The organism is Peribacillus sp. Hz7 (genome assembly GCF_042136355.1).
Taxonomy (GTDB): domain Bacteria; phylum Bacillota; class Bacilli; order Bacillales; family DSM-1321; genus Peribacillus; species Peribacillus asahii_A.
In genome coordinates this window covers 1-57671 of sequence record NZ_JBHHJV010000009.1, presented here as the reverse complement: position 1 = coordinate 57671, position 57671 = coordinate 1, and the positions used below count along the sequence as shown (strand labels likewise).

Here is a 57671-nt window from a genome sequence, read left to right as displayed (position 1 = left end):
TTCAAAAAATTGTCCATAAACTACTTTTTGGCCTTACTTCTTTGTAAAACAAGGATAAATTTTTTTTTTATTTCAAATAATAATAAAAAAAGTGCTGAGGATTGTTAAAATGACAAACACAACAAATAAAAATAATTGCCCAAATTATAAAAAAATTAAATATATCCTCAACCAATCACCAGATTTACTTTGTAGGACAATTGAAGTTGCTGGAGATTGTCTTGAAGTTGTCTTTATGAAAAATTTAATTAAGACTGAAACAGTTAATGAATATATTATTAAATTCATTCAACAGCTGCCAAAAAAAGATATAACCTATTCTTATTTAATGAAAAATATCCCTATTGGCGAAGTAAAGATTGACTTTAAGGAACAAGAAATTATTTCTTCACTTTTAAATGGATTCGTTTATATTTACTTATTAAAAGAAAGTAAAGCCCTTTTAGTAAATTGTGCTAATCCAATTGAAAGATCCATCGAGAAAGCAGAAACTGAATCTTTGGTATACGGCCCTAAAATTTCGTTTACAGAATCATTGGCTTCTAATATAAAAATTATTAGACAAAATCTAAATAATTCTAATTTGTGTACTGATGAATTAGAAATAGGTGAATATGTTAAGAAGCAATTAAGAATTATATATATTAAAGATTTAACGGATGAAGACATACTAAAAACACTTAAACAGAAGCTTGAAAATATTATAACTGATGATATAAGTGACAGTTCAGTTTTGGCACAATGTCTTGAAGATAATCATTATTCTTTTTTTCCTCAGTTTATCATGACAGAGCTTCCCGATCGATTTCTCTATTCTATTTTAAATGGAAGGGTTGGTATCCTTTTAGATCGAAGCCCAGTGGCTATTATTGGGCCTGCTAATTTTTTTTCGTTTTTTGAATCAACAGAAGATATTTATTTACGATGGTCTCTGAGTACTTTTATAAGATATATACGATTATTAGCCATGGCTGGGTCACTACTCTTCACAGCATTCTATGTTGCAATCATTACCTATCACTTTGAACTTATACCATCTCGATTATTAATCATCATTGGGCAATCCCGTTCACTAGTTCCTTTTCCCCCTTTTCTAGAAGTACTTTTAATGGAATTATTAATTGAATTACTTAGAGAGGCAGGGGCACGGCTTCCGTCAAAAGTAGGTCAAACAATGGGTATTGTTGGAGGGATTGTAATTGGCCAAGCAACAGTTGAGGCGGGCTTAACCAGCAATATTTTAATTATTATCGTGGCATTTAGTGCATTAGGAGCGTTTTCTTCCCCTATTTATGAGATGGGGACTGCCATAAGAATTTGCAGATTTCCTTTCATTATTCTAGCAGGAATTTGGGGATTGAATGGGATTATGGTTGGTGTCTGTGTACTGATGGTCCACTTGTTAAGGTTGACATCATTAAACAAACCTTATCTTGCACCTTTATACCCATTTAGGATAAAGGATTTAAAATACTTCCTAATACGTCTTCCACACCATTTTTATATGAGACGCCCTGTAGTTAACCGTCCATTAAAAACGTTACGTGCAGAATGGAAATTAAAAAATATTGATAAAGATTTGGATGAATTCTGAGGTGGATAATGAAATCAACTGTTAGTTTTGTAAACGCCTATATTGCTTTCTTCATTATACACACCTCACAAATCGGGATGGGCATACTAGGTTTCCCTAGAATAATCTATCTAGCAGCAAAGCAGGATGCATGGGTCTCCATTTTACTATCTGGTCTATTTATCAGTCTTATCACTTGGATAATGATTAGGATACTTAATCATTATGAAAACTTTAATCTTTATGAAATAAATGAAAATGTATTTGGTCGTTTTATAGGCAGTATCATCAATACCGTTATTGTCATTTACTTTATTGCATCAAATTACTCTATCATCATCAGTTATGTTGAATTGTCCCTATCATGGGGATATGAAGGAGTTTATGAGTGGGTAGGTGTTTTTGCCCTATTATTAGTAACACTTTATGCAGTATCAGGAGGATTCAGAGTAGTTGCAGGGGTATGCTTCTTATCTTTTTTTATGACTTTATGGATCATATTTGCATTGTATCAACCATTTGAATCCTTGCAAATAACTAGAATTTTACCCATCTTGACAACATCCCCGCCTGAAATAATGGAAGGAGTATTTAATAGCAGCTATACAATGCTGGGTTTTGAAACGTTATTTTTTATTTTTCCATTCATAAAGGAAAAAGATAAGCTTCTTTTTATCAGTCAATTAGCAGTGTGGTTTACTACACTTCTTGTTTTATTTACAACTGTTATTTCTATATTATTTTTTAGTTCAAAGGAATTAGAAAAAAATATTTGGCCTCTTGTCAGTATGATAAGTGTAGTCCATTTTCCTTTTCTTGAGCGTTTTGAATATATAGCAGTATCCATATGGATATTAGTTATATTTTCAAATTTAAGCATAACCCTATTCATTTCTTCAAAAGGTGTTAAACATATTTTTCATGTCAAACAAAAACATGGAATTTGGATCATCTCAATCATCATTTTTATCATGAGTTTTTTTATCACTAAAAGAGTCGACATTAACCTTTTCATTAATCAAATTGGTCATATTGGTTTTTACTTATGGTTTGTCTATCCGATCTTGTTATATTTCATTTCAATTATTAAATCTAAAATTCTTTCTCATTCTTAATGGAGTTGAAATAATGAAAAAATGGCTTATTCTATTTTGTTCTCTTCTCTGCACTGCCTGTATGCCACCTGAAAAAATACTAGAAAGGCAAGGGATTTCAACGATTATTGGTTATGATTTACTTGATGATGGTACTTACTTAGGTACGATTAGTTTATTGCAGTTCGATCGAAAGGAAAAAAAAACAAGTGAAACCATTTCGGCCGTCGGAACGACAAGCAAACAGATAAGACAAATTTTAGAACAAAAAACAAGCCACGACATTACTTCCGGACAATTAAGGACATTACTATTTAATAAAGATATGACAGAAACGAAAGGAATTTCAAATTTTTTAGATACCATGCAACGAGACACCAGCATAGGATCTTTAATATTTTTGGCCATTACAGATAATGCTGAAGATATCATTAAAAATAGAAACTATGAAGAATATCCTGAAATGGGGTCATATATTTATCAATTGTTGGATAAGCAAGAAAGAAAAGAAATGTTAATAAATTCCAACCTACATGATTTTTTTTCTACGCTCTATGAAATTGGTATTGATCCTACCTTACCCATCATTTCAAATAAAGAAGGTGTAGCACCTTACATCAATAGCGTTGCATTATTTAAAAATGATAAAATGGTAGGTTCAATTTCTTTGAAAAAAACCATGTTCATCAAGTTATTCACCCATCACAAGGCTTTTCTGGGAGATATTACATTAAACATACCTGTAGAGACATTCAAACAAAAAGGAATCTCACTAGCCGAAAAGCCAAAAGAAGATAAATTTAATATCACCATTCACCCTATAAAGCACCGCGGAAGTATTGAATTATCTACAGAAGATGAAGTTAAGCTAAACGCAACCATTTCGGTTTCAACTATAGAAGGACATCCTGCTGTTACTCTAAAAAACAAGGAATCAATAAAAAAATTAGAGCAACTTCTTGGTGAAGAATTAAACAAAGAATTCGGGGATTTTCTTGAGGAATTAAGAAAATTAAATTCCGATCCAATCGGCATTGGAAGAAAAATAAAAAGCTTACGAAAATATTCCAAATTAAATGATAAAGATTTGAGGGAAAAGTATTCAACATTAAAGTTAAAATCAACTATTAAGGTTGAAATAAAACGAACAGGCGCTATTGATTAGTAAAGATAGTTGAGAAAAATACTCTACTATCTTATTCTTTCAAGTATATTACGTTCAAGAATATTAACCAAGAGGAACCTCATTTACTTATGGTACGGTTCCCTAATATTAATGCTAAACTAAATCCTCAACATTATGGCCCTTTAATTGAAGAAAGGAGGGAACGATGTTCCCTCAGATTTTTTTATAAACCTCTGCGTACGCGACTTTCAATTGTTCTCGAAGCTGCTTGTTTTCCTCTTCTACCTTCTTAATTCTTCGTCTTAATGACTCAATGATAGCATCTTTGTTATTGTCAGCCATCTCTCGTTTGATTTGCTTCGATGTAGGTGCTTTCGCTTGTTGTTGTCGCAAGGATTCAATCCGATCACGCAACTCAAGGTTGTTGTATAGCGTAGCTTTCGCTACACTAGCCTCGCTCGCCACGCTGTTGAAATTGATGCTCTCTTTTGCACGTACAAGTCGTTGAATGGCTTTATCGACCTTTTGATAGGTGGCAGCCTTCCGTGATGCATGAATCTCTTTCATCTGTTCTCTGCGGTCATAATCAGCCATTTTTTACACCTTGCTTTCTCGTCATGCGGTCTTGTCTGCCGAAGATGACATGCCCCTCACGGATATTGGCCAAAATACCTTGGTATCGCTGTAAGTTCCGTTCATGCTTTTCAGCCATATCTTCACGACCATGATGCTCGGCTACTTCTTTCGCTCTTTTTGTTGTTTTGATGTGCATCTCATATTTTTCAACATCTAATTCTGAAAAGCCAATCGCCAAGTCTTTACACGGACTGCCGCTGTTACATGTCAGACAAGGTGGAGCTTCCATATACGGACAATTCCCATTCAATCGTGCGTGACACGTCCCGTAAGGGTTGTCCATCGCGTTTAGTTTATGATCCTGCCAGAGAGCTTGCAGAATATCCTGTGGGATGTCTTCACCTGCTTTAATTTCCTGCACATCACCATTTAAGTCAAAACTGAATACACCATGGTTAATGACCGATTCAAATGCCTTTCTCTTCGTATCATCTAACAGCTTGGCATATCGCAAAGTCATCTCTGGAGAAGCATGAGCTAACAATTCTTGCACTGTTAGAATGTCAACACCACTGTTTAACATTTTTACCGCATAGGTGTGGCGGAATTTGTGAGTCTTAATATTAAAAAGGTTCCCATTCTCGTCAACAATGTTTTTTTCTTTCGCAAATTCATTCAGTCTGTTTCGAACCCAACCTTGAGAGTACGGTCTACCTTTTCGAGCTCCACGATAGCGAATAAAAATAAACCCTTCGGGGTTGTTGTCTTGATTGCTATTCTCTTTAGATTTGTGAATGAGCACCGCCAAGATATTTGCCAATTCCTCATCAATCGGAATTCGATGCCCTTTCACATAGGTCTTCTCAATATCAGTCACAATCGAGTATTTGCCGTTAAGCCGTTCCAGACAATCCAAGGTTAATCCCAATACATCCGAAATTCGTAGTCCTGTTTTAAAAGCCACCAATATGACAGGGATGACATCTTTATGTAAATCGTTGATGTGTGTGAAGAGTTGCTCCAATACAAATTCAGGAATGTGTTCAATTTGGTCGATAGACTTTTTCCTTCGTTTAGGCTTGTCCTCTGGAAAGAGTAATAATCGAACATGCTTTTCAGGAGCTATGTCGTATTCATATTTTTGAATATCTTCCAGAAATTTTCCTATGATTTTTAGTCCTTCCGCTATATACCTTTCCGGGTGTGCATCTTTTCGTCTTAAATTGCTTTTGGCGTATTCATGTAACGATTGGATGTATTGCTCCATATGAGATCGTTTGAGTCCTTTAAAATCATCCCATATTGGTTCCAATGAAAATACGAAAGATAAAAATTCAGGTAAATACTTTAAGTATTCTCTTGCTGTACCCCACGAGAAATTGTTCTTACTTAGGAGGCGTTGCTTGATGTATTTTTTTACTTGCCCACGCATGTTTCCTTGTTCAATTTTGGTGAAATCGAGATGATAATCAGATCTGCTTTTGTTATATGCGATGCCATATTTATCATACAACACTCGCACATCCCATCGGTCTTTATCCCATTCTTCACGCGTATCGGTCAATACAGAGAAGTTGGAGTAGATGAATCGCAGAAAGTTTGCTACGGACGACTTACCAGTATATTTACCACGATGTAGAATTCGTTGTGTTTGAAACCCTTGCTCATGTAGCCAAAACAACCATTCTCGCTCTGCCTTCTCGATGTCCAAATCAAGCAGAGATTGAAGGGTAGGGTACTTTTCATTTATAAACCGTGTCAATTTTCGTAAGATCGTTGCTTGTTTTCCAAAAACACTTGATAAAGACCACTTATCATTGAATAGCTGGTGATAACAGACATACTTTACTTCTAAGTTGACCATAGGGTTTGTGAGTCGGAAATAGATATTTTGTGCAGTTTCTTTATAGTTCTCCATCATCTCCACGAACTGTTTAATATCGCCCACAAAGCCAACATTCCAACTGTCGTTGATCAAGAAGTATGGGTCTTTCACTTGCTGGGTGGTAACGGAACCATCTTCGTGTATGGTCTTAACAGGATAACACGAAAGCTCTTGCTGTAATCGTTCATGAAAACCTAATTCTCCTGTATTTGTTTGTTGTTTCTGTTTCATTCTCTCCCGCCTTTCAGTGTTTTTTCTGCATCTCAAATGCGCCCTGTGTCTTTTCCCAATCCTTACGGATGTCTTCTTCTGAAAGATGAAGATACAAGTTCATGGTCGTTTGGATTTGCGAATGTCCCAGACGCTCTTGCACCTGTTTGATATCCTTTGTCTCCTGATAGTACATCGTCGCATGTGTGTGACGGAACAGATGTGGATGAACATCAATCCCTGTTTTCTGCCGCAACCGTTTGAAAAGAGACTCGACATCACTGTATGTCATGGGCTTACCCATATTCTTTCCACTCAGCTTCACAAACACGAAGTTGGTATCAATGTCCAGTTCATCAATCACTTCGTACAGGTAATCATCGTATATATCCATCAACGCTTGCGACACAAATATCTCTCGTTCACCTGTTTTGAGCTTCGCGCCGTTCTCCAATTCCCCGCGGTCCGTCAGGCGGATACGATGCCCTTTTCCATGGTCGAATTTGAAGTCCTCCATGAACAAGGAGAGAGCCTCTCCAATCCGCAATCCTGTCTCAAATAGGAGTTGAATCAGGAAGGTGTCCCGTATGTTGGTTGTCGCTGCAATCACTTGTAGTACCTGTTCCTTTGTGAGTGTTTGAATCCTCTTGCGAGGTTCTTTTACCTTCAGCACATTCCGTACGGACGGTTTGTCTTTATTGACGTGATGCAAGAAACCCTTATATCGTGTTTTTCCTCCTGTAAAAACTTGTCGCATCAACTTCTCACCCATGTCATGTGGCAGCTCTTCATTACGATATAAGTAATCATAGAAGTTTGTTACTGCTGTAACCGTAAGGTTCACTGTCCTCTCTGTTTTCTTTGCCTGTACAGGTCGAAGAGACGTCACTTTCGTGCTCTCATAGGGATTCCGTAACCATCCCACAAACTCCACCAAGTCTTCTAATCTTATATGCTTGTAATCTTTCTCTTTCTCCTGTAAATAAAGGAAATACTGCTTTAGCGCATAACAGTAAGTCTTCTGGGTGTTGCTGCTTTTCCCTGTCACATCCAAATACTTGAGGTACTTGACGACAGGAATTACAGGAATACCCTCTCTATCTACTAATATGTATCTCTTTCCTTCCTCTAGGATTACTTCTTGTACACGCATAGATCCTTCACCCCCTAAACCCTTTTTTACGCTCGGTCTTACGACTTCACTACGCCTCCCGCTGTGGACTACGTCCTCCAACTAAAAACATATGTTTCTTAATCTTTATATACATATTAGACTATCCTTTCAACATATGGTTATAGATTCCAATATGTATGAAAAAAGAGGATATATGCCATCAAATTGGACATAGTATCCTCTCTCAATTATAGTCTGTTTAACTAAAGCCACGGGGTTCTTTCTCACAAACATCCCACTTATCATCTTCTATAAGAAGAGGCAGAGGTGAAACTTAGGTGAGCAACGCTTGAGAGATCTTCTCTCTCAAGTGGGCAAGGTCTGTGCCGACTACGCCGTTCGACCGGCGATACTTTTTCCTGTTTGAGATTTGTCCTTAAGAGATGCCTCTCCTTGTCTGGGTGGTTTGGATAAAAAACGTTTATACCAAACAGGCTGCTTAAACACCACGGAAACAAGTGGTTGGACGTCCATGTGATGTTGTTTACGTGCAATATTTTGAGCACCGTTTACCTCACGATGGATTTCTGTTTTGTGAACAGAACAAATAAACATTCTTCCCTTTGCCCGATGTCTGCCTCCGCAAAACGGACAGTCTTGAGACGTATAACTTTCTTCTGTCTCTGTCACGATGATGCCTTTTAGTTTCGCTTTATAGGTGAGTTTTTGTTTGATTTTCCCTTGATTCCACAAGGACAGTTGTTGTCTTCTTACTTTGTTCTGTTTTCGTTTCTTTTGTTCGTTCTTCTTAGTCCCTTTTTCAATGCCTGACACGTTTCCAATCACCAAATGCGTTACTTTTTCTACTTCCAAAAAGGTCACAATCTCTTTCGTCGTTTTATGTTCCAAGGCTTCGAGTTGGTTGTTGCTTGTTTGACGTAGGAGATTTCTGGCGTATTTATACTTTTTCCATTGACGAGAACCCTTTTTACAACGGGACATTTTCTTGCTTAAGTCCGCTAAGGCTTTGGCACGGAATTGAGAGATACTGCGCATCGCACGTCCTGACAGGACAAGGGCTCGATCTTTGGTGGCCACCGTGACCGCATGAACTTCTCCTAGGTCCCCACCTGCCACCTTCTTCTCATACGCAGACAGATCTTGTTCCGGAACTTGAACCGTATAACAAAACCAATAGGCCCCGTTCCGCCAGACAATTTCCGCATAGTTACACGCTTCTAAGTGTTCTTCTGATCGATTGGGGATGACGACCGATGTATGTTGCTTCGGAAACTTTTCGTTCCAGTTTTTCTTTTTCTTCTTAGTTAAAAGGTCAGAGAGGGAGAATCCATAGTCTACTTTTTTAATCGTAATGGTGTCTGTTGAAATGTCCATAGAAGCTTTTTTAAGGGGATACAATAATAATATTTCCTTCGCCACGGATAGTTGGCTTTTTTATCCGTTTTTCTCAGCTGTCGAATCGTTTCACGGTTTGTCGCATATTTATCTGCAATGGCTTGAACCGTTTACGAATGAAGGTTATAGGTTTGTTTTCGGATGGCTTGAATCTCGGTTTTACTTATCCACTTTTTACAAGAAAAATAATAGGAAGTGGCTTCCCGCACGATATCGTTCCAAACGGAGGCTGCTTCTCGTTGCATCGTTCTTAATTCTTCGTATAAGCTGGAATCATAGGGAATTTGAAAGGAATGAGTCACAAACAGATTGATTTGCCTCCTTTTTCTTTGACCTACACCCATCGTAACAGAACATTCGTTCCTAAAACAAGAGTATATCCTATAAAAAATCGAACCTTTGACGTGTCATCCAACACGCCCGGTTCGACCTCACTCTCATCCCATCCCTAAAGGGGGTGTGACTCACACCGTAATGGGCTTTCTCTTTCAGAAAATCTGTAATCGTGATGGAGATGAATCACGCGGCAATTTTCGAAGTGCCTTATAATCCCCTTTTACTTTTAATTCACGGCGTAGCTCTTCATATTTTCGTACTAGTTCTTCTTGCTTTTTTGTTTTAGCGACTTTCGATTTTTTAGCCATGACACGGTTTCCCCTCTTCCTAAAAAACGTAATCACTACGATTTAAGCCTCGTAAAAACTACTTTGTTTCACGATGTAACGTATGTCTTTTTAACCGTGGACTATACTTTCTTAACTCAATTCGGTCAGGATTTGTTCGCTTATTTTTTGTTGTAATATAGTTACGATCCCCTGTTTCTGTACATGCTAACGTAATTTTCACTCTCATACATCATTCCTCCTATTTTTTACACGTTGTAAGCTGGTAACTCATCCGCAAATGTTGTCCAATCCATTGAATCCTTTATATATATAAATATTGTTGTTCATTTTTCCCAACCCCTTGTGCCTCAATACTTATTATAGTTTTCACCCATTTGTTTTTGGCAAAATCCATCTAAGAATAGTCTATTTTCACATTAAATTCGAGTGAGTTTATGGTTTATATCAAATGTATGGATCCCTAGTATATCTTTAAGCTCTACATTACAATTTTGCTCATATAATCGTTTAGCAGTAGGATTCATCTGTATGATTCTTCCTTCAAGCTCTTGTAAATTTTCCTCAGATATTAAATCTGTTTTATTTAAAATAATCACATCAGCGAAGGCAATTTGCTCTTGTGCTTCATCATGATAATCCAAATGCTTTGTGACATGCTTGCAATCTACTACAGTAATAATACTATCTACTTCAAATGTCTCAGATAGTAGTTCATCCATAAAAAAGGTCTGAGTAACAGGTGCGGGATCTGCAAGCCCTGTTGTTTCAATTAGGACTCGATCAAATTTCACCTTCCCTTCTTTCATTGAAAACAGAAGAGTTCGCAAAATACGTATCAAATCTCCACGAACAGTACAACAAATGCAGCCATTTTTCATTTCCAAAATTTCTTCATCAGAGTTTACAACCAATTGATTATCTATACCAACTTCACCATATTCATTGACAATAACAGCGATTTTTTGATTATGCTTTTCTGTCAAGATTCGATTTTAAAGCGTTGTTTTTCCAGCCCCCAAATAATCAGTTAGGATGGTCACAGGAATTTTATTTGGATTGATCATAACCATGGATTTTAATCCTCCATTTTATAGTATTTTGGATACTTTATTTACTTTTGCTTTATTTTTTTACGAACGCCTGCTACAGTCCCCTCTGAACGTTCAAATTCTTCACCATTAAATGTATGGCTTATTTTCCCTGTACAATCTTTATTACTCAAAAGGGAATCAATTAATAAAGGAGAATCCTCGGGCTTCATATCCTTATACCAGGTTCCATTTGGATAAGCAATGACCACACATTTATCATGGCAGCGTCCATTACAACGAGTACGGGTGGTGTGAATCGTATCATCTGATTCTCGATCTGAGATTTCTTTGCGAATGGCTTGAGTAAGTTCCTCCGCTCCCTCTCGATTGCAGCTGCTGCCATTACAAATAAGAACATGATGCTTCGTGTTACTTAGATTCCATGTAGCCATTTTTATCATCCTTTCACAACCAATCGTAATCATTACGATTTATCGGGTGTAATAATTGATTAATTAATGAACAGATATAGATGTTTCTTACTATCCCTAGCATTAGATTGTTTCACTTTTTTCGTATAGTCAATCCATTTCACCTTTTTATATCTTACTTCCATTCTTTCACTGATTTCTGCCTCAATTTCTTGCATGAAACGAGTAATCTCTTCGACTGACATATTGAAGTGACGAGCTGCAAGTCGATAGGGAGAGTGCTTCGTTAATAATTGGAGTAGTTGATCAGCTGTTTCTGCTTTTTCAGCCAACAAATCTTCTTCTTTTACAATGAATTGGTAAACTTTCCTTTTCTCATCAGTAAGCTTGCTTACCTCATCCCTTAACAAAAACTCCATTAATTTATCATTCATTTTCTTTACCTCGAATATATGAATGGTAATATAAGTTTGACTTTCTCTGATTTGAACAGATTTTCCTCAACATACAATCGTGACTCGCTCACAAAGGGTTTAAACCCTCTGCTTTTGAGTCAACCTTCGTATGCTTACCAACTGGCTTTTTTCACTCCTGGTAGTTGCCCTTTATGTGCAAGCTCACGAAAAACGATACGAGACATGTTGAATTTACGTAAATATCCTCTTGGTCTGCCCGTTACCGCACACCTATTATGCAATCGTGTTGGTGAAGAATCACGAGGTAATTTATTTAACGCTGCAAAATCACCTTTTTCCTTTAATTCTTTGCGAATTTCCGCATATTGTTCAACCAATTTTTGTTGTTTGATGGCTTTAGCCACTTTTGATTTTTTAGCCATATTCCTTTCCTCCTTGGCGTTAATTGTAATGATTACGATTTAAACCATAAAAATATTCATTTATTTTGTTTCTCGATGCAAAGTGACTCTTTTTAATTGCGGGCAATATTTTTTTAATTCAATTCTATCTGGATTGTTCCGTTTATTTTTAGTTGTGATGTAATTACGGTCTCCCGTCTCTGTACATGCTAACGTAATTTTTACTCTCATGATAAATTCCTCCTCAATGTGATTAACTTAGTTTTGAAAAACTGGCAGTGGATCATAAAAAGTGGCCCAATCTTGATTCATTTCATCACCCGTTAGTAGGCAGCTATCTAATGAATCAGTGATTTGCTTTTGATCCATTCCAATCCCAATTAGAACTAATTCAGTCATCCTGTCTCCATATATTGCATCCCAGCGTTCTAAAAGCTCAGGTTCTTCTTTGAGTACTTGCTGCTGTTCTTCTTCTGAATAAGCAGCAATCCACTCCCCTGCTTTCTCTAAAGTTAATGACGGACCAGCTTGAGAAAGCAAGGAAGCCACATTGTTTCGTGTTGCAAGCCAAAGAAATCCTTTAGCACGAACCACTTCAACTGGCCAATTTTCGATCCAGTCCATAAGACGTCCTGGATGAAATGGCTTTTTCCTTCTAAAAACAAATGATGCAATCCCGTACTCTTCCGTTTCAGGAACATGTTCTTCATTCAGTTCTTTCATCCATCCAGCACTTTGGCTTGATGTTTCAAAATCAAATAATTGGGTGTCAAGTACTTGATCCAATGAAAGCTGTGAATGAACGGTTTCAATGATATTTGCATCAGGATTTAATGCTTGAAGGACAGCCTTTAACTCAGCTAGCCGATCTTTTACGACTAAATCCGTTTTATTCAAAACAAGGACATTGGCAAACTCTATTTGGTCAATGAGGAGATCGGCTACCTCTCTTTCATCATCATCATTTGCAGCCTGCTTTCGCTCGAGTAACGTTTCGCCTGAAGCAAAATCACTCCAAAATCGATTTGCATCGACAACTGTTACCATCGTATCTAATCGACAATATTGTGATAGATTGATTCCAATCTGGTCATCCACATATGTAAAGGTTTGTGCTACAGGAATCGGTTCGCTTATACCCGTCGACTCAATGACAATGTAATCAATATGACCCAATTGAGCTAGCTTTTCGACTTCCACAATTAAATCTTCTCGAAGCGTGCAGCAAATGCAGCCGTTTTGCATTTCCACTAATGTTTCATCCGTTCTGACAAATCCTCCTTGCTTCACTATACTTGCGTCAATATTGACCTCGCTCATATCGTTTACAATTACGGCCACTTTCTTATTTTCACGATTCGCAAGTATATGATTAAGTAACGTCGTTTTCCCGGAACCTAAATACCCGCTGAGTACAGTGACCGGAATTTTCTTTTGTTTCATTTCATTCCCTCCACTCCGGAATTTAAATCGTAATTATTACGATTTAATCGCCCTTTTTATAATAAACCGTAATCATTACTATTTGCAAGTTTTTTTGCAAAAAAATTATTCAATACTTGTATATTCTGATAAATATTGCTCTTTCGGCGGTTGGATTTGATTAAATGTATTCAACCGGATGACTGGAATGACTTCTCCCTTGTACGTTTCTTTTCCTATCTTTCCTTGGACTTCGTACCATTGATTCGTTTTCAATTTTTCAACATCCCCTCGAAAAATAAAACCATATACATTAGCATCTGCAATACAACAAGTCATCGTTAAGCGAGCAATAGCAATTTGATTATTTGGAAAATCCGGTTCACGATAAACAAAACCTGCTAAAGAAATTTGTTTACCTTCCATATCATCTAGAAACGTATATAAATGATTAAAAACTTCGAAATAGTTTTCATCCGTTACTTGAATAGCGTCTTTTTCTAAATCATATGAACCTTCTTCCATTTTCTTTGTTGAAAAAGTACCATTTTGCAGCCCCTTATTTGCTAATGCTTGTTCACTGAGCGAAAAATCTGTCATTATAAAACCTAAAAAAAGAGGAATACCAAAAAGCAAGTAAGGATATATAACTTGTTTCTTTTTTGACGTTTCACACCCGCAGCAATCACAGCTGGAAACATGAGTTTTACCACTTTGAAATAGACATACACTAATGACACTAAACAAAACGAGCGCAATAATAGAAAAAGGAAGCATTCGATCAGCGAGAATATGACTTAAATTACCTGATACATATAACTTAAAAATCATTAAACCGCTCGCAAGTAATAACAATGCTTCTAACTTTCTATGAAATCCAGCACCATATTTCCTCATTATAAACCTCCCATCTCTATGATGACACCAGCTAATAAGGATAAGCTAAACACAATACAAGTGACCACAATGATAAACATAAGAACAAAGCGTGGTTTAAAACAAGCAAATAGCACAAACGTATTCTTCAGATCCAGCATCGGTCCAAATACTAAAAAACCTAACATAGCTTCTGGACGAAAACTATTCACAAATGTGGCGGCAACAAAAGCATCTGCTTCAGAGCAAAGGGAAAGCAAATAAGAAAATCCCATCATCGCAGCTGTACCAAAAATCGATTGTTCACCCAGTTCTGTTAATAGAGAACGATTGAAAAATACTTGCAAGCAACTTGCAATTAACGCCCCGATAATAAAATACTTAACGACGGAGAAAAAATCTTGAGAAAAATGCTGAATAAACGCTCTCCATCTTTCAGAAAACGAGGTTTTACTTCCTTCCATACTATGAGATAGTTCACCATAGTTATGAATCACATGTTCAACTTTTCCATTAAAAAATATTAGAGTGAAGAGACCAACTAACAAAGCTGTTATCACACATAAAAGAATTCTTCCATAAAATAGGGCAGGATGATTCGGAAAAGCATAATACGTAGAGGCAAATACAATAAAGTTTAAGATTGGAGCCGCCACTAAAAGGACCACTCCTGCATGCAACGGAACCCCTTTTTGAATAAGCCTCCTGACAACAGGAATAATCGCACATTCGCATACCGGTGTCACCAGCGCTGCAATGATAGCAAAAAAGAGAGCTTTGATCGAATTTTTTGGAATACATCTTTGAACCATTTCTTCACTAACAAATAATTGAATAAACGCTGAAGCTAGAACACCTATTAATAGAAAAGGAAGAGCTTCAAGGAAAATACTAAGAAACACCACAAATACCGAATTCCAGCGACTGGATAAGAAAGCATTAATATCCACGATTTCTTGACCTATAAAAAAGAAAACCATCAATAATAGTGCTAAAAGAAAAAGAAATACGTTCCCTACATAACGAATAACGATAGGCAACACCTCACTTAATAGATTGATAAAGTATATACTCTTCCTTCTATTAATATGAGTAGTATGAAGATCGAATCACATTTTTTGCACCATCTCTACTTAAATTATATCTGCTTGGCATCATTTGGTTTTGAAATAAGGAGACTTCTCGCTAGATAAAAATGAAACAGCCACCTGGTGGATGGCTGTTTTTATTCTTCAAATTAACGTTAGCTATTTCCTTGAGCCATTATTCGAGACATCAATTGGCTGTAAACTACCATTTGAGCTAAATTATTAGCTTCAGCAATATCTGCTTGTTGTTGCTGTTGTTGATTCTGGTTTTGGTTTTGGTTTTGATTTTGGTTTTGGTTGTAATTTTGGTTTTGATACGGGTTATAGTTTTGATATTGGTTATAGTTTTGATACGGATTATAGTTTTGATACGGATTATAGTTTTGATACGGGTTATAGTTTTGGTTTTGATATTGATTATAATTTTGGTTTTGATATTGATTATAGTTTTGGTTTTGGTTTTGATATTGGTTATAGTTTTGGTTTTGATTTTCGTTTTGATTTTCGTTCTGACTTTCGTTTTGATTTTCGTTTTGACTTTCGTTTTGACCTTCGTTTTGACCTTCGTTTTGACCTTCGTTGTTGTTCTGATTTTCTCTATTCTGTAATAGTCGAGTAAGAATAGTTTCAAGCGATGATGAGATTGTCATCAGACTGAGTAAAGTAGAATTACCTAAGTTTCCTAGGTTTCCTAACTGATCTTGTAAATTTTGATTTTGGTTATCGTCCTCATTTTCACCTCCATTGTCCCCACTTTCACCTTCATTGTTGCCATTGTTCATTTGTTGCATAAGAACAGAGTTAAGTGCCGATGAAATCGTCATCAGGTCAAGTACATTAGTGTTTTGTACTTGGCTTTGTACATTATTCACTACATTTTGTACTTGGTTCTGTGCATTATTTACTGCATTTTGTACTTCGTTTTGTGCATTATTTGCTGTATTTTGTAATGTATTTAGATTCCCTCCTACTTGTGAATTTATATTTTGAAGAATGTTGCTAAACAATGAATTCGTAGCGTTTGCCATATAATTAAACTCCCCTCAACTTAGATTCAAGGTTAGTATATTAGTGACTTGTCTTTTTGGATTGGGTATACCCACAATTTCCTAATAAGTTATTCACTTTTTTCTTATGGCTTTGTTATACGGCACCATTGATTTCTAATAAAATACCTAAAATAAAGAAGCACCGCTCAAAATGTTGAACAGTGCTGGATTGAACCTTTTATCATTTAATTCTTACTTTCTCATTGCGCTCCACTTGAATCACTTTTCCATCTTGAATCACTAACGTAATTGATCCATACTTCATAGAAGCTAACATTTCTTGAAGGCGTTGAAAGATGTCGATAGATTGTTTATCTTTTTCCAAGCTAAGAAGCCCCCCTTCTTCTTTATTCAATACAAAATTCCTCTGTAATTTAGGATATCAACTACCATCAAATAACAAATACAACCTATTTGTCCTATGTCTTTACTAAGAATAACACTTAAAAAAATAACTGTTTTCACTAAAAGACATATTATACCGATAATTTTACTTTTTTTATGCATCATTTAGTAAATCTTGCTTTTCAAGACGTACTAAATGTATATGCTCTCTATAAGATTAGTTTGCCTATTTTCCTTTTTCAATGGCTTCAACTAATTCAGCAATTTGGCTTTGAATACGTTCTAACAATTCTTTATCTTTAATTGGTGCAACTGTATCGTTTTTATCAATTTCAGCATCAACAAAATATAAACCTTGGAGCGGCTGTCCTTTCAAAATACCAATTAACGGTTTTAACGAGTAATCAATCGCTAACAAATGACGTGTACTCCCACCAACCATCATTGGCAAAACAGGTTTGTTTTTCAAAACACTTTCAGGCAATAAATCAAGTAAAGACTTTAACACACCTGTATAAGAAGCTTTATAAACAGGAGATCCAATAATCACAGCATCTGCTTGTTTAACCACATCTGCAAATTTAACAATATCTGAACTATCATACCGACCTTTTACAAGATCATCAGCTGCGAAATCTGTAACAGAATATGTGACAGTCGAAAAACCAGCTTCATTCACTAATGATTCGAAATATTTTAGCGTGATGTCTGTTCTTGAAGGTACTGCTGGACTTCCTGATATAATAACAATTTGGCTCATCGATTCATTTCCTCCTAATCATAACTATCTTCTCAAGAGATTATTAACAAAAAACGGCTCACTTAGACACAAAAATTCCTCTTTCCGAAAGAAAAAGGCTGATATGTACATCTTCTCATACTTCCCTTTCAAAGCATTGCTTGCTGAACACCATTCTGTCTCTTAACAAAGATTGCCCAAATCTATAGGCCAATCCCTCCGCTTCTCTTGATAAGAAGTATATTGTTTAAATTAGCTTAATATTCTAATAACTGATTGTCAAGGTTTTCAGCAAGAAAAATCATACTTAACCTAGTTGAAAATACGGATTAAAGGCCGTGACATTTCCATCACGGCCTTTAACTCTTATTGAGATTGAAGCTTACTTTCCACCATATTAATAAACAACTGTAGAAAATGACGATCGTCCGTTAATTCGGGATGAAACGAACTAACAAGAAGATTGTTTTGCTTAGCAGCAACAATTTTATCATCATGCGTTGCTAATACATCAACATTGTTTCCAACGCTTTCTATATAAGGGGCACGAATAAAGACAGCAGGAACGGGCTGATCGATACCTTTAATTGAAAGATCTATTTCAAAACTATCACGCTGACGACCAAATCCATTTCGTTGTACGGAAATATCCATTAGATTTAAATGGCTGTCTTCCGCTCCACCTAAATCTTTAGCAAGTAATACAAGACCCGCACAGGTTCCAAAAATCGGCTGTCCTAAAGATGCAAATTGTTGAATCGGTTCAATAAAATCATAACGTTTCATCATTTTACCGATTGCCGTACTTTCTCCTCCAGGAATAATAAGCCCATCAATTTGTTGTAACTGCTCCGGTTTCTTTACAAGCAGCGCATCAACACCTAAACCTTCTAATTGTTGAATATGTTCAATCGTTGCTCCTTGTAAATCTAATACGCCAATTGTCGTCATTTTACCAACCACGCTCTTGCATACGTTCTTGTGGATTTAATTTAGAAATATCGATTCCTTTCATTGGGCTGCCAAGTTCTTTCGATAATTTCCCAATTAATTCATAGTCTGTGTAATAAGTAGTCGCTTGCACAATGCTGCTTGCGAATTTTTCTGGATTTTCTGATTTGAAAATACCCGAACCAACGAATACACCGTCTGCTCCTAATTGCATCATAAGAGCCGCATCAGCTGGTGTGGCAATACCGCCAGCTGCAAAGTTCACGACTGGTAATTTACCTGCTTCTTTAATTTGTTTTAACACTTCATAAGGTGCTCCAAGATTTTTCGCTTCCGTCATTAATTCATCATCGCTCATCACTGTAACTTTACGCACTTGCGCTTGTACTTTACGCATATGACGAACCGCTTCTACGATATTTCCTGTCCCTGGTTCCCCTTTTGTTCGTAACATAGAAGCTCCTTCTCCAATACGGCGTGCTGCTTCCCCTAAATCACGGCAACCGCAAACGAATGGTACTGTGTAATCGCTTTTTAAGATATGGTATTCTTCATCAGCTGGTGTTAATACCTCACTCTCATCAATATAGTCCACACCCATTGCTTCTAGTACACGTGCTTCAACAATATGACCGATACGTGCTTTTGCCATAACTGGAATCGAAACAGCATTTAATACTTCTTCTACAATTCGTGGGTCCGCCATACGCGCAACTCCACCAGCAGCACGAATATCAGATGGTACTCTTTCTAATGCCATAACCGCAACCGCTCCAGCTGCTTCTGCAATCTTTGCTTGCTCTGCGTTGACAACGTCCATAATAACGCCGCCTTTTTGCATTTGGGCCATTCCTCGTTTAACAGTCTCAGTTCCTACTAATTTACTCATATTATAGTCTCTCCTCTATTAAAAAGATTTGCAATCTTTAGATTTGTCTCTTAGTATAAAAGAAACTGATTGTATTAAAAGTGTCAGTTTCAGATAAATTAAAGAGGTCAGAAAAGAGGTCAGCATGAATACATTAGCTTGTAACCTACAACGTCACAGTGAAATCCCTTTATATGAACAATTATATTTATATATTAAAAACGAAATTATTGAAGGCCGTTTAAGCTATGGAACAAAGCTTCCGTCTAAGCGGCAATTAATCGATGTATTACAAATTAGTCAAAATACAGTGGAATCAGCATATGATCAGCTTCGAGCAGAAGGCTACGTAGAAGTTATTCCGAGAAAAGGATATTACGTGCAGGCATTTGATGATTTAGAATATGTCTCTTCGTCCCAACCTGAAGAAACAGCTAACGATGAAGCTCCTCCTGAAACGTTATACAATTTTCATCCGAGCCATGTCGATACCGAGCATTTTCCTTTTTCACAGTGGAGAAAATATATGAAAAACACAATTGATGAATCACAGCATCATCTTCTATTGCTAGGGGAAGCACAAGGAGAAATCGCGCTTCGTCGAGAGATTGCTCACTATTTATATGAAGCACGAGGAGTTCGTTGTACCTCTGAACAAATCATTGTCGGTGCTGGGGTTGAGATTTTATTACAGCAGCTTTTCTTACTATTTGGAAGCGAGACAGTCTATGGTGTAGAAGACCCGGGATATCATCTTATTTTACGAATGCTCCAATCGTATCCAAATGAAGTGTATCCGCTTGAGGTCGATCATGAAGGGGTCAAAGTCGAAGCAATCAAGCCATCAAAAATTGATATTGTGTATGTGACGCCTTCCCATCACTTTCCTTATGGTACCGTACTATCTGTTAATCGAAGAATGCAACTACTAAACTGGGCAAATGCTTCTGAAAGACGCTATATTATTGAAGATGATTACGATAGTGAATTTCGTTATAGCGGGAAAACAATTCCTTCGTTACAAAGCAATGATACAAACGATAAAGTTATTTATTTAGGATCATTTTCAAAATCACTTATGCCATCACTTCGAGCTAGTTATATGGTTCTACCAAAATCATTATTACAGCGTTATCAAGCACAGCTGACCTTTTACCACTCAACGGTTTCGCGCATTGACCAGCATGTACTTACACAATTTATGAGACAAGGAGATTTTGAAAAACATTTAAATCGAATGCGCAAAGTGTATCGACGTAAATTAGAAAAAGTAATTCACTTACTAAAGCCCTATGATGAACAATTTAGTATTATTGGCGAACAATCGGGGCTTCATATTGTGCTGGATGTTCATAATGGAATGGACGAAGATACGCTCGTACAAAAAGCAGCGGAAGCACGTTTAAAAGTATATCCACTGTCTGCCTATTCGATTGAGAAAATCGATAAAAATGCACCCAAAATTATTCTCGGCTTCGCTGGCATTCATGAAGATGAATTAGAAAATGCCGTACAACTTTTATTGAGAGCATGGGGAATTAAATGAAAATTTTTCGTAACTAAGTTTAAGAGAAGATAATTAGAGACATTGGCTCGGCACCGTTATATAACTACCTTAGATCAAGAGCCCCTCCCAATTGTTAGACGATGTCTAACAATTGGAGGGAAGTTCAATTTCTTAACATACGAAAGCTGGATTTTTTTGCATGTACAATACACATTTTGTTGATATAAGATTATTACTGTGCCGTATATCCTCCATCAATAAGCAATGTGCTTCCAGTCATGAAATCATTTTCACTTAAAAAGATAATAGCGTGTGCAATTTCTTCTGGTCGACCAAGTCTACCAACTGGATGTTGTGCAACAAGCCCCTCATAAAAATCACCAAGAGCTTCTTTATTAACCATCCCAGACTCCACATAACCCGGACAAACAGCGTTTACTCTAATATTTTGTTTCGCATACTCCAAAGCAAGTGATTTTGTCAAAATATTTACCGCACCTTTTGATGCATTATACGCAAATGCTCCAGCTTGTCCTACTGTCCCTAAAATAGAAGCCGTATTTACGATGGAACCTCCGCCAGTTTTTAGCATCTCACGAATAGCATATTTCGCACCGAAAAATACACCATTTTGATTAATGGAAATAACTCTGTTGTATTCTTCAAAAGTAAGCTCATGAGTGGCAGCAAGAACCCCTACTCCAGCATTATTGATTAAAATATCTAATTTACCATATTGATTAACCGTTTGAGCTACAAGATCTTCTACTGATTTCTCATCTGCAACGTTTACTTTTACAAATAAAACATCTGCCCCTTTATCTTTTAGCTTCATTTCAGCTGCTTTTCCTGCTTCTTCATTAAAATCAGCTAATACAACTTTTACACCCTTCTCCACAAATGCTTCCACTGTTGCTAATCCAATACCAGAAGCTCCACCAGTAACGATTGCTACTTTACCTTCTAATTTCCCCATAATAACCTCCCCTTCTAATTTAAGGATAATATTTGAATCGATTATATACAAATTAAATATTTGTGAAAATTTGTAAATTTCCTTCCACTGAATTTATAGTATGTTTCATTTTTTATATTTTATTTTATTTCATTCCATTCTTATAATGAGGTCGTTAACGCTCTTCACACTCCTTTTCATCTTGTACAACCCTTATTTCCCTTAAAATCTCACGTCCTCTTCTATCCATACATACTCTCACATTCCCCCTTAAGGATTCTAAACTGAAGATAACCATGATAAGTTGTACTAAGCATTACTCTCAAACAGTATTATTGGTCTATATTAAACCTTGAATTACTTTCTCTATTGGGGAATTCAGTTATTTCAAATGTATAAATGTGGTATGAATTATAAAGAATTGATACAGTAAAAAAGAAAGGGGAATGATTTTATGAAAGTATTTGTTGTTGGAGCTAATGGACAAATTGGAAGAATATTAGTCAACCTGATCCATGAAAGCAAATTACATACTGTCAAAGCCATGGTTAGAAAAGAAGAACAAGCGGAGATATTGGAAAAAAGAGGAGTAGAGACTGTAGTAGCCGACTTAAAAGGTACGGTTAATGAACTTGTTGAAGCAGTCAATGGCTGTGACGCTATCGTTTTTTCATCAGGTTCTGGAGGACATACAGGGTTTGATCAAACTCTATTAATTGATCTTGATGGTGCCGTGAAAATGATGGAAGCTGCTGAAAAAGCAGGCATCAAGCGATTTATTATGGTTAGTGCACTACAGGCACATAATCGTGAAAACTGGAGTGAAACAATAAAACCATATTATGTTGCTAAGCATTATGCTGATAGGATGTTAATACAAAGCAATCTTACCTATACAATCATTCGTCCCGGAGGTCTTTTAAATGAGCCAGGCATAGGTCAAATATCGGCAAAAGAAAATTTACAAAGGGGCTCGATTCCACGTGAGGATGTGGCTCAAACAATCTTTGTCTCATTAGATGAGGAAAATACTTTTAACCGTTCCTTTGACCTCATCTCTGGTAATACCCCCATCACAATGGTTTTAAACACCTTATAGAGGTATCTCCAACATTTCAGAAATTTTATACGCTAAGTGAATTTCAACCAAAAAGCCGATTCCTTCAACGTACAGGAATCGACTTTTTTAGTTGTTTTTTTAATTTTTTTGTAAGTTTCTAAGGTTTAAACAACATTTTGCAACATTGTCTCCCCACCTATTAGGCTTAGTCATAAGGTTTTATATTTACGTCCCGTTGTATAGCTCTCTCATAGTTATACCTCAAGTAAACACTCTACACATTTACTTATTCGAACCTACTTCATACCCAGATAAATCAAAATCGCATCTCGTAAAAATTCCGTTCCGCCCTTAACATTCTTATCATAGTAAGCTGTAAAGCGCTCATCTGCAACATACATTTCTGCCAGGCCAGCATGCGCTTCTTTGGAGTAATTGGGCCATGAATACATCAACCATTCTTTATGTTTTGCCGCAAGTTTCTGTGCCACGTCCGATGCAGGATCTCCTGTTTCATATGCCTTCTCAAGCAATGACAATATTTCTTCTCCTAAGACGGCCATAGCTTGGTAGTCTTCTTGAGACATGCCTCTTAGCTTTGCATTGCTGGCATCTACTGTCTCATCTCCATATTTTTCGCGAATCTCTTTTCCATACTTCTGTTCGTTGTCCTCAATCATTTTTTCTTTGAAACCTTCAAATTTTTGTTTGTCTTGCATAGATATTCCTCCCTCTTTGCTGGCAATTGTCATCTCGACAGTCGCGATTATTTTATCAAGACGGGCCCGCTTTTTTTTTAGATTATTGTAATGATTTTTCAAAGCAGTCGTTTGATTAAAAGCTGGCTGATGTATTATTTCTATAATTTCTTCTAAACGGATTTCCAACTCACGATAGAATAAAATTTGCTGAAGTAAGTCAACCTCTTTTTGACCGTAAATGCGATAACCGGACGAATTGATTCTTGCCGGCTTAAGCAGTCCAATTTGATCATAGTAGCGAAGTGTACGGCTGCTCACACCTGATAACTGCGCCAATTTGTTTACTGTATATTCCATGGTTGCCCCTCCTGATAATCCTCATCATAAACCTTTACGTTGCGTAAACGTCAAGAGAAAAGCGATAATTTTTTCATCGACTAGATATAGTCCTTATAACGAAGAAGGATACACTCTCTACGTAGAGAAGTGCATCCTCGGTTGAACAATTACTTTTATGTATCCAAATTATCTATCTCAATAACTCGATGACACAATTGTTGAATCAAATTCATGTCATGACTGACAACAACCATTCCCATCTCTCGTTGTTCAGCAATTTTTAGTATGGCATTCCAAATTTGAGCCTGGGTAATGGCGTCAAGCATCGTTGTCATTTCATCCGCAATTAAATAACGAGTATTAGGACCAAGTGCACGAGCTACACAAAACCTTTGTAACTCCCCTCCAGAAAGTTCATTTGGGAATCTCGTTAACCATTCCTGCTCAATTTCTAAAGCATCTAGTAATTGTTGATTTGGCTGCCATCCTTCATTTAACACTTTGCCCATTTTCCAACGAGGATTAATTGCTTTTTCGGGATGCTGGAACACTAATTGAACAGGGTGATACCCTTTCCTTTTAATAGGATAGCCATTTAATGTCACACTTCCTTCATTTGGTACTTCATAGCCTGCTAGTACCCGGCAAAATGTCGTTTTTCCATATCCACTAGGTCCAACTAACCCAACAATCTCTCCCGGATTTACTGTAAAATTGACATTTTTAAATAACCACGGCTCTTTTTCATAACGAAAAGCAATATTTTGCGCTCTAAGTTGCATGAATACATCTCACCATTCCATTACGTAGATTTCTCATCGCTGGTCGTTCTTGTTCACAATCAGGTGTAGCCATTTCACAACGTGGAGCAAATAAACATCCGGAAGGCAATTGACTTGGGTGCGGTTGTGAGCCTTTGATAGGAATGAAATCATTTTGCGGCAGTGCACGCCTTAACGCTTTGCTATAAGGGTGTCTTAATTGCTCACCATTTCCACTAAAACTTTCAACCGGCGAAATTTCAACGGTTGTTCCTGCATAAAATACAGCAATCCTATCCGCAATTTGAAGGGCGGATTCAATGTCATGCGTAATAAGCATGACTGCACATCCATTGTCAGCAAACTCCTTTAAATGATTAAGTGCTTCTGCAATAACAACTGAATCAAGTCCGGGTGTAGGCTCGTCCGCGATAATAACTCGAGCCCCGCTAACCATCGCAGTCGCCAATAACGTTCGTCTTGCCATACCTCCTGATAATTGAAAAGGATACATCTTCTCTACATCCGCTTTTAAGTGATAGCGCTGAAAAACCTTCCTTTGTGCCGCTGCTGCATTCCCCTTTTTAACGGATGTTCGAACCTGTGAACCGACTCGCATAAGCGGATCAAGATAATTAACCGATTGAGGGATTAACGCAATTTCCTTACCACGCAGCACACTTTGACGAGCAGGCGTTAGTTCTTTTCCTTCATATTTAATAATACCGCTCGTTATCGCATTACTAGGGAGAATTCCTAAAATAGCATGTGCAAGCAAACTCTTACCCGATCCACTTGCCCCAACTACCGCAAGGATTTCACCTTCCTCTACTGTTACATCCAAGCTTGTGATTACTGTACTTTTTGTCTGCTTGAACCCCCTTGTATATTTCTTAAATGAAACGGATAAATTTTCTACTTCAAGGATAGGCATATCTATCTCCTTTATTTATGATCTATATCAACATTCAGTAGAATTCGTATGTTTTCACCGAGCACATCGAAAGTACGTACAATGAACAACAAACAAAGTCCTGGGAAAAAAGCAAGCCACCACATACCAGAAGACAAATATTTCATTGATTCTGAAAGGATGATTCCAATTGCTGGTTCGTGCGGTGATAATCCAAGTCCTAAAAAAGTTACAGCAGCTTCATGTAAGATTGCATGGGGAAACAGCAGCATAAACCCGACTAAAATTTGTGGAAGAATATGCGGGAAGATGTGTTTAGTTGCAATCCACCAACTAGATTTCCCCATTTTTTTAGAAACTTGAACAAACTCCGCTGAACGAATCTGCATGACTTCAGCACGGATAATTCGGGCAAGGCTTGGCCAATGCGTGAGTGCAATTCCTATGACAATCCCTTTAAATCCTCCCCCAAAAGTAAAAGCAATCAGAATGAGGGTAACTAAGTGCGGTACACTTAGGAAAAGGTCGATTAGCCATGAAACAATACGGTCAACCGTTTTTCCCATAGTTGCAGAAATCACTCCAAGTATGGTGGCTATTAATGTACTCCCAAACGCACCAATTAAGCCTACCCCAATACTTAATGAAAGCCCCATAAATGTACGTGAAAACATATCTCGGCCTAACCAATCTGTACCAAACGGATGTTTAAAAGTTGGAGAAGCATTTCGGTGCTCAAGGTTGGTTGAAATGCTCTCTTTATCAAGGACAGCACCTATTACTATAACAATCATTAAAAAAACAATAGCTAATATAGTAACAATTAAAGCTCTTTGCTTTTTATTCAGTAATGTAAGGGTTGGCATCATCTCGACCTCCCCTCTCTCATTCGAGGATCTAACAAACGGTAAATTAAATCTGCAATTAAATTTCCTACAAAAACAAACATTGTACTAAATAGCACTAAACCTAGTAATAATGGAACATCCCCTCGCAAACCAGCTTCCACTGTAGCCTGTCCAAGTCCAGGATAGGAAAACACTTGCTCAGTAAGAACAGCCCCACCAAACAATTCACTAAATGCTGCAAATTGTAACGTAAGTGCTGGTATCACAATATTACGTAAGCCATGCCTCCAAAACAAAATAAAGCCCCGTTCACCTCTCGCTCTTGCAAAGAGCATATATTCACTATCTAAAACATCTATTAATTTTTGCCGAGTATGCAGGGCCACATTTCCAACTCCAACAATACTAAGTGTCATAGCGGGAAGAATAAGATGCTTCAATTGATCAACCGTCGTAACATCTTCAGCAAGAACACCAGCAGGTACACCTAATCCAATCGGAAACCAGCCAAGCCAAACAGCAAATACAATAAGAACTAAAAGTCCCATCCAAAATGTTGGGGTCGATGCAAGCATGTAACAATACCATTTAATACTTCGATCTATCCAAGTACCTCTTTTCATTGCCGCAACAACACCCATTGTAAACCCAATTACTCCTGATAAAATCCATGCTGTTAACATGAGTACAACAGAATGAAAAAACCTTTCACCTATTACTTCAGAAACTGGCTGGCGATAGATCATAGAAGTTCCCATATCTCCTGCAAGCAACACAGAGCCCCAATTAAAAAACTGCACCATAATTGGTTCATTTAATCCCCAGTACTCAGCAATTTTCTCCCGTTGCTCTGGTCCAACGTTTAACATATCTGCACCGATATAGGCTTGAATCGGATCAATAGGCGAGTTCTTTATTAAGAGGAAGGAAATGAAACAAATGGCAACTAATAAAGTTACCATTCTTATACTTTTCAATAAAAGAAAGATTCCTAGCTGTCTATATCTACTTTTTCTCACCTTACTCAGCCCATTTCCAGTCTTCAATATTGTTTGTTACAGGCCAACCATGCCCATGCGGCTGAATTCCCTGTTTTCCGATATCAAGTCCATTTTTCACTAGATACAAATGATTAATGTTCACCAGCCAGGCCCAAGGAGCATCACCTATTGCACTTAACCCCGTCGTTCCATCCCATTGCGCTTTTTTCCAATACTCTATTGCTTCTGTTGAATCTGTAGCAGCTAGAGCCTTCTCAAAGTATTCATCTACTTTTTCATTTTTATAAAAACCTGTATTATAGTAATCTACCCCAGCATAGCGGCTGCTATATACATCATACATTTCATGAGGATCGTGACTTCCCCATCCCATAAGTACTGCATTTGAAAACATTTTCTGTTCAATCGTATCCCAGCTTGCGCCCTCTACTTTTATATTAATACCAAGAGGTTTTATCATATCTGCAACCGCTATAGAAAGAGATTGCCTGATTGTATCTTCCGCTGGATAATATAAACTAAATTCCGCTTTCAAAGAGCCCTTTTCTAAAATCCCGTCATCATCTGTATCTTTCCAACCTGAATCTTGTAATATTGTTTTCGCACCATTCATATTTGCATCTTTAAAAACAGTCTCTGAGTTCCACCAAGGTAAGCTATCAACAGAAGTATATGCTTTCGATCCATGTCCTTCCAGCACTCCGTCAATCAATGCTTGTCTATCAACAGCAATATTAATCGCATGTCGAATCGCTGAATCTGCTGTCACATCGTTACCAATTGGTAAACCATCTTTCGTTACAGCCCCTGATTTCACGTACGGAAATACAATTCCACGATTATCTACGGATTGTAATGCTTCTAACCTCATACCTGGTACTTGTTGCTTACTAAATGAAGCGGGAATTGCTGCAATATCAACATTTCCTGCTTGGGCAGCAGCAAATGTAGCATCCTCATTTAAGAATAAAAACGTAATTTTCTGAAAATAAGGCCGTTTGCCATAATATTCAGGGTTAGCCTTTACGATAAGTTGCTGTCCCTTATCCCATTGAACGAGTTGATACGGACCTGAACCAATTGGATTTTCTGCATAATCTTTTCCATAGGCATGCTTTGGAACAATGGAGATCCATAGCGCCCCCAACCAGTTGTCGGATCAAACCCTGTATCAGGCTCTCCTTTAATAGACAGCACAAGCTCATCTATTTCCCTCTTTACCTCTTTTTCAATAGATTGAACAGATTTTGATGGTGCACACCCTGCTAACACAAGCGTAAAAACAATTGCCATAACTGTAAGCAGTCCCAGAAATTTCTTTTTCATTTATGAATCCCCCATTAACTAACCTTCTTGTCGTTATGTGTCTCTAAATCGATATGTATTTTCTACAGGTATTACAATAACCTTCCATATTCCCTATCTTAAAAACCGTCAGCTTATTGCTAAACTGCTGTATATCTTCCACTCCTCCTTCAACAAAGATAAGTTCATGATAGCTTTGATGTTCTATATTAGAACAAACTATTACATTAGAAATAAATAATTCTAATATTCAATCTATTCTTGTCCGAATCTTACCATGAATAACGAGCGAATGACAGATATCCTTACAAACCAATTAAAAGAAGGAGGATTATATATAAAATCAACAGCGTATTCAAATAAACATTCTTATGTCGGTTTAACAGGTTAAACATATATATCTTTCTCTCCAACTCTTCGGCCTTAAAGGCAATCCATTCCAAACCTAGATTCATTTTAAGACTGATATCCTTGTCTCTTCTAAACTCACAAATAGGAGCTCCCCTTCCTTTTTCATTCTTTTTTATGTTCAGTATGCACTTTTTTCACAACAATAGGACAAAGCTGCATAGATATGATTATAGAGAGTTTTTTTGAATTTAATGCGTGTCGGCATGTTTAATAGAAATTCAAACTAAACAAAAGAATGAATGTAGGTGATTAGATGGCTAATGATTTCTTATTTCAAAATTTACAAGAAAAAGAGATGACCTTCGAGCAAGTATTTGACCGGATTATCAGATTTATGACTTTAAATCGCAATGGCAATTATCGCTTAATGATCGGTACCGATTCTCAAGTGCACGAAAGACATACCGTTTTCATTACAGGAATTGTGATTCTAAATGAAGGAAAAGGTGCATGGGCTTGTATTCGAAAAGTGACTATTCCAAGAAGAATGGATCGAATACACGAACGACTCTCTCATGAAACTTCATTAACAGAAGAAGTCGTTTCTCTGTTTACAGAGGAAAAGAAAAACGTGATGATTGATATCGTACTTCCTTTTATATACAAAGGAGCTACATTTACAATGGAAGGCCATTTGGACATCGGTTCAGGTAATCGCAATAAAACAAAAATATTTGTCGAAGAAATGACGGCAAGAATTGAATCAATGGGACTTGAGCCTAAAATCAAACCAAATTCTTTCGTTGCGTCAAGCTATGCCAATCGATTTACGAAATAAGATAAAAATCAAAGCGTTCCTTTATAAACCTTCACAAGTATAAAAAACCTGTATAGGCTAAAAAGGTCTACACAGGTTTTGAACAACTATACACTCTCCTACGATTCCACTTTCATTGTTATTAAGCAGGTTCAAACTATATTAACTTCTTAATGTTCAATCGTTGTACAAGGATGGTATTCTTTCGCGCCGATCCCTCTTTCATACATTCTTTTTATGTATGTAAGCTCCCATTCTAACTGTTCTAAAGGATTGTCCTTAATAGAATCATATTCTTTAGCGATTTGATCATTGTAGCGAAAAATACATTTAGTTCCATTAATATAATATTCAACAATAAAATCCACAAGGTCCTTATTCCAAGTGAAATTCTTTACTCTGACTATGTCTGAAGAATACTCTGGATATATTTCTACACTATCCAAAATTTCACCAAGCTTTTCTTGAATGTTATCCTTCATTTATTCACCTACACACTTTTCTTATATTTTTATTATCCAAACATGCATGCACATAAATCACTTTTTCGTAAGATTTTCTCACGAAAGGTCCGTATCAATCGCCTAATTTTTGTTAGATTTTCTCACAAAAAAGCTGACAAACAGATAAATCCCCTCTAAAATAAAAATTAATTTTACAAATGAATGGAGAGAGGGGATATGAAACTTAGTTGGCTTTCCCAGTTTATCATCCTTATCGGTTTTCTCTTCCTTGGACATATGATTGTTTCACTTTTTTCCATCCCTCTACCTGGCGCTATTGTTGGAATGATTCTTCTATTTATTGGCCTTCTAACAAGGTTAGTTAATATTAAATGGATTGAGAAAGCCTCATCTTTTCAATTAAAACACTTAACATTACTATTTATTCCTCCCATTGCCGGCCTGTTTTTATCATCAAGTTTTTTAGATATTTTACAGTGGAATATCTTAATTATTCTAATTGTAAGCAGCATTTGTTGCTTGTTAGGCACAGCCTTCACTGTAGAATGGTATGAAAAATTAAAAAGGAGGAAAGCAAAATGAACATAGTCCTATTAAAAGTATCCTTCTGTATCATAATGACAATTGCCTGTTACTTTGTCTCATTAAAAATCTATAATAAATATAAAAAAAATTGGCTAAATCCTTTATACACCGCATCCGTACTTCTAATTTCTCTGTTACTCCTCTTTCACGTCCATGAAGAAACATATCAACAAGTTAACTTCATCTTTAATCAACTACTGCAATTAGCTGTCGTATCTTTAGCCGTTCCTCTTTATAAACAATGGTCTTTCTTAAAGAAAAATTACAAAAAAATCTTTGTAGGTGTAATATGCGGAACGGCACTTGGAGTTATTTCCATACTTTCACTGTCCCATTTGTTCCACTTGAACGAACAGCTTCTAGCCTCGTTAATTCCAAAGTCTGTTACACTTCCTATCGCCTTAACAATAGCGACAGACCTTGGTGGATTAGCCTCAACGACCATTATCTTTGTTATCATTTCTGCCTTAATATCCGTCATGATTGGTCCAAATTTGCTGAAGTATTTAGGAATTAAAAGCAAATCGGCGAAAGGCTTGGCCATGGGCACTTCGGCGCAAATGCTTGGGGCGAATCGTTCACTCGTATGGGGAGAAGAAGAAGGAGCAATGGGAAATGTGGCCATGACAACCTCGGCATTATTTCTCGCTATTGTAGTACCGATTATTCCGTATCTGTTATAAAGGAAGATGGTGTTCTACAAAGAAAGATTCATTGAACTAACCCGGAGTTTATTGATATTTGTAGATTTGCAACTTTATTTTTGTGATGTACTGAACATGTAATCTAATTTATTATTCCATTCTTCATTATAAAAATATCCGCTGACTAAATTCCTGATATCATTAGTCATTCGGATTTCACTCCTGGGTTGAAAACGAAAATCCAGGAATGCTTTGTGTCTAAAATTCAAAAAAACTGCCCTCAAAAGCCATTTTTCATGACTTTTAGGACAGTCTCGCTGGATACAAATCCAGATTTTTATTTAGCTTCACCGACTACTGTGAATCTTTCATTCATATGCTGAGGTTTTTCTATTTCATCTAGTACGGCAATTGCATAGTCAGCATAGCTAATATAGCTGTCGCCTTGTGAATTAACAAGTAAATGATCTTTTCCTGTTTGATAGGATCCCGTTCTCTTTCCTTCAGGATCAAACATAGCTGAAGGACTGATGAATGTCCACGTGATACCGGATGTTTCCTGTAATTCTTTGAGATTTCGTGCCTGACCTGATGCTGTAGGTTTAAACATATCAGGAAAATCAGGTGTATCAATGACTCTAACGGTTTTATTTTCATCTACAAAAAGACTCCCTGCTCCTCCGACAATGATAGCTCTTGTGTTTGTTCCTTTAAGTGCCTCAATGAGTGCATGACCAGCGTCGACATGGGCTTGCTCTTCGCCAAGAGGAGCACCGAAAGCATTAACGACTACATCAAACGGCTTTAAATCCTCTGAAGTTAGGTCAAATATACTTTTTTCAATAACTGCCTCGTTTTTCTCTGTAAGCTTCGAAGCATCTCTAACAACAGCTGTGACTTGATGACCTCGTCTGATTCCTTCTTTTAAAATAAACTGTCCTGCTTTTCCGCTTGCCCCAATAACTGCAATCTTCATAATTGTCACTCCATTCTCCCTAATTTCTATTTTTTATCTTAAGGTTTTTAAGGCGCCACTCCATTCCACAACTTCACCAAGCATCGCATTGACATTATCAAGATGTAAGTCTTGAGGTTTGAAATCAGTTCCATTTTCAAAATCTAGAAACAAAGACAATGTTGGATGTACACGAACGTCCGCAATTTTTAATTCACCGCAAATTCCACGTAAATGTTCTGCTGCACGAGCACCACCGGTAGACCCATAGCTAACGATACCGGCCGCTTTGTTGTTCCATGCTTCACGCGCAAAATCAAGGGCATTTTTTAATGCTCCTGTAATACTGTGGTTATACTCTTGAACAATGAACACGAATCCATCTAAATTCGCAAGTTTTTCATTCCAAGCTGCTATTCCCGGTTCCGTCCCATCAGTTGTTCCTAAGAACGGTAAATTAAAATCAGCAATATCTACTATTTCATAATTTGCATCTCCACGTTTGTCCGCAATTTCTTTTACCCATTGTCCTACTTGTGGACTTACACGTCCTTGACGCGTGCTTCCTAAGATAATCCCAATGTTTAATTTTTCAGTCATTGTTTCTTCCTCCTTTGTTGTTTGTTTCCCAAATATTTTTTCCAAAAAACCCATCTTTCACACCGCCTATATATTTTAATAACTAATGTTTGCCTGTTTAAAACTCACTTACTCGTTTCTTTCCGAACAATTGGAGCTACCTCCGTCGCCAACAGTTCAATGCCTTCAGCTACTTTCTCAAACGGCAGTCCCCCTATGTCCATTTGTGCTAAGAAACGACTATGCCCGAAAAGCTCATATTGGTGAAGAATTTTCTCGGCAATCTGTTGTGGACTACCAACAAACAAAGCAGTACCCGGACTCGTCATTTGCTCAAAATCTGCTCTTGACATCCTAAACCCCATCCCTCGTTGACGATTAACGTATGACCAGTAATTTGAATAATAGGGATAGAACTCTTCCTTAGCTCGCTGGGTTGTCTTTGAGATGTATCCATGGCCTGTTACACCAATCTTGAGATTTTTCAAATCGTGTCCGGCCTCGATGCCGGCTTTATAGTATAGATCAACCAGCGGCTTAAATCTCACTGGATTGCCGCCGAGGATAGCTAATGCCATACCAGCTCCTAATTTACCGGCACGGACTGCACTCTCCGGTGTCCCCCCAACTCCAATCCAGATTGGCAATTGACTTTGAGCAGGTCGCGGTGCAATTTCAGCTTCCCTTAATGAGGAGCGAAACCGTCCATTCCAAGAGATTCTCTCGTTTTCATTCAGCTTTAAAAATAAATCCATATTTTCTGAAAACAGTGCATCGTAGTCATTTGTGTCAAAACCAAAGAGAGGAAAAGATTCCACAAACGCTCCCCGGCCAGCGATGATTTCTGCACGACCATCCGAAAGTAAATCTAAGGTTGCAAAGTCCTCGAACAAGCGAACCGGATCCACTGTGCTTAGCACAGTAGTGGTACTTGTCAATTTAATTCGCTTAGTTGCTTGGGCAATGGCTGCCAAAACAACTGGAGGAGCTGATACCGCATAGTCTAATCGATGATGTTCCCCCACCCCGAAGACATCAAGTCCAGCCTCATCAGCAAGCTTTGCGGCCTGAATGATTTCCTTGATTCGCTGATGAGCACTAACTGTTTTTCCTGTATGAGGATCAGGACCGATATCTGCAAGCGTGTAGAGACCAATTTCGATTCCTGTATGTTTCAAACCCTCAGAAGCTTCCATATATACATCTTCCTTCCGCTAAATCTCTAACAGAATTCGATTCCCAGAAGGATTGTGATTAATGCAATAACATAAGCCATAAACCCTGGAATCCCAATGCTGTCAAAAAAGCTGAAAGTGCTAGTTATTCCACCTTGAAACTTTGATAACCCATGACTGAAGAAAATAAGTCCTAAAACTGCACTTCATATAACTTTTCCTAACTCATTTTTTATTTCTTTTAACTACTTTTAAGTTACTTTATGTAAGTTAGTTTATTTATAGAAATTAATTTTGTCAAGTAAGTTTATAATAAATTATTACTAATAAATAGATATGTAGTATAGTATAAATAGAAGGATGTAAAAATATACGACGCAATCTATTATTTGTCCTAAATTTGAAATGATTTATTTTTTACTATAGTTGTTTAACTTGTCTGCAAAATAAAAAATGTGAAAAGAGGAATGAAAATGACTAAGCAAACACAATTAGGAAAAACAGATATATACGTCAATCCGATTGGACTTGGAACGAATGCTGTCGGAGGTCATAATCTTTACCCTAATTTAAATGAAGAGGCAGGAAAAGAGTTAGTGCGATCAGCAATTAATCACGGGGTTAACTTTCTAGATACAGCATTCATTTACGGACCAGGGCGTTCTGAAGAATTAGTGGGAGAAGTCATGAAAGAAACAGGAAAACGCAGCGACATTGTTATTGCCACCAAAGGTGCACATAAATTTGTTGGACAAGATGTTGTGATCGACAATTCTCCGCACTTTCTAAAACAAGCTGTTGAGGAGAGCTTAAAACGTCTGCAAACGGATTACATCGATTTATTTTATATACATTTTCCGGATAACGATACACCAAAAGATGAGGCGGTTGGTGCACTAAAACAATTGAAAGACGAAGGAAAAATTAGAGCGATTGGTGTTTCTAACTTCTCAATGGATCAGTTAAAAGAAGCAAATACAGACGGGTATGTCGATGTTTATCAAGGTGAATATAATTTATTACAACGATCTGCGGAAAAAGAATTACTCCCCTATACAGCAGAGCAGAATATTTCATTTATACCTTACTTCCCTCTAGCAGCTGGCATATTAGCAGGTAAATACAATAAAGACATGGTATTTAATGACCTTCGTTCACAAATGCCGCATTTGCAAGGAGCAGCATTTGCACAAAACTTAGAAAAAGTAGAAAAGATACGTAAAATTGCTGATGCTAAACAAACAGACGTTGCCCATATCGTCTTAGCTTGGTATTTAACACGCGCTTCCATTGACGTTGTGATTCCAGGTGCGAAGAGAGCGGGACAAGTACTAGATAATTTAAAAACATTAGATGTTCAATTAACAGCAGAAGAGATTCGAGACATTGATTGTACTTTCCAATCATAAAAAACATAGAAGAAATCACATATGACGGAAGTGTACAAACCGTTATTCGAACCATTCACTTTCCTGAATCGAGTTTATCAAAAACGTAGCTCTGTTATATTTTTACTTTTGAACAATTCATAATATGAGGTAGTACCAGCGAAGCTGTCACCACGTGCAATACGTAAATGTCAAGATTACAATAAGTTATTTAATTTTAATACTTCAAACACGTATACCCCCGTCCTGTTTTAGATGGGGGTAAAATTATGTTTATAAAGGATGCTTTAGCAATAAAGTCATTTGAAAATCTAAGTTTTATTCTGCAATCGCGCCCTTTAATTGAATAACTAAAGTCTGACCTCACTCATAATATTACTTAATTCTTCTTCAACTAACGCCCTCTTTAGTGTAAGTACATCTTTTCACATTTAATCTAAATCAAACGCAAACTTAAAACCTGCAAGTTTAGCTTATCAAATACGTTTCATGAATTCCTTTTTCGTTGGGCACATGAACTGGACATATTTTAAAGAATCCAGTTGCAACAATATATTATGTCTTCTAGTTTGAATCCCCTCTTTTTAACTTTAGTAATGAAAATAAGCCAAAACTATGCAACTCTGTATAAAAAGTTGCATAATATCAGCTCTAAGGATTTTATACGTTATAGAAGATTAGCTTTTCGTTACATTAACAGAGCCTTTCTAATTAAAAATTATAGGAAAAGTAAATGTAACGAAAGCTGCCCAAAGTCCGTAGACCGGCAAATACTTAGTAACGGCATCTTGGATAGTTGAAGGTCCGGATTTGTTTTGTAGAAAACGCATATAGGAGAGCATAATCCAAATTAGATTTGCCCAGATAAGTATGTTTACTCCTAAGACAGCAAGTCTATTAGGCGTAATCCCATAAGAAGAAAGTCTGAACACGATGGCTGATAAAGCCACACTGTCAATGATAAGTGCAAGAACAATTAAGGTAAAATTTATATAATCTGAAATGTTCTTTTTCTCGTCTGAGTCGCTCTCGATAATGGAAAATATGGTAACGGCCAATACACCAAGGAGTATTCCGTTGAAGGCTATCAGGAAATTGCGGTCCAAGAATGGATTTTTTCCGACCCATATAACCGTTATAAGATAGACCAACAATGTGACCAGGACAAGAGGACTAAAAATTTTAGCTATATATGGTGTAATATTCTTAGCAAGTTTAAGATTCATTGATACCAGGTATGCAGCCACAATAGCGAGAGCGGCAGCACCAAATAAAACGACATTACTAAAATAGAAGTCTTCTATATCCAAGCCAACAAAGCTAAATAACCGCATGGTTAATGCTGCTAGTACCATTCCACTAACTGCCATGCTGGCGTAGAGAATACAATATTCCAAATTAAATTTAATATAGGCTAATCTTGTACTGCCTTTTGAATATTCATTTCCTGTAAATGCAAGCCCTACCAATACCCATAAGAATATGGGAAGGTGTAAATAAGCAAGGATAATACTGTCTTTATAATTTAATGGCAGCATATTAAGATAAAACCCGGAAATTAGAAACAACGCTGCAAGGGAATAAATAACACTTTTTTTCGGAGTATTATTGTAAACAAAATAGGCAGCAATAAAGGGAATTATACCAAAAGCCAGGTTAATTGGAGCAATTGCTTCCTGTTCGACAAAATGGAAAATGATCCTGGTGCTTATCCCGGCCAGAATGGCTAAAATGACCATGAATAAGAAACCTTTTTGAAGCAAGGAAGGCTTTTCTGTATTTGCCGTCTCCTTGAAATGCAATCTTTCATACCAAACACCAAGAACCTGAGAATCAGGATTTTGTTCCCATGCGTGTGAGAATGACTTTTTAAAAGCTTTCGGGTCTTTTCTATATATTCTCTCCAACTCATGGGGGTTAGCAATATTTTCAATAATCAAATTGTTAATGTCCATAGTTATACCTCCCCTAATAATTGTTATATTAAGTTTCCTCCACGATGTTTAACTGTCTTCGTCACTTTTGTATTCTAAAATATCTCCAGGCTGACATTCTAAAGCCTTACAAATTGCCTCTAAAGTGGATAATCGAATCGCTTTTGCCTTGCCATTTTTCAATATAGAAAGGTTCGCCATTGTTATTCCAACCTTCTCCGAAAGTTCTGTTACGCTCATTTTCCTTTTGGCTAACATCACATCAATATTGATTATAATTGCCATTGTTATTCACCTCAGACCGTTAAATCATTTTCTGATTTGATATTAATTGCTTCTTGTAAAAGTTTTTGGAGAACAGCTGCAAAGACTGCGATAACCATCGAAGCAAAAGGAACAACCAATCCGACAAAGATAACTCCTGGTGCGTCGTCTACTTCCGCAAAGATATAGAAGAGCGGCCAAACTAGCACATGCAAAATACTGATTGTGATGGCACAGTATTTGATTTTCTTTAAAGCTTTTACAGATAAATCGGAGAAAGCTTTATTTTTGTCAATATAGCGTAAGAGTTTGAAAGCCTGATACAGAGCAAAGTAAAAAGGTATCGCCGATGCATCAAAAGCGATGAAAACGAGATATTTTATAAAAGCAAACTCTGGAAGCAATTTTGCTGCAAGATTCGCCATCTCAGGCACCAAAAAGATGCACAGAGCAAGAACTGGGACTCCTAGAAGAATAACAGCTATTTTTAAAAACAACGTTATTACTTTTTCCATAAAAAGCACCTCACTTATTTATTCTGATTTTGATTTTAATATAAATTTTATCGTTTCACAATAAATTTTTATTAATTTGAATAACATTTTTATTGTAGGTTTTGTTTTAAGCAAAAATAAAAAGCATTTCTCATTCAAAGAAGTGCTCTATAACTTTAAACTATTAAATTTATAACTTGTACAGCTAACCCCGTTAGTCAGCTGAATAAGAAAAAGCCACCAAGAATTTTTGGCAGCTAGATCTTCGAATCTTTCCCTCGGTTAGTTCAAATTCAAACTTCTCAATTTCATCTGAAGCATTTCTTGTTTCAAAACCCATCTTTCAGGATTTGGAGGATCATTCCATCACTTTTTTACTTTTATTATCTCGGGTATGGTCGTCCAGTACATTGGGTCTTCTAAGCCAAGTCGCCAAATCCCGATTCCCCGTAAGTTATATTTTTCTACAAGGTTTAGCTTAAACCGCAGACTATGGCTATTCTCAAACCAAGCCTGGTGGCTATGATGTTTTTTATCTACGTAACTGAAATGAGGTGTTTGCGAACGAGAGTCCCATATAACTTTAGCTTTATATTTTGTTTTCTGACCCATTAACATTGCATAGGAGCTATACAAGGTTTTATTTGCTGTTGTATCCCAGTCCCATCCATAACCAGCGATACCGAGTAAAATTTTTGATGGTGGTACTCCATGTTTCAAAGCATAACGAATCGTTGCTTCTGTCCAATTGACTGATGCTGTTGACCCGGGTGTTGTTCTTGGATTGTGCTCATCGTATGTCATAATCATTAATCTATCTGAAAATAGACCAAGCTTTTCGTAATCAAACCACGATGACCAGGGATTAGCACGGGAATCACCTGTGTTTGCCGGAACCGAAACCGTAACCACTTTTCCATCTCGATGCAGAGCATCAGACAATTTTTTTATCAGCAGACTAAAGGAATCTCGGTCAGTCAAATACAAATTTTCCATGTCAATATTAATACCGTCATATTTAAACTGATTCATTTCATTCCGTAAGTTCTGAATGAAAACATTGCGGTTTTTATCGTTATGGAGTATATTACTCGCTACCTGCTTTCCCTTCTCCTCGGTTTCATAAAAGAGATTATGTACAACCATATATACCTTTAAGTGTTTTTCATGAGCACTCTGAATAACCATTCTTTTATGATCTACTGTAACCGAATCTATAAGATTGCCTGGTCGTTTATCATCAAGCTTATACCAAAAGGGTGCAATGATACTTAAATTAGTGAATTGTGAGTTAACTGTAGGTTGAGACCCTGGTAATGTTCCTTCCTGTTCTGTGTAGAAGCCTAAAACCTCGCGAGGAGTTTTATCCGTACTGTATTCTTCGTCTTTTCTTTGTGACTGACTACAGGAAGACATTAGTAAAAAAAACCATGCTTAAAGAAATGATGGTGAATGACCGATAACAATTTTTCGCCATAATACACCTTCTTCTAATTTGTATATTTCTTAAATTGCTTAGAAAAGTTGCAACTTATTCACGAATTGACTTCCCCCGTAATGGTCTCGGGAACAAGACCATCACAAGTTAATTTAAGTAGTTCGGTTTTGAAGTACAAAAACGCATTTAGAAGGCAAAATCGAAACAGCATTAGCAACCGAATTAATATTGTAAATAACATTAAAATTGGCATAAAAAAACGCTCAGAGCGAATCACTGAGCGTTTTTTTATAATATTTATTCAAATAAAGCACCTGTTTCTTAAATAAATCATTTAAATCGAAAAAATGGCGACATATCTTCACGAAGATGGTGGATATAAAAATAATCATTACTTGCTGGGTCATAAACGTAGCCCTTTTTCCACTCATCAATGTTCTCTATTATTTCCCTTATCGCCTGAATAAAAGTTAGTATTTCTTCATCTGTCATAATTGGATGTATTGAAAATCGGACCCACCCAGGTTTAGCAGACATATCTCCATGAGTAATTTTTTCAGTAATTTGTTTGGAAGTAGTTTTATCGATATTTAAGAGATAATGACCATACGTTCCAGCACATGAACATCCCCCTCTTACCTGAATACCATATCTGTCGTTTAGAAGACGAACAATTAAATTATAATGAATGGCTTCAATATAAAACGAGACTATACCGATTCTATCCTTAATGTTTCCAGCTAATATGTGGACCTCTGGAAACTTTTCCAAATGGGAAAATAAAAGACTAAGCTGCTCTTTTTCTCTTTTTAAAATATTATTTATTCCCATTTTACTTTTCAAATTCAAACAAAGTGCTGTCCGAATGGACTGTAGAATCCCCGGAGTACCGCCATCTTCCCGCATCTCTATGTCGTCGAAATATTTGTGTCCCCCCCAAGGATTGGTCCATAACACCGTTCCTCCGCCGGGATGGTCTGGGACTTTATTTGTATAAATTCTCGAATCAAAGACCAATACTCCACTTGTCCCGGGACCTCCTAAGAACTTATGTGGTGAGAAAAATATCGCATCAAGTTTCTCAAGCGGGTCTTCCGGATGCATATTGATCTCGACATATGGTGCTGATGCTGCAAAATCAACAAAACAAAGTCCTCCATGTTGATGCATAAGCTTGGCAAGCTTGTGATAAGGGGTTTGAATTCCTGTTACATTTGAACACGCTGTAAAGGAACCTATTTTCAGTTGGCGGTCCTTATAAACATTAAGCAGTTGTTCTAAATGATTTAAGTCCACCCTTCCTTCCCTATCCGGGTTTATCAATATGACTTCCCCAAGTGTTTCGAGCCAAGATATTTGATTCGAATGGTGTTCCATATAGGTCATGAAAATGACCGGTATTTCCCTTTCTGGAAGTTGCAGATAGTTTCTCCAAATCTCTGGTACTCTTAGCCCTAAGAGTCGTTGTAGTTTATTGACCACCGAGGTCATCCCAAAACCATCTAGGATTACGACATCATGTTTATCTGCATTAACATGTTCCTTAATAATTTTTTTGGACTGCTTGTATAGCCCAGTCATCATTAAACTGGTTATATTCGACTCTGAATGGGTATTCGCCATAAAAGGTCCAAAATCCACGGATATTTTTTTTTCGATAGGCTGATATAATCGCCCGCTTGCTGTCCAGTCGGCATAAATGATTTTCTTTTTTCCATAGGGGGAATCAAATTCTTGGTTCAATCCAATCACATGTGAACGGAATGGTTGAAAATATTCTTCAAGGGTTTTCGGGAATCGAAACGTTTTACTTCCAATGTTGGCTGTGATCATTTGTTCCACACCTTACACTTTTTATTCTGTATTCAATATATGCAAGGCTCTTTTGCATAGTTTATTATTATTTTCAAACCAAAAGAAGGACAGTTTAGATAAATCCTTTACCTTTTAACTAACTCACATTAACTTATCTCTATTTTTAAAGTTTGAGAAAATATCAAACTTTATATTTTCCCCCTTTTTATTAATTCATCTCTTATTAAGCTAGTCGAGTAGAAGGGAATCTCTCTACCTCGCGGTAGATTGTATTCCTCCCCCCCCCCCACAGAACCGTGCTTGCGCAATTAACGCACACGGCTCCTCCTAGTTACCATTCACATAATATAGCTAATCTCTTTTCTTAAGTCATATATGTTAACCTTAATTCTTGCGTAAGGTAATGGGTATTTATTAAGAAAGAGTCTGAATTTATCCCAAGTAAATGATTTCCTTTGACTTCTTCTATTGAGCCATTTAAACAGTAAGTATCCGATTTTGTCTCTAAATTTGTTTACACTTTGGGTATTATCTGTGATGCAATAATAATTGTAATAACCTATAAGAGAGCGTCTAAATCTATCCATAATTATATGAATATCTTTATTTCTATTAATCTTCAACCATTCCTTAGATTCTTTGAGTTTGCCTTGGACTTTCTTCCTGCTTGACTTCCGTTTCACTCGGAAATTACCTTGTTTACTTTTCCCACAATAGTGTGTAAAGCCTAGGAAATCAAAGGTTGCTGGTTTACTGTTTCCCTTTTGTTTTGCATCTTTCTCCGCAAACTTTCCAAAGGGAATAATTTTAGTTTTATCCTCAGCTATTTCTAAGTTAAATTTCTTTAATCTAAATTTTAATGATTCGAAGAATTGTTCAACTTCACTTTTAGATTGAAAACAACAAACAAAATCATCTGCATATCTCACTATGTACGCTTGTCCTTTGCACTTTTTTCTAACCCTTTTCTCAAACCATAGGTCGAGGACGTAATGAAGGTAAACGTTGGCTAATATCGGAGATATTACTCCACCTTGCGGTGTGCCATTATCTGTCTTGTATTTCTTACCATCCTCCATATATCCACCTTTAAGAAACCTACCAATTAATCTTAGGAGGTTAGGGTCAGAGATTCGCAGTTTTAAGAACTCCATCATCCATGTGTGGTCAACGTTGTCGAAGAATCCTTTGATATCTACATCTACTATATAATTTACTGACCTCTTTTCAATGTAATAGTTCAGTATTTTCAAAGCATCATGGCAATTACGGTTTGGACGGAATCCAAAGGAACAGTCTAGAAAGTCACTCTCATAGATGGTATTTAATATCTTTGTAATGCCTTTTTGTACAATTTTATCTTCATGTTCTGGTATTCCCAATGGTCTTTTCTTGTCTGAATTGAGCTTTGGAATATACATTCTCCTTACTGGAACAGGACGATAACTTTTGCTTTTAAGCCTATTTACTAAAACCTCTACGTTTTCTTTTAGATTTTCATTGTATTGTTCTTTAGTTGTACCATTAACCCCAGTTGCCTTTTTATTTGGTAACTCATGATGACATTGAATTAGTGATTGCCCATTTAATAAATGTGCAAGGGATGTAAATTTCACTTTAGGATCAGATTTTGCTAATTCTGCTATCCTTAGTAGTTTTGTTTCCATTTATTATCCCTACCTCTGTGTGTAGTAAATGTGTCCCTAGTAAGGGTGATAACTGGTAGCTAGCCTTTCCTCCATCGGCATTACCCAACTTCATTGGTACTACGCTGCTATCCGACTCCCTACACGGCATTTGGTTTCCTTACTTGTTATCGCTTGTACACCATACTCTTCTAAAAAAAAGAAAAGACCGGTAGGGTCTCCCGAGTTGCCGTATCATATCAATGTATAACGTGCCAAGGTCTCTGACTCCAGAGAGGTTTCATTCTTCTTGCCTTTTTAGCTTTCTGCTGCAGGTAAAGCATCAGCCCTCTCCAATTACTAACATTATGGACCTCAATCCCTTCAACCATTTGGCTTTCGGCCCGCTACCTAACTGTCTACGCTTAAAGACTAAAGTTACCTTTAGCCCTCCAAGACTCGCTACGAGCGAATGGCTAGTTCTTACTCGACCGGAATCCCACCCGCTATATGACACGACCTAAGCTCGGCCGCACACCTGCATCGTTAGCACAAGAAGAAAAGCTGCCTTCGATAGCAGCTAGATCTTAAACATAAGCACCCGTTCGCTTAAGTACAATTATTCACAAATTTATAGCAAATAGCTGATTCTTGTTACAGGAAAGCGCCCGTTAATTAAATACTATCAGATCCTCGTTATAGCGAAATTAGGAATCCAGTTTCATTCTGTTTATTTTACGATGTAAAACAAGTCCCCCCTTCTATTTGTGTTGTCTAGCATTGATTATGAAACGCTTTTTTGAACATATATAATAATCGTTAATCAAAAATCCAGGACTTTAAAATGGTAAAATTGCATGATTTTTTATTATAATAACAGTGGTATTATTTGTTAATAGGTACTTACTTGCACTCTTTCATTCAAAGGGGGGTTGCTATTATTCTATTAATTACGATTACAAGGTTCTAATATCTTGTTATGAAAAGACTGATTTTTAGAGTACATTGCTCAAGTTTGAACAATCAGTCTGGAAATTCCACAATCAATACACTACAATATGTAGTGGAAGGTGAGTAAATTGAATATTAAGAACTTTAAATATAACGAAGCTGGCCTTCAGCGCTTCTTCGGTCCTTTAGAATCAAGAATCATGGAGATTCTCTGGGATGGAAGAGAACGAAGCATTAAAGAAGTCCTGCATCATTTAGAAGACGACAAACCAATTAATTTTAATACGGTTATGACTGTAATGAAGCGGTTAACAGATAAGGGGATTTTAGAAAAAAGAATGCAAGGAAGACTTTCATTATTCCGTCCTATTCAATCAAAAGAAGAATTTATGGAAGAACAGTCGAAAAAATTAACAGAAAATCTTCTTGATGAATTTGGTGGTTTAGTCATCAACCATATGCTTGATGCCATACAAGATGTAGATCAAGAATTACTGGATAAACTAGAACAAAAAATTAAACAATTAAGAGGAACGAAGCCATGAGATGGTGGAAGCATAAATCTATATTTATCATAAGCTTAAGTCTGTTGATTACGATTCTTGTTTGGAGCCAAATCGGGATGTATCTGGCTCATGTTCTTTTAGGGACAAACCTAGAGAAGAATCTTTTTACCCTTTGTCTCAGTTTGTTTGATGAAAATATATCTATTCAATTCATAATTAGTATGTTTTTAAATGTATTAATTGCTTATACGATATTGATGACACTTATTAAAATCGGGCACCAATATTTTTTATTGAGAAGGTTTAAAAAGAAAATTTCTCAGATGGTTGATACCGATTTGACAAAGCTTCTAAATAGAAAATTCCATAGGCATAAATCGGATATCCTGGTCATGCAAGATCATCAGCTACTAGCTTTCACAATAGGATTTAGAAAATCTAACATTGTCCTTTCTACAGGTTTAATCGAAATCCTCGAAGAATATGAATTGAATGCAGTCATTGAACATGAAACATCCCATCAAAAAAACAATGATTCGCTCAAGATTTTTACCCTGCAGCTTATTTCACAGACTATATGGTTTATTCCACTGACCAAATGGGCTTATCAGAATTATAAAATCATCAGTGAGTTGTTAGCTGATCAATATGCCATTCATAAAACGGGTTCCGAAGCAGCATTAGGAAGTGCGCTGTTAAAATTAATTAAACATCACTTTAACAGAAAACCCTCTCCTGTACTGGCTCATTTCTCAGATGAATCGGTAAACTACAGGCTGAAACAATTAGTGAATCCACATCAGGCTATTCCGATAAAGCTGAAAACAACTTCGATTATGGCTTCGGTCCATATAATGCTTCTTATGACAGTTATGATTCTAGTGACTATGAGTTAATGGTCACAGTTTTTCTGTCCTAAACACTACATAATGTAGTGTAATAATTTATTGAGAGGAGAATGAATGATGAAAAATACTCAAGAAATCGGTTCACTTTTATTAAGGCTAATACTAGGATTTACCTTCTTTATGCATGGGTTGGATAAATTCCAGGGCGGTGTTGAAAATGTTGCGGCGGGGTTTCCTGCCATGGGGTTGCCGAGTTTTTTGGCCTACATTGTTGCGTCCATTGAATTAGTGGGCGGGACTGCGTTGATTTTAGGTTTGTGGACAAGAATCTTTGCTGGTTTAATGGCGTGCATCATGCTGGGTGCGATCTTATTCGTGAAGCTAGACAGTGGCTTTCTGGGAGGATTCGAGTTTGATGTTGCTCTACTAATCATCGGTATCCAACTACTCTTAAACGGAAGCTCACTATTAGCATTAGATTCCAAACTGCCACAAATAAAGTTATTTTCTACGCAAACCGTCCATGACGACACTAGAGAAGGAATAAACTAAGAACAAAATCGTAAACGCGACCTTATTTCCGTCCCAAGTGAAGTAAAATCACTTGGGACCTTTTTAGCTCTTTATATTGTTATACTCCCCTTAATACTACTCGAGAATATCTAAAAAGCACTCTAATGAGTGGCTCTAATATGCCCTAAAAACCTTCAATCTAGTAAAAACTCACTATCATTTAATTTTAAAATAGCCTTACAGAATCTTGTCCGTTTTGGCAGAAAGTAATCACAACACCCAATCAAATTTTTCAAAATTATTTTTGTTTTGCAGCAAAAAACTCTGCTATCTTTTCCTGAGGAACCCCCGTACTAAACGATAAAGCAAATTGGTTCATACTATCTTGAATCGCAGTATCGAGTGAAGTATTCTGCCACGTTTCAAAAAGGACTTTTTGCTGTTTGATAGTAACTCTATGATTTACAGCAATTCTGCGTGCAAAAGATTCAGCAGTTGCTTTCAATTCAGATAATTCTACCAGTGCATTCAAAAAACCAAACTGATTTATTTCCACTGCGCTGACAGCGTCACCTGTAAGCAGCATCTCTTTTGCACGACTTAGCCCAATGTGCTGTTGGAGCAAAACAGAATCTAAAACAGATGGAATACCTAACTTTATCTCCGGCATAATAAAAACTGAATCCTTGGCAGCTACTCGAATATCAGCTGCCATTGCAATTTCCATTGCCCCGCCTATACAGTAGCCATTTATAGCTACAACTACAGCTTGTGGAATTTTACGAACCAGTTCACAGACCTGCTTTAATAAAGAAATAAGTTCATATCCAGTTTGTGGAGTTAGACCTATAAATTCATTGACATCCATTCCTGCTGAAAATGATTTCTCTCCGCTGCCAGTTATAATGACAACGCTTACTTGCTCATTATTCTTTAACATTTGCAAATGTTTAATAAGATCTATTAGCATATCTCTCGATAAGCAGTTTGCTTTAGCAGGGTTGTTTAAAGTAATCCATTCAATATTTCCTTCTCTTTCAAACAATAATTTTTGACTCATGAATAATCCTCCTACCCCTTGAAATATTCTAATACCATTCGTCATAAATAAAAAATCCCCTTTTATGGAATAATATTACTATTTATATCAAAATTCTTTTTTTCTAGAAAGTCAACATTTTATATAAAAATCCTAAACAGATAACTAAACGTACAATAAAGCGATAATGTTTTCACGAAAAGATTTACTATCCTCAATATCCCACCACTGGTACAAGTATACTAATGACGTCTTCTGTTTATTTATGATACATTTAGTCTCGTAGTTGATGAACAACTAAACATGAAATGGTGAGTAGTCGCGGCTCATGGTTTACATGAGTTGAGGAAAGTCCAGGCTCGCCCGGTGCTGAGATGCCCGGAGTGTTCTTGCCATCTGTAAAGGTGGGCAGCAGACTTCGTATCTGCTGACGGCGGAGAAATCATGCTAAGTCCAAAAAGGATATGCTGAGAGTAACCTTAAAGTGCCACAGTGACGAATTCTTCTGGAAACGGAAGAAGTGGAACGAGGTAAACCCCAAGAGCGAGCAACCCAAATTTAGGTAGGGGCACCATCCAGCGGGAATAACGAACTAAAAGGATGGATTGATTGAACAAATCAATAGTTATATGACTGCACCTGGTTGTGCGAGATTGGCATCGTTATTAGCACACAGGAACAAAACCTGGCTTATAGCCATTTCATGAGCCGAATTCATCAATACGATTATGCTAAATAACAATAACCATTATCGTTCGGTTGTAACTCTTATTAGAAATAAGATAATCGGTCAACTAAGGATAAATCCCTTCGAGTGTGCCGTTTATTCACATAGAATATAGTCTAGCTCATACATACCGTGCTAGATGGGGAGTTGGCGGTGCCCTGTAACCCGCAATCCGCCATAGCGGGGTTGAACTCCTATTTGAGGTAGGAACATGTGAGGTCTGCCTTGTGAAAGCAGTGTTGACAATTGGGTCCTACGCAATGGAAACCTACGAAATTGGTCAGGTCTGGAAGGAAGCAGCCATAAGTAGTGATTTCGATGTGCCGTGGGGCAGCCTAATTAGAGCTAGCTTCCATAAGTAACGCTTGGTTGTTTCTATCAATGATAGGTGCACGGTGTTTAACTAATATGTAATGATTGTCAAATCGTTTAATACTATACTTCCCTGACTTTTACATACTCGATATTCGTACAAAGTGCATGTCAAATTCAATAGATACTATACTTACTGCTTTATTTTATACATTTATAATTTTTATGATTAACCACTATTTTTATCGGTTCATCTGTTTGTGGTTTCATCCCAACTTTAACAATCACAGAGTTTTCCCGCACTGTTAAAACTTCTCCCTTCTTACCTTTCTGTTCACCTTTTATTACTTGAATAGTTTCTCCTTCCTTCGCCTTTTTAATTTCACTCTTACCTACTGTTTTGTCTTCTGTCATTTTATTTCCTCCTTTATTAAGGGAATACTCCTTTTATTGCACTAATAAGTTGATGAGCTTTATTTATAAGCTTATCCTTCCCCATATGTATTTTTTTATCATTTGGCTCTGATAAACTTTAATGTTGATATTTGCATAAAATTAAGGGGAACCTATTTATCAAAGATTCCCCATCCTTTTGAAGCCTATTTATTGATTAATTCTGTACCATATGAGTTATCAATTGCACAAAGCCATTCGCCTTGTGGATTCTTCTTAAACACGTATGTTGCCCTTCTATCCATTGAATATTCTGAATCCTCTTTATCAGCATCAAGTAGCGTTTGAGATAAAACTAAAGCAGTATCTCCTGCTTCTAAAATAATCATTTCTCCTTGTGTTGGTACAATACTGTTGTTAAAGTATTTTGCAATTGCAATAAATGCTTTTTTGATTTCTTCTTTGCCTTGTGCAATCATTCCAGGCTTTACCACTAAAATTGCATCATCTGTATAGTAATTCATCAATGTATCAAAATCTTCTTGCTTTATTGCAAGGTCACACTTTTTAATTAGCTCTTTTAATTCGTGTTCCATAAAATATTCCTCCCACAAATAGTATCTTGACTAAATTTCACATCACAAACATCTGTTAAACTACCTTTTTATTAATACTCCCGATTGTGCTAATCAGAACACATTAAATTTAGACAATTGTAGGCAATGATGATAGAAAAAATATAAGAGCCTATTTCGTGGAGGAATTTACGGAAACATCTAACTTACATGGCATTGGTGTGGATATAAGCTCTCTCCCATCATGAAGAAGGACTTCATTTTACTTCACACGTAATTTTTGATCAATTCGAATCGTATACTTGTCATCAAGCTTGTTCCAACTTTTGATTTTTGCAATAGTTGTATCATACTTTTTAGCCAGTTTTGATACTGTATCACCTTTTAGAACTATACAGTATTCACAATCGTCATCAGCCTTCTGCTCTTTCAAATCGAATGCTTTAACCAATCCATTTACATGGCCTTTAGCAATTGCTCCAATGAAATCTTCACCCTTTAATTTAGCCGCATCATCTTTATTATCAATAAAACCACACTCTGTAAGAATTGCGGGCATATTAGACTCACGAAGCACATGCAAATTTCCTTGTTTCTTTCCACGGTCTTTCATATCAATCTGCTTTACCATTTCTGAATGAATCACATTTTGGTAAGCAATAGATTTAGAACTACCCGGATACACAAAATCCTCATAACCAACACCGCCGCCAGCATTAATGTGAATGGATAGGAAAAAGTCTGCTCCCCATACATTTGCGGCTTTAGTACGTTCTGATAAAGACGGATAAGTATCTTTTGTACGGCTCATTTTCACTTCTACGTTTTCATATGCAGCTAATAATTGTTTTACTCGTTTAGCAATCCTCAAGGTTAAATCCTTTTCGAGCAATCCATTTCCAACTGCTCCTGAATCTTTCCCACCATGACCCGCATCAATAAAAATTCTAACCATTATTTATTCCCCATTTCATCTATAATCATTTGTTTAATTTCAGAAACATCCTTAACTAAAGAAGAAAATACTTTGGCTTGCTCTTCAATAACCGATTAGTTTTTTATTGATGACTTCTTAATATTCCTCTTCACACTTTCTGTTATTTTTCATTGTACTAAACAACATCCAAACAAACAAAAAGGATAATCACCCAACAGAAAAAAAGCCCTGATACTAGAAATATCAAGACTTTGAATAGTTTAAAATTGAGATTGGTAGTTTTCAATTTCCCATAAATGAACAGCCGTGCGGTTTTCATTCTCTAACATATGAAAAACAAGATTGTAGATTTATTTTTGGAGATAAATTTATTTTACTCCTTACTTCCTTTGCGAAAGATTCGATTGAGAAATGTTTTCTTATTCTCAGGAGGCACTGGAAGAAAGAAACGATTCTTACTTGTTACATCAAGATAAGGTGTTAATATAGCAGTCTTCTCCTCTACAGAAGTTGCGGTATTTAGCTTTTCTTCAATTTTTGCAAAATGTTTTTCTGTTGAGCCTTTTGGCGTATAGACAAAACGTCCATCTGGAAACTCTTGTGAATCCATCGTTTCTTTTTCAGTATATGCATGGACAGACGGACGTGCCCAAAAAACATTTTTCCGCACCACATGTGCAGGACTTCCTGCAACTGCTACATTTGATGGGAGTGATTTTGTCACGAGTGACTTTGCACCTAAAATTGAACCTGTACCAACTTCTACTCCTTTTAGAATCATGACGTCCTGCCCAATCCAAATGTGGTCACCTAAGTACACACTCTTTGTTGGGTTAATCCGTTTTCGAGTTGTTCCATCATAGATTAAATGTGGATCCGCCAAACGAACGACTACACCACTTGAAAACATATTATCATGACCGATGAACAGATTTTTTTGCTCAGAGAGAAGAAATCTCGCTGCTCCATTAAATGAATAGTTGCGACCAAGGAAAAATGTATTATCATTCCAAACACTAACGCTCATCATTGCATTATGATTTGATTTACCAATGATGATGAGCGAGTTGTTGCGATTAAAATTTAGCGTTGCATTTTTAAATTTGGCTCCACGTTCAATAATTAACCGATTTCCTTTACCAACAAAGTTTATTTTGCTATTCACAAACGAAATCTCATCTTCAGTATTTCCTATAAAAAGTATTTCATTATCCGTTTTCGGTTTCTGTGATATTTCGGAAATAGTTTCCATGCTTTTCATACCCACTTTCAAAATGTTAAAAACGTGTTTATCAAAGAAGAACTTTAAGAAAAAGAGATATATCGCAATAATAGAAAGCTGTATTCGATACTAGCATATTGGTCCCTTCACACGCAACCCCTAGCCACTCTTAATGGTATAGTCATCATCAAGCTTGTTCCAGTTTTTGTTTTGCTGCTGTACTCTTTAGCAAGCCTTGATACGGTATCACCTTTTATGACTGTGCAATATTGATTTTCATCCACTTTCTTCTTTTTTGGACTAAAACATTTAACCGAACCAGTGAAATACCCTTGGGCGATATCTTCAATAAATGCGACCTTTTTCAAAATAGCAGCTTCATCAGGATTAGAAATATAAAGGCTTTCCGTCAGTAAAGCTAGCATATTCGTTGTTCTTAAAACTTGTAGATTCTTTTGTTGTGGTAAACAACCTCCAAACCAAAAAGCATAACCGTCCTCTTTTAAAAACATAGTAAAAAGATTGAAGAAAGCACAATAAATAAGTTTGAAGATTACATAAAAAAAGCCCCGATACTAGAGATATCAAGGCTTTGAATAGTTTAGAATTTAGATTGATAGTTTTCGATTTCCCATGAATGAACAGCTGTACGGTTTTCATTCTCCAACATAAAAACAATTCAAAGTTCTTATAAAACCCGTTTAATATCGCGATTCAATAAATGCCCTCAGCAAAATAAATCAAAATGTATAATGTGAAATCGGGCAAAAATCGGGTTATTTATCTCCTAGTATCGGGCAGTTAAAGAACTGCAAAACAAAAAAGCACAGCGTGTATAAGTAGTGCTACCAACACTCTTATACCGTCCGCCTACTCAGGATAGGCAAACACCATCCTCTAACGGAAACTCTAAACAAGCGCTTGTAAAGTCTTCAGTTTGTGATAAATCGTAACCTCCGACACATTCTTTACCCTTCAATACTTCAAGGTCTTTTTCCCCTTCGTTTCGTTTGAGAATCTCAACACCTACAAACGACATTTCATCGTTATCAACAAAAATATTAAACTGTTTTGTAATTTTTGATGGACGACAAAACTTTTCAATATAACGAATCGGTCAATGGGCCATTTCTTCATCGAAAACCCAGGGAAGTCTTCTGTACCTTGACGTTTTAAGTCATCAAGATGCCGTTGACACGCTTGGATATTCTTTTTACTAGCCTTAATATTACCTTTTACAACCTGTTCAGCATACCAAGTTGTTTTTAATGTAGGTGATGGCCTTTCAAGAATATAAAATTGCCTAACCTGTTCTTTACGCCAATTTTGATACCCTTTTGCAATGTCAGACGGTTTAGAATGCGTCGAAATCGTCACCAGATCCTAAACCTTCTTTTAATTTCTTTCTTTGGGCTGGCGTAAGTCCAAGTGATTTAAGCAAGTTGTTTAAAGTTTGTACCATCTTAGTCAATTCAATAGAAAGGGGATTTTTCACTAAGTTTGTCGCCCCTGCCTTATTTGTATATTCATACATAAGGTCCTTTTTCTTCATTTCTTTTTGTAAACGACGGTAAAAAGCATGTGTTTCGATATATAATTTAATCAATTCTTCATCGGACTCTTGATAAGATTCACCCAGATATTCTCTAATTTTCTTTGCAGTTGGTACGGCCATAATTTGTGTTACCCCCTTTCATGAAAAAAATCCATCGCGGTACAAACGATGGTCCCCCCTCGGTCCCCAAATGAGAAAATTTTTGAATTGAAAGACAGGGGGGCTATCTAGTAAGCGCATAATAAATTACATAGAACCAACTAAAGAATCCGTGAAGCATTGCCCACAATATTGATTTATGAATACTCCATGATATACAAATAGCCAACGCACATCCGAATGAGATACCACCTGACACAACTGTTTTATTGTTACTCATCTTCACTCACTCCTGTCTGTTTTTGAAAAGATATGCATCAGATTATCTCCGGATTTCTTTTTGAAGAAATTATTTTTATTTTTTTACTAACAGTCTCCGCTTTCTTCTTTCCCTTCTCGGGATGTTGTTTGTTATAACAAGCGTGGATAATCTGCAAGCTCTTTAATGTGATGGACCATATCGGCTAGCTTGATAGTCTCCTTGTCATAACAGTCCTGGCATAGATAATCGTCGCATTGTAACGCTAACGCTCGGACCTTTTCCCATGCTTTACTTTTATAAAAGGACCTCGACTCTTCATTACGTTTGTATTTGTCATATTGATTGTTATTCACAAACTATCACAATAACCACATTCGCATTTACGCGATTGTGAAACCTTTCTACCATCAGCAATAAAGAGTTCCTTTGCATCTAACCTCACCACAGTTAGGACATACGTTATTATCAATCTGTTCTAACTCTTCTGCTAATGCTGCAGCACGTTTGGAGATTGCTTTTAACCTAACAACAAATGCTTTTGAATTAACATCAATATCAACTGTGATTCCTGTGTCTCTTTTTATCCTCTATCCCTCCTAATTTAGACAAAACAAAAAGCACCCGTTAAATATCGGATGCTTTCTTTCCTAAACCTGCTAGTTTTATTTCCTTTTGCTCTAATACACTTTGCAATTTCGCCTCTTTTATTTCTAATTTAATCTTTTTCATGTTTAATAAAGCGTCTATTTCATGTTCTTTTAAACTATTTTTTTTAATCAAATTAAATGCATTTTTTAACTCGTCATCAATAAATCCTTCAGCGATTTCCCAAGCATTCTTTTCAGCTTGAATACTATTCCCTTTAATCCTTAGTAATAGCTCATCAACTCGATTGCTAAATGGATTTTCTTTTGCTCTCTCAAAACACGAATTACTATCATCATGTATAGCCTCTAGATTTTTGTCCTGTGCATGTCCAAGCTCATGTAAGAATATAATCTTCACATATAAATTAAATGGAATTAAGTATGCCCTTGCTTCTTCTCTTAATCGACGCTCATTAATGTATATCTTCCTTTCATTAATATCGAAATACATTTCATTGCTGTCTTCTTCGCTTGTGGATAGATCAATATTAAGAATCTCTAATTCTTGTAGAATGTTGCTGCAATATTTCAATAACTCACTCAAACCTATCACCTCGCTTAACTTACTTCGATAAAAGAAAATAAATACCTGCAAAGAAAAAGCACCCAATATGGATGCTTTTTAATTTATGTGATGTACCAACGCTATTCCATTTTGATTTTCAACTAACTTCATCGCACTTGTTGTTCCAAGCGTATATATAGTTGCATGATGGACACTTAAAACTAAATCTTGCAATATTTTATCATCCTCAAGTGCTGTAACAGTCAAGCCTAATTGAGCAGCTTTATCAATTGGAATATGTCTTGAATGAGATTTTGTTTCTGTGTAACTACCTAAATAATTCAAAATTACATCTGCATCTGCCTCAGGGTTAGCTCTTTCAGATAACATATTATCAACCAACCATTCTTTTACCATTTGCATTGACAATTGTATTGATTGTACACAGTGCCCAATTAAAGTAGGCGGATATTTTGCTATAATAGGTTGCCAAATATGAATATTTTCCGCAGAAGCAGCTATCTCTTGACGAGCTCTTTCAAACTCCGGAATTATTCCATGTGCAGGCATGCCACTTAACTGTGGATCTATTGGACCTATACTAGAGTGTTCACCCATAATAATTTCAGAGCAAGCACACGATATCATCGTACCAGCTGACATAGCTAACTGTGGCACAATTGCCCTAATATCATTTCCAAATATTTTTTTCAAATAATCCACAAGTGATTCTGTTGCCGCAATATCTCCGCCAGGCGTATGCAGAATTAAGTCTAATCCCTTTGATTCATCTAACCCGGATATCGTTGTCATAAATGCATTTTTATCATTATCATTTACACTAAAGTGAATCGCGTCTTGCTTACTATCAGTCTGTTTTTGTAACCATCCAGAATAATAAATAATAGTATTTCTACCAGTATATTGAGATAATTTCCCTAAATAAGATCGTCTAACTTTCTCAGCAGATCCCTCATTTAGTATTTCAGTCCTTAGTTCATGAAAACTTGGCATTAATTATTAATCTCCACTCTTTTCTGTATTATAAGAAAGACTAAATCTTGAGTAATTACCATTCTTTTTATCAGGCAATGCTGTTGTAGAAGTTGAAATACCATAGTTAGTAAATTTCTCACGCTTTTCACTTGTTTCAAGTCCTAATAATTCAAAAGTCCCATAGATTGCTTCTTTACTAAATAGCTCATAGTTAATCATTGAAAACCCCTCCCCTTACTTCAATAATATATATTGTCAGATGTCAATTAAATCCTTTTTTACCATAAATACCTTTAATTATATAAATTGTTATACTTTTTTATATTTTTTTTAAAAAAAATCCACTTTTTTTCTCTATTCCCAACCAATATATTGAAAATTTCATTCAGTAGAATCCTATTAAACAGTACTAAAGACCTTCAAATAATACTTTAATTATATTTTATGAATATAAAACCATTACTTTTAACCCTTATCTCTTTTAAAACTAATACAAGCAGCAAGAACGATTTCACTTGTTAAACGAAGCGCTGTGCACTTTATGTCTGCTTTATAAGATACAGAAAGGTTAACACCAGGTTTTCCACGCCCTTCTTCGGTAGCGTCTCTCCTTCTGCGGCGATGAACTTAATATTATTTTTTAGAGATATTCTCTCTAAGCTATTTTCGAATTATATTCAAACGCAACTTACAAAGAATATTAAAAGACGACACATTGTACCGCCCTTTGCTTTATTCTCGATGATATAAATTTAACATGTCTTAAAGCAAATAAATTATAAGTTTTTTCTATTATTTTTATCTACACAGGATTACAATATTAAGAGTATTTATCTTTAATGAAAGAGGGCTATATATTGTTCGATAAATTTCTTTTTAATAAGAGAACATTGTATTTATCCTTAATTTTAGTTCCATTATCTTTAATTATAGGAATTGGAATTATTAAAAAATGGGGAATTAATTTTGCAGACCTTGGTCCGTATGGTGATTTTTTAGCAGGTACTACAGTTCCAATTTTAACTTTTATAAGTTTCTTAGCACTGGTTATGACGCTGAACCTTCAAAAAGAGCAAATAGATAACCAACGTAAGGAATTTAAAGAAAATAGAGATGAAATTTATCAATCTTCTCTTCCTGAAAGAATACTCAATCTTGAAGAAGCAATTGATATAATAAGAGAAGCCATTAACGAAATTGAAATTTTAAGCAGAGAAGATTTCTTAGACCACTTAACTAAAAGCCCTAACGAAAGAGAATTAAAACTTTTTGGATTAAGTGAAAATTATGTATTAAAAGAAGAAGATACCTTCAAAAAAATTACCATAACAACGTCAAACGAAATTAGAAACCATGTTGTTAGAGTCAATACAGAATCTTATAAGACCTTTATAAAGTTTAAAAACGACTTATTTTTAATAAATTTCAACCAGAAAAGAACAATTGAAAGTGATTTCATTGCTTTTTATCAAAAAATAATGGAAATTTATACGGATAGTTACCCACTTCTTGTTATTTCTGGCCCTCTATCAGAGATTCCTTTGACTGACGATGAAAATAGAGAATTAAATAAATTAAAAAGCCAGTTATACAGAGTAGATCAAGAATGTATTCAGTTGTTGTCAAATGCCTATAATGAGCTAATGATAAATCTGAATAACATATTAGAAAAATTAATAAACGATTTAAAATAATAAAAGGCCCTAAGGCCTTTTTTACTTATGTTTTTTTCGTTATAACTATATTTAAATTTAGAGCTAACCGATAAAAAGCTTTCCAACGAATTTTAGAATATGTCATTGCACTTATAGGCGGTTGAAATTTATGACAATATATATTGAAATCAGTAAGATAATCCCCATCCTTTGACATATACCTTTCTTCAATCAAAAACTTTTCCATCTTCGGGATCCTACATACAGCCCTTTCTATTCGTTCACAAAAGTCTTTTCTGTATTTTCACTGGTCAGCATTATAAATAGCAATGCTCCCGGTCTGGTCCCAAGTTTGATTAGTTGATCCATGATACCGAGTTTCAGGGCTTGCAGTAATGGCTGCTTCCCTTTCCTCGAAAATGAGGTATTTATATAAGCGGTATTTCTCCAATTCGGCTTCTACAGCTGTTTGTGTTGCTTTTCTATCTAATTCAGGTAATTCAAAAACTCATCATATCCCCCATTTCTCAGGAACACCCTGAGCCACAACCCAGGGCGAAAAGATTAATGTTTGACTGCTGCATCTTCCATATCTAGTTGTTCAGGAGGAACACTTACTTCTCCATTTTCATCAATGGTATATTCCACACCTGTTTTTGTCAATATTGATTTGAGCCAGAGCGATCACTTCAAAAGCGAGCCACTTCATTCTGAGTTATTTCCATATTTAGGGGAGGATTAGGAGTTTAGGGTATCTGGCCCGAGGGGCCAGAT

58 protein-coding genes, 2 other RNA genes and 4 pseudogenes are annotated in these 57671 nt (G+C 36.4%); 15 read left to right on the top strand and 49 right to left on the bottom strand.

What is annotated here, in order from left to right; all coding sequences use genetic code 11:
• Window positions 1–109: 109 nt before the first annotated feature.
• From ACE199_RS13720 to ACE199_RS13710, 3 genes are read left to right on the top strand one after another with little or no spacing between them, the layout of a single operon-like run.
• Entirely contained in the window at window positions 110–1594 is a 1485-nt protein-coding gene (locus ACE199_RS13720; protein WP_375350260.1) for a spore germination protein, read from the top strand.
• Window positions 1595–1602: 8 nt separating this feature from the next.
• Window positions 1603–2688, top strand: coding sequence for a GerAB/ArcD/ProY family transporter (locus ACE199_RS13715; protein WP_375350259.1), 1086 nt, complete (start codon window positions 1603–1605; stop codon window positions 2686–2688).
• Between the two features lie 13 nt (window positions 2689–2701).
• The gene (locus tag ACE199_RS13710) at window positions 2702–3832 is read left to right on the top strand and encodes a Ger(x)C family spore germination protein (RefSeq protein ID WP_375350258.1); all 1131 of its coding nucleotides are present in this window, start codon (window positions 2702–2704) and stop codon (window positions 3830–3832) included.
• Window positions 3833–4006: 174 nt separating this feature from the next.
• Here the strand turns inward: ACE199_RS13710 and ACE199_RS13705 are convergent, their stop codons facing one another.
• The 19 genes and pseudogenes from ACE199_RS13705 to pdxS form a co-directional block, all read right to left on the bottom strand.
• Complete coding sequence (locus ACE199_RS13705; RefSeq protein WP_375350257.1) at window positions 4007–4387, bottom strand: DUF6262 family protein; 381 nt, start codon at window positions 4385–4387, stop codon at window positions 4007–4009.
• Window positions 4380–6485, bottom strand: a complete 2106-nt coding sequence (locus ACE199_RS13700) for a tyrosine-type recombinase/integrase (RefSeq protein WP_375350256.1) — start codon at window positions 6483–6485, stop codon at window positions 4380–4382. The genes ACE199_RS13705 and ACE199_RS13700 overlap by 8 nt, the downstream gene beginning before the upstream one ends.
• A gap of 13 nt (window positions 6486–6498) precedes the next feature.
• Window positions 6499–7617: a tyrosine-type recombinase/integrase gene (locus ACE199_RS13695; protein ID WP_375350255.1), complete on the bottom strand. Its 1119-nt coding sequence runs from the start codon at window positions 7615–7617 to the stop codon at window positions 6499–6501.
• 351 nt (window positions 7618–7968) lie between these two features.
• Window positions 7969–8997 (bottom strand): RNA-guided endonuclease InsQ/TnpB family protein, encoded by a 1029-nt coding sequence (locus ACE199_RS13690; protein ID WP_375350254.1) that lies wholly within the window; start codon window positions 8995–8997, stop codon window positions 7969–7971.
• Window positions 8998–9494: 497 nt separating this feature from the next.
• Window positions 9495–9638 (bottom strand): annotated as a pseudogene (locus tag ACE199_RS13685) (30S ribosomal protein S14); the annotation flags it as partial.
• A gap of 58 nt (window positions 9639–9696) precedes the next feature.
• Window positions 9697–9846, bottom strand: a complete 150-nt coding sequence (gene rpmG, locus ACE199_RS13680; protein WP_119118512.1) for a 50S ribosomal protein L33 — start codon at window positions 9844–9846, stop codon at window positions 9697–9699.
• Window positions 9847–10048: 202 nt separating this feature from the next.
• Window positions 10049–10690, bottom strand: a pseudogene (locus ACE199_RS13675) (CobW family GTP-binding protein); the annotation flags it as partial.
• 41 nt (window positions 10691–10731) lie between these two features.
• On the bottom strand, window positions 10732–11103 hold the full coding sequence (locus ACE199_RS13670; protein ID WP_375350253.1) for a (2Fe-2S) ferredoxin domain-containing protein: 372 nt from the start codon (window positions 11101–11103) through the stop codon (window positions 10732–10734).
• A gap of 59 nt (window positions 11104–11162) precedes the next feature.
• The gene (locus tag ACE199_RS13665; RefSeq protein ID WP_375350252.1) at window positions 11163–11516 is read right to left on the bottom strand and encodes a hypothetical protein; all 354 of its coding nucleotides are present in this window, start codon (window positions 11514–11516) and stop codon (window positions 11163–11165) included.
• A 134-nt stretch (window positions 11517–11650) separates the two neighbouring features.
• Complete coding sequence (gene rpsN, locus ACE199_RS13660; protein WP_127760121.1) at window positions 11651–11920, bottom strand: 30S ribosomal protein S14; 270 nt, start codon at window positions 11918–11920, stop codon at window positions 11651–11653.
• Between the two features lie 60 nt (window positions 11921–11980).
• Window positions 11981–12130, bottom strand: a complete 150-nt coding sequence (gene rpmG / locus ACE199_RS13655; protein ID WP_375350251.1) for a 50S ribosomal protein L33 — start codon at window positions 12128–12130, stop codon at window positions 11981–11983.
• A 27-nt stretch (window positions 12131–12157) separates the two neighbouring features.
• Complete coding sequence (locus tag ACE199_RS13650; RefSeq protein ID WP_375350250.1) at window positions 12158–13342, bottom strand: GTP-binding protein; 1185 nt, start codon at window positions 13340–13342, stop codon at window positions 12158–12160.
• Window positions 13343–13447: 105 nt separating this feature from the next.
• The gene (locus ACE199_RS13645) at window positions 13448–14218 is read right to left on the bottom strand and encodes a TIGR03943 family putative permease subunit (protein ID WP_375350249.1); all 771 of its coding nucleotides are present in this window, start codon (window positions 14216–14218) and stop codon (window positions 13448–13450) included.
• On the bottom strand, window positions 14218–15237 hold the full coding sequence (locus ACE199_RS13640) for a permease (protein WP_252289255.1): 1020 nt from the start codon (window positions 15235–15237) through the stop codon (window positions 14218–14220). The genes ACE199_RS13645 and ACE199_RS13640 overlap by 1 nt, the downstream gene beginning before the upstream one ends.
• 203 nt (window positions 15238–15440) lie before the next feature.
• Window positions 15441–16313 (bottom strand): hypothetical protein, encoded by an 873-nt coding sequence (locus ACE199_RS13635; RefSeq protein WP_375350248.1) that lies wholly within the window; start codon window positions 16311–16313, stop codon window positions 15441–15443.
• Between the two features lie 202 nt (window positions 16314–16515).
• A complete protein-coding gene (locus ACE199_RS13630; RefSeq protein ID WP_373995340.1) occupies window positions 16516–16638 on the bottom strand; it encodes a YezD family protein in 123 nt (40 codons plus the stop codon).
• Between the two features lie 267 nt (window positions 16639–16905).
• The gene (gene ssuE / locus ACE199_RS13625) at window positions 16906–17439 is read right to left on the bottom strand and encodes an NADPH-dependent FMN reductase (protein ID WP_375350247.1); all 534 of its coding nucleotides are present in this window, start codon (window positions 17437–17439) and stop codon (window positions 16906–16908) included.
• A 345-nt stretch (window positions 17440–17784) separates the two neighbouring features.
• Window positions 17785–18369 carry a pyridoxal 5'-phosphate synthase glutaminase subunit PdxT gene (gene pdxT / locus ACE199_RS13620; RefSeq protein WP_375350246.1) on the bottom strand — a complete coding sequence of 195 codons (585 nt, stop codon included), beginning with the start codon at window positions 18367–18369 and terminating at the stop codon, window positions 17785–17787.
• A gap of 1 nt (window position 18370) precedes the next feature.
• A complete protein-coding gene (gene pdxS / locus ACE199_RS13615) occupies window positions 18371–19258 on the bottom strand; it encodes a pyridoxal 5'-phosphate synthase lyase subunit PdxS (protein ID WP_375350245.1) in 888 nt (295 codons plus the stop codon).
• A 124-nt stretch (window positions 19259–19382) separates the two neighbouring features.
• Between pdxS and pdxR the strand changes: the two genes are divergently transcribed.
• Window positions 19383–20783, top strand: a complete 1401-nt coding sequence (gene pdxR, locus ACE199_RS13610; RefSeq protein ID WP_375350244.1) for a MocR-like pyridoxine biosynthesis transcription factor PdxR — start codon at window positions 19383–19385, stop codon at window positions 20781–20783.
• Between the two features lie 193 nt (window positions 20784–20976).
• Here the strand turns inward: pdxR and ACE199_RS13605 are convergent, their stop codons facing one another.
• Window positions 20977–21720 carry an SDR family NAD(P)-dependent oxidoreductase gene (locus ACE199_RS13605; RefSeq protein WP_375350242.1) on the bottom strand — a complete coding sequence of 248 codons (744 nt, stop codon included), beginning with the start codon at window positions 21718–21720 and terminating at the stop codon, window positions 20977–20979.
• 433 nt (window positions 21721–22153) lie between these two features.
• Here ACE199_RS13605 and ACE199_RS13600 point away from each other — a divergent pair, with 433 nt between their 5' ends.
• Window positions 22154–22798: an SDR family oxidoreductase gene (locus ACE199_RS13600; RefSeq protein WP_375350241.1), complete on the top strand. Its 645-nt coding sequence runs from the start codon at window positions 22154–22156 to the stop codon at window positions 22796–22798.
• A gap of 257 nt (window positions 22799–23055) precedes the next feature.
• Here ACE199_RS13600 and ACE199_RS13595 read toward each other — a convergent pair whose 3' ends face one another.
• The 7 genes from ACE199_RS13595 to ACE199_RS13565 all read right to left on the bottom strand — a co-directional run bounded on the left by ACE199_RS13595 (window position 23056) and on the right by ACE199_RS13565 (window position 28648).
• Window positions 23056–23817 carry a MerR family transcriptional regulator gene (locus ACE199_RS13595; RefSeq protein ID WP_375350240.1) on the bottom strand — a complete coding sequence of 254 codons (762 nt, stop codon included), beginning with the start codon at window positions 23815–23817 and terminating at the stop codon, window positions 23056–23058.
• Between the two features lie 155 nt (window positions 23818–23972).
• The gene (locus ACE199_RS13590) at window positions 23973–24581 is read right to left on the bottom strand and encodes an ABC transporter ATP-binding protein (RefSeq protein ID WP_375350239.1); all 609 of its coding nucleotides are present in this window, start codon (window positions 24579–24581) and stop codon (window positions 23973–23975) included.
• The gene (locus ACE199_RS13585) at window positions 24571–25494 is read right to left on the bottom strand and encodes an ABC transporter ATP-binding protein (RefSeq protein WP_375350238.1); all 924 of its coding nucleotides are present in this window, start codon (window positions 25492–25494) and stop codon (window positions 24571–24573) included. The genes ACE199_RS13590 and ACE199_RS13585 overlap by 11 nt, the downstream gene beginning before the upstream one ends.
• Window positions 25495–25505: 11 nt before the next feature.
• Window positions 25506–26342: an ABC transporter permease gene (locus tag ACE199_RS13580; protein ID WP_375350237.1), complete on the bottom strand. Its 837-nt coding sequence runs from the start codon at window positions 26340–26342 to the stop codon at window positions 25506–25508.
• Window positions 26339–27298, bottom strand: coding sequence for an ABC transporter permease (locus tag ACE199_RS13575; protein ID WP_375350236.1), 960 nt, complete (start codon window positions 27296–27298; stop codon window positions 26339–26341). The genes ACE199_RS13580 and ACE199_RS13575 overlap by 4 nt, the downstream gene beginning before the upstream one ends.
• Window positions 27299–27341: 43 nt before the next feature.
• Window positions 27342–28403: an ABC transporter substrate-binding protein gene (locus ACE199_RS13570; protein ID WP_375350369.1), complete on the bottom strand. Its 1062-nt coding sequence runs from the start codon at window positions 28401–28403 to the stop codon at window positions 27342–27344.
• Window positions 28346–28648: a hypothetical protein gene (locus ACE199_RS13565; protein WP_375350235.1), complete on the bottom strand. Its 303-nt coding sequence runs from the start codon at window positions 28646–28648 to the stop codon at window positions 28346–28348. Before ACE199_RS13565 ends, ACE199_RS13570 begins: the two co-directional genes overlap by 58 nt.
• A gap of 643 nt (window positions 28649–29291) precedes the next feature.
• Here ACE199_RS13565 and ACE199_RS13560 point away from each other — a divergent pair.
• On the top strand, window positions 29292–29816 hold the full coding sequence (locus ACE199_RS13560) for a ribonuclease H-like YkuK family protein (RefSeq protein ID WP_375350234.1): 525 nt from the start codon (window positions 29292–29294) through the stop codon (window positions 29814–29816).
• 149 nt (window positions 29817–29965) lie between these two features.
• On the opposite strand, the gene ACE199_RS13555 is transcribed toward ACE199_RS13560, so the two are convergent.
• Window positions 29966–30277, bottom strand: coding sequence for a hypothetical protein (locus ACE199_RS13555; RefSeq protein WP_375350233.1), 312 nt, complete (start codon window positions 30275–30277; stop codon window positions 29966–29968).
• Window positions 30278–30475: 198 nt separating this feature from the next.
• On the opposite strand from ACE199_RS13555, the gene ACE199_RS13550 reads away from it, so the two are divergent.
• Together ACE199_RS13550 and ACE199_RS13545 are read left to right on the top strand one after the other, a co-directional pair.
• Window positions 30476–30841: a CidA/LrgA family protein gene (locus ACE199_RS13550; protein WP_375350232.1), complete on the top strand. Its 366-nt coding sequence runs from the start codon at window positions 30476–30478 to the stop codon at window positions 30839–30841.
• Window positions 30838–31527 carry an LrgB family protein gene (locus tag ACE199_RS13545; protein ID WP_375350231.1) on the top strand — a complete coding sequence of 230 codons (690 nt, stop codon included), beginning with the start codon at window positions 30838–30840 and terminating at the stop codon, window positions 31525–31527. The genes ACE199_RS13550 and ACE199_RS13545 overlap by 4 nt, the downstream gene beginning before the upstream one ends.
• 298 nt (window positions 31528–31825) lie before the next feature.
• Here ACE199_RS13545 and ACE199_RS13540 read toward each other — a convergent pair whose 3' ends face one another.
• The 4 genes and pseudogenes from ACE199_RS13540 to ACE199_RS13525 all read right to left on the bottom strand — a co-directional run.
• Window positions 31826–32464, bottom strand: a complete 639-nt coding sequence (locus tag ACE199_RS13540) for an NAD(P)-dependent oxidoreductase (RefSeq protein WP_375350230.1) — start codon at window positions 32462–32464, stop codon at window positions 31826–31828.
• 33 nt (window positions 32465–32497) lie between these two features.
• Entirely contained in the window at window positions 32498–33097 is a 600-nt protein-coding gene (locus tag ACE199_RS13535; protein ID WP_375350229.1) for an NADPH-dependent FMN reductase, read from the bottom strand.
• Between the two features lie 50 nt (window positions 33098–33147).
• A complete protein-coding gene (locus ACE199_RS13530; protein ID WP_375350228.1) occupies window positions 33148–34218 on the bottom strand; it encodes an LLM class flavin-dependent oxidoreductase in 1071 nt (356 codons plus the stop codon).
• Between the two features lie 38 nt (window positions 34219–34256).
• Window positions 34257–34385, bottom strand: a pseudogene (locus tag ACE199_RS13525) (DoxX family membrane protein); the annotation flags it as partial.
• 285 nt (window positions 34386–34670) lie between these two features.
• Between ACE199_RS13525 and ACE199_RS13520 the strand changes: the two are divergent.
• Window positions 34671–35606, top strand: a complete 936-nt coding sequence (locus tag ACE199_RS13520; RefSeq protein ID WP_375350227.1) for an aldo/keto reductase — start codon at window positions 34671–34673, stop codon at window positions 35604–35606.
• Between the two features lie 686 nt (window positions 35607–36292).
• On the opposite strand, the gene ACE199_RS13515 is transcribed toward ACE199_RS13520, so the two are convergent.
• The 6 genes from ACE199_RS13515 to ltrA all read right to left on the bottom strand — a co-directional run bounded on the left by ACE199_RS13515 (window position 36293) and on the right by ltrA (window position 43197).
• Window positions 36293–37540 (bottom strand): DUF4153 domain-containing protein, encoded by a 1248-nt coding sequence (locus ACE199_RS13515; RefSeq protein ID WP_375350226.1) that lies wholly within the window; start codon window positions 37538–37540, stop codon window positions 36293–36295.
• Window positions 37541–37588: 48 nt separating this feature from the next.
• Window positions 37589–37804, bottom strand: coding sequence for a helix-turn-helix domain-containing protein (locus ACE199_RS13510; RefSeq protein ID WP_017153334.1), 216 nt, complete (start codon window positions 37802–37804; stop codon window positions 37589–37591).
• Between the two features lie 11 nt (window positions 37805–37815).
• A complete protein-coding gene (locus ACE199_RS13505) occupies window positions 37816–38298 on the bottom strand; it encodes a DUF2975 domain-containing protein (protein ID WP_127760487.1) in 483 nt (160 codons plus the stop codon).
• Between the two features lie 345 nt (window positions 38299–38643).
• Entirely contained in the window at window positions 38644–39693 is a 1050-nt protein-coding gene (locus ACE199_RS13500) for a glycosyl hydrolase family 18 protein (RefSeq protein WP_375350225.1), read from the bottom strand.
• Between the two features lie 352 nt (window positions 39694–40045).
• Complete coding sequence (locus ACE199_RS13495; RefSeq protein ID WP_375350224.1) at window positions 40046–41548, bottom strand: aminotransferase class V-fold PLP-dependent enzyme; 1503 nt, start codon at window positions 41546–41548, stop codon at window positions 40046–40048.
• A 320-nt stretch (window positions 41549–41868) separates the two neighbouring features.
• Window positions 41869–43197 (bottom strand): group II intron reverse transcriptase/maturase, encoded by a 1329-nt coding sequence (ltrA, locus tag ACE199_RS13490; protein WP_375350223.1) that lies wholly within the window; start codon window positions 43195–43197, stop codon window positions 41869–41871.
• Between the two features lie 1037 nt (window positions 43198–44234).
• Between ltrA and ACE199_RS13485 the strand changes: the two genes are divergently transcribed.
• The 3 genes from ACE199_RS13485 to ACE199_RS13475 all read left to right on the top strand — a co-directional run bounded on the left by ACE199_RS13485 (window position 44235) and on the right by ACE199_RS13475 (window position 46012).
• A complete protein-coding gene (locus tag ACE199_RS13485) occupies window positions 44235–44651 on the top strand; it encodes a BlaI/MecI/CopY family transcriptional regulator (RefSeq protein WP_375350222.1) in 417 nt (138 codons plus the stop codon).
• Window positions 44648–45508 (top strand): M56 family metallopeptidase, encoded by an 861-nt coding sequence (locus tag ACE199_RS13480; protein WP_375350221.1) that lies wholly within the window; start codon window positions 44648–44650, stop codon window positions 45506–45508. Before ACE199_RS13485 ends, ACE199_RS13480 begins: the two co-directional genes overlap by 4 nt.
• A gap of 69 nt (window positions 45509–45577) precedes the next feature.
• Entirely contained in the window at window positions 45578–46012 is a 435-nt protein-coding gene (locus ACE199_RS13475; protein WP_375350220.1) for a DoxX family protein, read from the top strand.
• Between the two features lie 259 nt (window positions 46013–46271).
• Here the strand turns inward: ACE199_RS13475 and ACE199_RS13470 are convergent, their stop codons facing one another.
• Window positions 46272–47033, bottom strand: a complete 762-nt coding sequence (locus tag ACE199_RS13470; protein WP_375350219.1) for an enoyl-CoA hydratase/isomerase family protein — start codon at window positions 47031–47033, stop codon at window positions 46272–46274.
• Between the two features lie 286 nt (window positions 47034–47319).
• On the opposite strand from ACE199_RS13470, the gene rnpB reads away from it, so the two are divergent.
• Both rnpB and ffs read left to right on the top strand, forming a co-directional pair.
• Window positions 47320–47710: RNase P RNA component class B (gene rnpB, locus ACE199_RS13465), an RNA gene on the top strand.
• A gap of 159 nt (window positions 47711–47869) precedes the next feature.
• Window positions 47870–48135, top strand: an RNA gene (gene ffs, locus ACE199_RS13460) — signal recognition particle sRNA large type.
• A 117-nt stretch (window positions 48136–48252) separates the two neighbouring features.
• On the opposite strand, the gene ACE199_RS13455 is transcribed toward ffs, so the two are convergent.
• The 10 genes and pseudogenes from ACE199_RS13455 to ACE199_RS13410 form a co-directional block, all read right to left on the bottom strand.
• Window positions 48253–48465 (bottom strand): DUF2187 family protein, encoded by a 213-nt coding sequence (locus tag ACE199_RS13455; RefSeq protein WP_375350218.1) that lies wholly within the window; start codon window positions 48463–48465, stop codon window positions 48253–48255.
• 185 nt (window positions 48466–48650) lie between these two features.
• Complete coding sequence (locus ACE199_RS13450) at window positions 48651–49040, bottom strand: YybH family protein (protein WP_375350217.1); 390 nt, start codon at window positions 49038–49040, stop codon at window positions 48651–48653.
• 241 nt (window positions 49041–49281) lie between these two features.
• Window positions 49282–49974: an N-acetylmuramoyl-L-alanine amidase family protein gene (locus ACE199_RS13445; RefSeq protein WP_375350216.1), complete on the bottom strand. Its 693-nt coding sequence runs from the start codon at window positions 49972–49974 to the stop codon at window positions 49282–49284.
• 355 nt (window positions 49975–50329) lie between these two features.
• Window positions 50330–51208 (bottom strand): acyltransferase, encoded by an 879-nt coding sequence (locus ACE199_RS13440; RefSeq protein WP_375350215.1) that lies wholly within the window; start codon window positions 51206–51208, stop codon window positions 50330–50332.
• Between the two features lie 116 nt (window positions 51209–51324).
• Window positions 51325–51690 carry an N-acetylmuramoyl-L-alanine amidase gene (locus tag ACE199_RS13435; RefSeq protein WP_375350214.1) on the bottom strand — a complete coding sequence of 122 codons (366 nt, stop codon included), beginning with the start codon at window positions 51688–51690 and terminating at the stop codon, window positions 51325–51327.
• A gap of 377 nt (window positions 51691–52067) precedes the next feature.
• Window positions 52068–52555: pseudogene (locus ACE199_RS13430) on the bottom strand (hypothetical protein); the annotation flags it as partial.
• Window positions 52533–52853, bottom strand: a complete 321-nt coding sequence (locus ACE199_RS13425) for a P27 family phage terminase small subunit (protein ID WP_375350213.1) — start codon at window positions 52851–52853, stop codon at window positions 52533–52535. The gene ACE199_RS13425 and the pseudogene ACE199_RS13430, both read right to left, overlap by 23 nt.
• A gap of 865 nt (window positions 52854–53718) precedes the next feature.
• A complete protein-coding gene (locus ACE199_RS13420; protein WP_375350212.1) occupies window positions 53719–54285 on the bottom strand; it encodes a hypothetical protein in 567 nt (188 codons plus the stop codon).
• A gap of 78 nt (window positions 54286–54363) precedes the next feature.
• Window positions 54364–55260: an SDH family Clp fold serine proteinase gene (locus ACE199_RS13415; protein WP_375350211.1), complete on the bottom strand. Its 897-nt coding sequence runs from the start codon at window positions 55258–55260 to the stop codon at window positions 54364–54366.
• Between the two features lie 6 nt (window positions 55261–55266).
• Window positions 55267–55461, bottom strand: coding sequence for a hypothetical protein (locus ACE199_RS13410; protein WP_375350210.1), 195 nt, complete (start codon window positions 55459–55461; stop codon window positions 55267–55269).
• 638 nt (window positions 55462–56099) lie between these two features.
• On the opposite strand from ACE199_RS13410, the gene ACE199_RS13405 reads away from it, so the two are divergent.
• Window positions 56100–56936 (top strand): hypothetical protein, encoded by an 837-nt coding sequence (locus tag ACE199_RS13405; protein WP_375350209.1) that lies wholly within the window; start codon window positions 56100–56102, stop codon window positions 56934–56936.
• Window positions 56937–57671 lie beyond the last annotated feature (735 nt).

What these genes read in the sequence shown, in the direction of transcription:
- ACE199_RS13720 (WP_375350260.1), top strand. Translation starts at nt 110, where the DNA reads ATGACAAACACAACAAATAAAAATAATTGCCCAAATTATAAAAAAATT.
- ACE199_RS13715 (WP_375350259.1), top strand. Translation starts at nt 1,603, where the DNA reads ATGAAATCAACTGTTAGTTTTGTAAACGCCTATATTGCTTTCTTCATT.
- ACE199_RS13710 (WP_375350258.1), top strand. Translation starts at nt 2,702, where the DNA reads ATGAAAAAATGGCTTATTCTATTTTGTTCTCTTCTCTGCACTGCCTGT.
- ACE199_RS13705 (WP_375350257.1), bottom strand. Translation starts at nt 4,387, where the DNA reads ATGGCTGATTATGACCGCAGAGAACAGATGAAAGAGATTCATGCATCA.
- ACE199_RS13700 (WP_375350256.1), bottom strand. Translation starts at nt 6,485, where the DNA reads ATGAAACAGAAACAACAAACAAATACAGGAGAATTAGGTTTTCATGAA.
- ACE199_RS13695 (WP_375350255.1), bottom strand. Translation starts at nt 7,617, where the DNA reads ATGCGTGTACAAGAAGTAATCCTAGAGGAAGGAAAGAGATACATATTA.
- rpmG (WP_119118512.1), bottom strand. Translation starts at nt 9,846, where the DNA reads ATGAGAGTGAAAATTACGTTAGCATGTACAGAAACAGGGGATCGTAAC.
- ACE199_RS13670 (WP_375350253.1), bottom strand. Translation starts at nt 11,103, where the DNA reads ATGGCTACATGGAATCTAAGTAACACGAAGCATCATGTTCTTATTTGT.
- ACE199_RS13665 (WP_375350252.1), bottom strand. Translation starts at nt 11,516, where the DNA reads ATGAATGATAAATTAATGGAGTTTTTGTTAAGGGATGAGGTAAGCAAG.
- rpsN (WP_127760121.1), bottom strand. Translation starts at nt 11,920, where the DNA reads ATGGCTAAAAAATCAAAAGTGGCTAAAGCCATCAAACAACAAAAATTG.
- rpmG (WP_375350251.1), bottom strand. Translation starts at nt 12,130, where the DNA reads ATGAGAGTAAAAATTACGTTAGCATGTACAGAGACGGGAGACCGTAAT.
- ACE199_RS13650 (WP_375350250.1), bottom strand. Translation starts at nt 13,342, where the DNA reads ATGAAACAAAAGAAAATTCCGGTCACTGTACTCAGCGGGTATTTAGGT.
- ACE199_RS13645 (WP_375350249.1), bottom strand. Translation starts at nt 14,218, where the DNA reads ATGAGGAAATATGGTGCTGGATTTCATAGAAAGTTAGAAGCATTGTTA.
- ACE199_RS13635 (WP_375350248.1), bottom strand. Translation starts at nt 16,313, where the DNA reads ATGGCAAACGCTACGAATTCATTGTTTAGCAACATTCTTCAAAATATA.
- ssuE (WP_375350247.1), bottom strand. Translation starts at nt 17,439, where the DNA reads ATGAGCCAAATTGTTATTATATCAGGAAGTCCAGCAGTACCTTCAAGA.
- pdxT (WP_375350246.1), bottom strand. Translation starts at nt 18,369, where the DNA reads ATGACGACAATTGGCGTATTAGATTTACAAGGAGCAACGATTGAACAT.
- pdxS (WP_375350245.1), bottom strand. Translation starts at nt 19,258, where the DNA reads ATGAGTAAATTAGTAGGAACTGAGACTGTTAAACGAGGAATGGCCCAA.
- pdxR (WP_375350244.1), top strand. Translation starts at nt 19,383, where the DNA reads ATGAATACATTAGCTTGTAACCTACAACGTCACAGTGAAATCCCTTTA.
- ACE199_RS13605 (WP_375350242.1), bottom strand. Translation starts at nt 21,720, where the DNA reads ATGGGGAAATTAGAAGGTAAAGTAGCAATCGTTACTGGTGGAGCTTCT.
- ACE199_RS13600 (WP_375350241.1), top strand. Translation starts at nt 22,154, where the DNA reads ATGAAAGTATTTGTTGTTGGAGCTAATGGACAAATTGGAAGAATATTA.
- ACE199_RS13595 (WP_375350240.1), bottom strand. Translation starts at nt 23,817, where the DNA reads ATGGAATATACAGTAAACAAATTGGCGCAGTTATCAGGTGTGAGCAGC.
- ACE199_RS13590 (WP_375350239.1), bottom strand. Translation starts at nt 24,581, where the DNA reads ATGCAACTTAGAGCGCAAAATATTGCTTTTCGTTATGAAAAAGAGCCG.
- ACE199_RS13585 (WP_375350238.1), bottom strand. Translation starts at nt 25,494, where the DNA reads ATGCCTATCCTTGAAGTAGAAAATTTATCCGTTTCATTTAAGAAATAT.
- ACE199_RS13580 (WP_375350237.1), bottom strand. Translation starts at nt 26,342, where the DNA reads ATGATGCCAACCCTTACATTACTGAATAAAAAGCAAAGAGCTTTAATT.
- ACE199_RS13565 (WP_375350235.1), bottom strand. Translation starts at nt 28,648, where the DNA reads ATGAAAAAGAAATTTCTGGGACTGCTTACAGTTATGGCAATTGTTTTT.
- ACE199_RS13560 (WP_375350234.1), top strand. Translation starts at nt 29,292, where the DNA reads ATGGCTAATGATTTCTTATTTCAAAATTTACAAGAAAAAGAGATGACC.
- ACE199_RS13555 (WP_375350233.1), bottom strand. Translation starts at nt 30,277, where the DNA reads ATGAAGGATAACATTCAAGAAAAGCTTGGTGAAATTTTGGATAGTGTA.
- ACE199_RS13550 (WP_375350232.1), top strand. Translation starts at nt 30,476, where the DNA reads ATGAAACTTAGTTGGCTTTCCCAGTTTATCATCCTTATCGGTTTTCTC.
- ACE199_RS13545 (WP_375350231.1), top strand. Translation starts at nt 30,838, where the DNA reads ATGAACATAGTCCTATTAAAAGTATCCTTCTGTATCATAATGACAATT.
- ACE199_RS13540 (WP_375350230.1), bottom strand. Translation starts at nt 32,464, where the DNA reads ATGAAGATTGCAGTTATTGGGGCAAGCGGAAAAGCAGGACAGTTTATT.
- ACE199_RS13535 (WP_375350229.1), bottom strand. Translation starts at nt 33,097, where the DNA reads ATGGGTTTTTTGGAAAAAATATTTGGGAAACAAACAACAAAGGAGGAA.
- ACE199_RS13530 (WP_375350228.1), bottom strand. Translation starts at nt 34,218, where the DNA reads ATGGAAGCTTCTGAGGGTTTGAAACATACAGGAATCGAAATTGGTCTC.
- ACE199_RS13520 (WP_375350227.1), top strand. Translation starts at nt 34,671, where the DNA reads ATGACTAAGCAAACACAATTAGGAAAAACAGATATATACGTCAATCCG.
- ACE199_RS13515 (WP_375350226.1), bottom strand. Translation starts at nt 37,540, where the DNA reads ATGGACATTAACAATTTGATTATTGAAAATATTGCTAACCCCCATGAG.
- ACE199_RS13510 (WP_017153334.1), bottom strand. Translation starts at nt 37,804, where the DNA reads ATGGCAATTATAATCAATATTGATGTGATGTTAGCCAAAAGGAAAATG.
- ACE199_RS13505 (WP_127760487.1), bottom strand. Translation starts at nt 38,298, where the DNA reads ATGGAAAAAGTAATAACGTTGTTTTTAAAAATAGCTGTTATTCTTCTA.
- ACE199_RS13500 (WP_375350225.1), bottom strand. Translation starts at nt 39,693, where the DNA reads ATGTCTTCCTGTAGTCAGTCACAAAGAAAAGACGAAGAATACAGTACG.
- ACE199_RS13495 (WP_375350224.1), bottom strand. Translation starts at nt 41,548, where the DNA reads ATGATCACAGCCAACATTGGAAGTAAAACGTTTCGATTCCCGAAAACC.
- ltrA (WP_375350223.1), bottom strand. Translation starts at nt 43,197, where the DNA reads ATGGAAACAAAACTACTAAGGATAGCAGAATTAGCAAAATCTGATCCT.
- ACE199_RS13480 (WP_375350221.1), top strand. Translation starts at nt 44,648, where the DNA reads ATGAGATGGTGGAAGCATAAATCTATATTTATCATAAGCTTAAGTCTG.
- ACE199_RS13475 (WP_375350220.1), top strand. Translation starts at nt 45,578, where the DNA reads ATGAAAAATACTCAAGAAATCGGTTCACTTTTATTAAGGCTAATACTA.
- ACE199_RS13470 (WP_375350219.1), bottom strand. Translation starts at nt 47,033, where the DNA reads ATGAGTCAAAAATTATTGTTTGAAAGAGAAGGAAATATTGAATGGATT.
- ACE199_RS13455 (WP_375350218.1), bottom strand. Translation starts at nt 48,465, where the DNA reads ATGACAGAAGACAAAACAGTAGGTAAGAGTGAAATTAAAAAGGCGAAG.
- ACE199_RS13450 (WP_375350217.1), bottom strand. Translation starts at nt 49,040, where the DNA reads ATGGAACACGAATTAAAAGAGCTAATTAAAAAGTGTGACCTTGCAATA.
- ACE199_RS13445 (WP_375350216.1), bottom strand. Translation starts at nt 49,974, where the DNA reads ATGGTTAGAATTTTTATTGATGCGGGTCATGGTGGGAAAGATTCAGGA.
- ACE199_RS13440 (WP_375350215.1), bottom strand. Translation starts at nt 51,208, where the DNA reads ATGGAAACTATTTCCGAAATATCACAGAAACCGAAAACGGATAATGAA.
- ACE199_RS13435 (WP_375350214.1), bottom strand. Translation starts at nt 51,690, where the DNA reads ATGTTTTTAAAAGAGGACGGTTATGCTTTTTGGTTTGGAGGTTGTTTA.
- ACE199_RS13425 (WP_375350213.1), bottom strand. Translation starts at nt 52,853, where the DNA reads ATGGCCGTACCAACTGCAAAGAAAATTAGAGAATATCTGGGTGAATCT.
- ACE199_RS13415 (WP_375350211.1), bottom strand. Translation starts at nt 55,260, where the DNA reads ATGCCAAGTTTTCATGAACTAAGGACTGAAATACTAAATGAGGGATCT.
- ACE199_RS13410 (WP_375350210.1), bottom strand. Translation starts at nt 55,461, where the DNA reads ATGATTAACTATGAGCTATTTAGTAAAGAAGCAATCTATGGGACTTTT.